Below are 47,810 nucleotides of genomic sequence, written 5' to 3' on the forward strand. Positions count from 1 at the left end.
GAGATATCGGCCTCTCCTTCTGGGAGAGCATCAGGAATTTGAACTGACCAGCTACCGTCTCCTGTAACTAAAGCTGTTAAATTTTGTGCGACACCGGAACTGTCTGTTACAACAATTTCTACTGCTGAGCCAACTTGAGCATCTGTGAATCCACTAATTTCCGGTTGATTATTACTGCTTTCTCCTATTTCATTTACCGTTAAACTTGGGGCTGTTATGTCTATTTCACCAATAATAGTTTCTGTGCTACTTAAACCGTTAAATATCACACTCACTTCAATTTCAAATTCACCTTCACTCAAGGCATTATTAACTTCTACTTGCCAGTTTCCGCTTTCATTAACCTGAGTATCTATTTGCTGTAACTCATTATTACTATCCGTAATCACAACTGAAATGCTAGTCCCTTCTGGAGCATTTGTTGTACCTGAAATACTAGGCGTTGTATCATTTGATACGGGGACAGGGTTAATGATAATCTCTGGTAGATTTAAATTAATAACCCCTTCAGTTGTTACACTTGCCGTATTTCCGGCAGCATCTTCCACATTTGCAACCACAGTATAATCACCTTGAGCAAGCTCAATTGGTACTTCAACTTGCCAGTTCCCATCACTCACTGTAGTAGTCAAAGTCTGAACGAAATTAGCATTATCTGTGATTAAAATTGTAATTAAAGCCCCTTCTGTTACATCTGATTGCCCAGATATTAATGGTGTTGCATCATCACTTATGCCAAGTGGATCAATTGAAAGCTGTGGTGTTATAGTATCAATTTCACCTGTTCCAACTTGCTGACTGATATTACCTGCTGTATCGCTTGCTGTAACAATAAAATCAAATGTTCCATCTGTAATCGTATCTGGAACTGAGCTCCAGTTCCCATCACCATCAACTTCCGCTGATAACGTTTGAATAACTGTCTCTCCCTGAGTAAGAGTGATACTTACTATGCTTCCAGCAGTAAGATCTGTTGTCCCACTAAATACTGGAGTAGGGTTATTTGTTACGCCTATTTCATTAACACTTAAATTGGGGGGAGTTATATCTATAATACCGCTATCACTTCCCTGACTATTAATACTCAAACCGTTACTCTCAATACTGCCGGAAACATTAAATGTACCTTCTGATAGCTCTGATTCAACACCGACACTCCAGCTTCCATCAGCTGTAACTTGAGTTGTTAAGGTCTGAGTTTGATTATTACTATCAGTTATATTAATCACAACAGTAGAGCCAGGTTGAGCTGTAGAGTTACCACTGATAATAGGTGTTTGAGTATTTATTTCACCGATAGGATTAATCGTAAAGCCAAGATCATTCTCAACAAGCGATGTTGTTGTATTATCTGAGCCATCATTTGCAGAAAAACTGTCATTACTGTCTGCGTTGTAACTAAAACTAAGGGGCTCTTCACTACCTGCAATTCTAACTAAACGAACAAAAGAAACCCCTCCCCCTCCAGCTGCTTGATTACCTGCAGCTGTTGCTTCTAAATTAGCGAGAATATCTCCATCGCTAGATAAAGCAGTTAAAAACTCATCAAAATCGGTATCTGGATTAATATTTGATTCCGAGTTTTCGGTTTCAATATTGTTTTGCTCCCTTTGAGCGACCTCATTTAACCAGTTAAAAGTCTCTTCTACGCTTGATTCATTAAGTTGACTGTCTAGCCGCTCAATAATTGCACCACTGGATAAATTAGCGGTAATTTCTATAATTTGATTAGCAGGAACGGTAACTAAATCTTCTCCTAGACTAATTTGTACAGAAGCATTCTGATAAGTGATTAACGTATCGCCTTCTACCAATGAATCACCAACCTGAACTTGCTTTAAATCACCATTGGCAGCTCTGATGTAACACTCACCTTCAAAATCCAAAACAACAGCAATAACCTGACTCATTATTAGCTCCTTACCTTAGTCTTCTGATAACTTTATCTTTTGTATTTAAAATTAAGTCTAGAAGTGGCCAAGCTGAAATCTATAGGACTAAAGTCCAGTATGCAGAAAAAAATTAATTTTTTATTTGCAGAATTTTTGTTCGTTTCCTAGATTTATATCTCAAGGAGATAGTCTGTATCGTACTCGGAGAAATGTATGATTTCATTTTCAAAACATCAAACTAATCATTTATTTAAAATTACTTCATGGATGACCTTTTTCTTTGCTTCACAAGGGATAACAGCACAACCACAACTAAATGATTTAACAACTCAAGTCCAAATAGCGATAGATAATAACCCTCAAGTACAAGAAAAATGGCATGCTTTCCAAAGTTCGATTCAAGGTACTGAAATAGCTGAATCAGGCTTCTTACCAAGTGTAGATTTAACTGCAAGCTTGGGTTATCAAAAACAAAATTATGGTAATAGTGATAGCTTTAGTACTAAAAGTGCAGGTGTTAGTCTCACGCAAATGTTATATGACGGGTTTGAAACCAGCAACAATATTGCCCGCTTCGAAAATGTTCAGCTGGTCCGCTATTTTGAGCTTATCGAACAAACTAATACCACAGCATTTGAAGCTGCTAATGCATATTTAGATGTCTTAAAGTACAAGCAGTTAGTCGCTATTGCGCAAGAAAATTTAAATACTCATGAAGCCGTATACGATCAAATAAAACAAGGTGTCGATGCAGGCATTGCACGGGCTGCCGATCTTGAACAAATTACTGGACGGCTTTCCCTTGCACAAACTAATATATTAACGGAAGAGTCAAACTTACATGATGTCATTGCTAGGTATATTAGAGTTGTTGGTCAACTTCCACCAAATCAGCCTAAGCAATTTTCCATCTCAGGTAGCAAAATCCCAAATAAGATTCAAAGTGCGCTACATAATGCCTATTTAAATAATCCTAAATTCTATGCCACGCTTTATAATATTCAAGCACAAGAATCTCTAGCTCAAATGAGTAAATCTGGTTACCACCCTAAAATAAACTTAACGGCCAGATATGGAATAGAAGACAGAGATGAATTTGGATTTGAAGAAGACAGAACTGAAGGGCGAATAGCGATTGAACTTAGTTATAATTTATTTAGAGGAGGTGCAGATAAAGCGTCAGTAAAACAAGCTTATCAAGAAGTTAATTTAGCTAAAGATCTTCGAGACCAAGCATGCCGTGAGATTCGTCAAAATGTTCAAATAGCTTATAATGAAATACGCATAATTAGTACTCAATTACCAGCTCTTGAGCAACATAAAAATGCTTCTGAAAAAGTAAAAAAGGCATATAAAGACCAGTTTGATATAGGTCAACGAACTTTACTTGATGTGCTTGATTCGGAAAACGAATACTTTCAATCTAGTCGAGCCTATTTAAATGCAGGCTACGACAAACTAGCTTCAGAATTAAAAATATTAACTGAAATGGGACAAATTTTAACGGCTTTAGCTGTCACCCAAAATGAACTCCCCTCAGTTAATCAGTTAACCAATACTCCGATAAAATTTGACCCCGGGTCAGCTTGTCCAGCTTATGATATCAATCAAACAATAAAAAGCTATTACCAGCAACCTAAAGCAATAGCCATAACAGAAGATAAAGACTCGGATATGGATGGTATAAAAGACTCTATTGACCTTTGCCCAAATACCCCCAAAGATGAGCAAGTGAATTCAAAAGGCTGTACACAGTTTAAAAATGAAACCGTTTCTGTCGATATCAAAATTCCATTTTCCAGCAATTCAGCAACGATTAAACAACAGTATTACCTTGAAATAAAAAAGCTGGCTGATTTTATGGAGAAATACCCTGAAACAGTTGTTGAAATACAAGGGCATAGCTCATTAGATGGTGATGCAATTTATAATAAACAATTATCAGAACAAAGAGCGTTTGCAGTAGCACAAGTACTCACAACACGTTATGGGATCAACCCAACTAGAGTAAGAGCGGTAGGTTACGGAATAGAATCACCTAAAATTGCTGAAATTTCATCCAGAGCTAATGCAATAAACCGTAGAATCGAAGCTCAAGTTAGCACTCAATTTAAACAGGCTTTAAAAAAATAACCACTTTACTCATACTAGTACATTAGTCTGCCTGATTTAAATTATTTCGTAACAGTATTTTTGAGATTTTAAATGAGTAGTGAGCCCAATATATTTTATGGCGGTACTTTATTTAGCTGTTTAACTGTTATCGCCCACCATTATAACTTAAATAAACCTAGTCAATCGATTTTGGCTGGATTACCGTTGGAAGACGGAGAACTAAAACCATCTAATTTTCATCGTGCAGCTAAAAGAGTTGGGCTGGTCAGCAAAGTAGCTCAACGTAACTTAGAGCAGGTCAATCCTCACCTATTGCCCGCTATTCTATTACTTGAAAATAATCAAGCCTGTATTTTATTAGAGCTAAATTTAGAAACTCAAACAGCACTGCTTATATACCCAGATTTATCAGAGGCAAGTGCTGAGGTTCCAATATCCGAGCTAAAACTAGATTACACAGAACAATTAATCTATGCACGTCCCGAGTTTCATTATGACCAAAGAGCTCATGATATCAATACAGAATCGAATCATCCGTGGTTTTGGAGCTTAGTGAAAGAATGCCGCCCTTTATATAGAGATGTCATTATCGCTGCATTTATTGTTAGCCTTTTATCTATTGCCATGCCGCTATTTGTAATGAATATTTATGATCGAGTAGTACCAAATAGTGCAACAGATACGTTATGGGTACTTGCAGTCGGAGTATTAATCGCACTCACAGCAGATTTTGTCATTCGACTGATTCGTAATCACTTTGTAGAAATAGCAGCATGCAGAATAGATATCAAAGCATCATCGCGCATAATGGAGCAGGTATTAGGTATGCGCCTGGCAAATCGCCCAACCAGTGCTGGATCTTTTGCAACGAGTGTTCAAGCTTTTGAATCTGTTAGAAGTTTTTGTAGCTCAATGATTGTTGTAGCATTAGTTGATCTTCCCTTTGTTCTATTATTCATTTTAATCATCGGCTTAATTAGTCCCCTACTTATACTTCCGATTATTGCTGGTGCCCTTTTGATTTTTGCCTATGCATTATCTACGCAGAAAAAAATGCATCAACTATCTGAGCTTTCAATGAAAGCAAGTGCGATGCGAAATGCAATATTAGTTGAAAGTATCCACAATCTAGATGATGTTAAAAGTTTCAATAGTGAATCCAAAATTCAGCAGGTTTGGGAAAATACAACAATAGAAATAGCAAGCATTACAGCTAAAAACAGAGCATTGTCTGTTTCGATTACTAATCTGGCAACTTGGTTACAGCAAGCTGTCGGGATTTGCATAATGGTTATTGGTGTATATTTGGTTATTGATGGCGGATTAAGCCAAGGTGGTTTAATTGCAGCTTACTTATTATCATCACGGGCAATGGGTCCACTAAGCCAAAGTGCTTCTTTAATGGCCCAATACCATAATGCTTCTACAGCGATGCAATCACTCGATGAGGTTATGGCTAATCCAATAGAAAAACCACATTATAAAAACTATTTAAGCCACCCTATTATTTATGGTGATATTGAGTTTATTAATGTCTGCTTTAAATATCCAAATCAGGACAAATACGCATTAAATAATGTTAGCTTTAAGATTAAAGCAGGTGAGCACATTGCTATTCTTGGAAAAAATGGTTCGGGAAAATCAACGATAGAAAAATTGATTATGGGTTTATATCAGGTTGAATCAGGCCAAATTTTTATTGATGGTGTAGAAATTTCTCAATTGGATCCTGCAGAATTACGCCATAATATTGGTTATGTCCCTCAAGATATTCACTTATTTTATGGCACGCTCAAAGATAATATCAATTTGTCTACGTGGCATACTAATGATGAGTTGCTACATGCTGCCTGTAAACTGAGTCATTTAGATCAACTTATTCAAAATCATCCTGATGGTATTAACTTAGCCGTTGGTGAACAAGGAAAAAACCTATCAGGGGGACAACGTCAGGCTGTAGCAATTGCAAGAGCAATGATTAATGACCCTAATTTTTATTTATTAGATGAGCCAACCGGAGCCTTAGATCTGCAAAGTGAAAATAAAATAATCAATTCTTTAACCAACCTCAGCATTAAAAAAACACTGATTCTAATCACTCATAAATCATCTTTATTAACATTAGTAGACCGAATCATTGTTTTAGATAGTGGCAAAATAGTCGCTGATGGCGCTAAAGATAAAGTTATTTTGTCTTTAAAGACAGGAGAGGTTAGCAAAGCATCATGAAACAAAGTGACTCAAAAAAAGCTCAAAATAATCCCTCCGGTATTGAGCAAAAAAGCTTTGAAAAAATAGCCAAAATTACTCGCTATAAAGCTGCTGATAATACTTTTTTTGGTAGGTGGTTAGATAAACTGATTAAACCATCTAATCATAAGGACTGGGTGATTGACGCTAAATGGGAGCAAATACAACAAGAACCAGCTCAAGCCAGAAAACTATTATATACGATAGTATTAAGTATATTGCTTTTAATCGTTTGGGCTGGATTTGCTAAACTGGATGAAGTAACAAGAGGTGAAGGAAAAATTATCCCTTCTCAACAACTACAAGTTGTTCAATCTTATGACGGAGGCATGATTGAAAACATTTTAGTGACTGAGGGGCAGGTTGTCGAAGCTGGAGATCTTTTACTTGAGATAGATCCAACTCGCTTTATGGCAAACTTACGCGAAAACCAAACTCAATACTACTCTCTCAGTGCTGAAGTTATTCGCTTAAAAGCTTTAACCAGTCATACAGAGCCTATTTTCCCTGAAGATTTACTAAAAAAATCACCTCAATCAGTCAAACATGAAAAGCTAATTTATCAATCGAACCTTGAAGAATTAAAGCAACAAATTGAAATTTCAGCTCAACAACTAGAACAAAAGCAACAAGATTTAAATGAAGCGCTCGCCGCAAAAGAGCAATACACAAGTGCATTAAAACTTGTTCAAAAAGAATTGTCAGTCACTAAACCACTCTTAAAGTCAGGCGCCGTTTCTGATATGGATATTATCCGGTTAGAGCGACAAATCATAGAACTAGAAGGAGGAATAAAAAAGTCACAAGCATTAATTAGTAAAAGTCGCTCAGCAGTTGAAGAAGCAAAAAATAAAATTCGAGAAACCGAACTAAGTGCCATTAATCGTTGGAATAATCAGTTATCTGAAACATTAATAAGATTAGATTCTTTAAGAGAAAGTGAATCAGGGTTAGCTGATAAAGTAGCTCAAACAGCTATTCGCTCCCCTGTAAGAGGGACCATTCAACGCCTGATGGTGAATACGGTTGGGGGGGTTGTTCAACCTGGGAGCAATTTGGTAGAAATTATACCTTTAGATGACCAATTGATTGTTGAAGCTAAGATATCACCAAAAGATATTGCTTTTTTAAGAGCCGGACAAACTGCAATGGTAAAGTTTACCGCTTATGATTTTACCATATACGGCGGTTTAACGGCAGAGTTAATACACATTAGCCCAGATACAATCACTGACGATAAGGATAATACTTTCTATCTCGTAAGGCTAAAAACTCAAGCTGGTAAACTTGCTGAGCAGTTTTCGATTATCCCCGGTATGACAACTCAAGTTGATATTATTACAGGAAAAAAAACTATTTTAGAGTATTTACTTAAACCTATTTTACGCGCCACTTCTCAAGCGATGACTGAAAGATGAAACGACATATATTTATTACTGAAAAAGATTTAGTATCTCCCCGCTGGGAGCAGGCCTGCCCTGTCACCCAAATAATCGCACAATCTAAATTTGTACCTAACTTTCAGGATACGGAAATATGTTGGATACTGGCAGGGATACCTCAATGGCTAAACATTATCCAAGAGTATTCCGAACAAGGTACTCCTGTCATTGTTATGACTAAAATGTTATCTGTTGAAGAATTATGTCAAGCATTAGAAGCAGGCGCTAGAGGTTATTTAGAGGCTCTTTCGAGTCGCCATATTATAGAACAGGCCAGCATTACAATTTTATCTGGTGCACTTTGGATCCCGAGTGGTTTACTGGCTAATTTAGTTGGCCGCCTTGCCAAAAATACACCAGCATCGACCCATAAAAATAATTTAATTTCGGAGAAACTGACTAAGCGTGAAAGCGAAGTTGCCAATCAAGTAGTTACAGGAAAAAGTAATAAACAGGTAGCTCAAACTCTCAATATAACCGAACGAACGGTAAAAGAGCATCTTAGTTCAATTTTCTATAAGTTAAATGTTAAAGATAGAATGCATTTAATGCTACTCATTAAGCAGCAATAAAAATAATGCAGCCCCACCAATAAGTCATATTAAAACTCTTCTTTTGATTTATCTTGGAAGGAAGGAATCATAGCATCACACCCCATCTCAAAAATCAGCTCCGCATCTAAAGGAGAAGAAATTCCATCAGCGACGACCTCAATACCAATAGAATGAGCAAGAACACATAGGCCTCTAATATAAAATTGATTAGATTGATTATTTGCTATGTTATGAACATAAGCACAATCAACTTTAATCGTATCAAAACCTAACTCATGAATTTTTGGCACTTTTGAAAACTTAGCTCCAACTTGTCTAAGACCAAACTTGGCTCCGGTATTTTTGATTTCTTTGCAGAATGAAATAAACTCTGCCCGGTGACTTATTGCGACACTTTCCCTCACCTCAATATATAAACGTTTGATCAGTTCTTTATTTTCAGATAATAAATTAACCATTTTTTGCCTTGTTTCAGGCTCAACCAGACTGGACTCATGTACTAAAAAAGATACCGCATCTAGCTTATGATTATCTAAATACCTAATAATAAGCTGCAGGGCCGCTAAATCGAACTCAGGATACAAACCAAGTTCATTAGTCCACTGACTAAACGCACCACCAAAATAAGTATGCTCTTGTATACCTATGCCTGCCATAACTTGTTTATGGGATAACATTCCAGATTTAGTCAATACGGAGTGAAAGGATAGTTTAATGCTATCATCTCGAATCGCGTTTAATATATTCATTTTCCAAATATCAGCTTCACCAATTAATACAGGTTTTGCCGGTTTAATTGTTTCTCCATAAACTGTATTTTTTTGCTCGGCTATCGCCAATATACTTTCAAGTGGTTTTAATAATGTAGAAATAGAGTGGTGCTCTTCAATATAGCAACCCACATGATTTAAACTTAAATTAAATTCATCTTGGTACTCTTGGGCAATTTGGTTATGCTTTTTTAAAATAGTTTGGCTAATTAAATCGATATCAACCGTTTCCGAAAACAAGACTGCAAACTCGGAACCACTTAAACGAGCGACATGACTATCTTTATATCTTTCTTCCACTTCTTCCAACCAGATAATTAAAGATTCTGATATTTCACAAATAATATCGTCTAGCTCTGATTTATCCATTTTAGAGCTAAGTTCTGTCAGATTAGCAATTTTAAATAAAAATATGGCACCAGGTACTTCCTGACCAGCTAGACTCACAGCAGAACTTAATGCGCCCATAAAATAATCTCGGTTTGCTAACCCAGTTAATTGATCGTGCTGAGTTTGAAAACGCATTTTTTCGAGCCTTTTATTTCCATCCATAATGGTTTTTTTAAACCGAACAGAAAGAGTATTTATTGCTTCAACAACCACTGCAAACTCAGGTGTTCTTGGTACAGGAGACTTAATAAATTGCTTATTACCCAGAGCAACTGCATGCTTAACGACATTTTTAAGTGGTTTAAGAATTATTTTTAATAAGCTTGAGCCTAAAAATCCCGCAATGATTGCAACAGCAAAAAATTGAAAAAATAGCTTAATGCAAGTTTCCCATAAAGCGAACATGGCATACTGACTATGACTTTCAACATAAAGTGTACCGTATTGTCCCCACCCATCACTCACTTGGGCTACACCAGGCTTAATATTGAACTGGACTAAATTTAAAAACCAATCTGGAGGTTGCTTTTTAATCTCACCTTCGTGATTTAGTGTTATTAAACTGGTGTTATCTTCAGCAGAAACTAACTCAATTCGGGCATAATGCCCAGTATCAAAAGTTGCAGTAATGAGTAACTCAATAGTAATAAGGTCTTTATCCAACTGCGATAATGTCATCGCTAAAGCATTAGCATTATCAACATTTTTAACATACAACTGTTGCTCAAAATATTCTTTCGCCGATTTTATACTAATTAGAGTGCTTCCTAAAAAACAAACAAACACGATCAAAATAACCGCAAGCCATAGCTGCTTAATTAAAGACATAATAATCTCCTTTAGGCCTTACCATTTGATTCCCTGTTTACTCGATCTTTCTATTACATCTCGCCAATGAGATAACCTTGCGGTAGGACTAGCAACACTTGATTGGCTATTTTTAGACCAAAGTCCTTCGCTATTAAAACTAAAAACAGGTTTTAAGTCAGTTCTTTTATTTGCAGGTAAAACTTGATTTATTAAACTATCTAAAATAAGTGGCATCGCATTCGGTTTTTCATAATATCCTAAAACCATATGAGCCAATGGCTTAGGTTGATTAGGTAGCTTAGCTTTAACATAAACTAACCTAAGTTTATCTTCACTAATCCCCATTGCTCGCAAACTAACATATTTAGCGATAGCATAATCTTCACAATCACCCATACCTTTTCCCAGTGTTTCTAATGGTGTTGCCCAATAGTCGTTTTGCTGCCAAAGTTGAATATCTGTTTGATAAAATAATTGTGTATTAAAAAAACGATTTACTAGAGTTACTTTCTCCTGCTCAGTTAGACCTACCGAATCCACAATCATTTTTTGCCATTTTTCGGCAACAACTAGCCTATCCCCACCGTATTCTTTATTTATGATTTCAAAAAATTGATTAAATTTAAGTTCAATATTATTCGCAACAAAACAAGTAAGTGCTAACCATATATAGAGCCAAGGGATAAACGACTTTTTATTTAGTTTTAAATACGAATTCAAATAATTGACTTTGGGTACATACATCTAAAATACTCAATGAACCTTGGATATAACCAGTAATTTGAATCGATTTAAGTACACATCCAAATTACTGAATGACTCAGTTCAGGTTTAAAGGTAACAGTCAAACTATTTGAGTTATCTCATATCTAAACCCAATTAAAAGCATAGCAGTTAAGTTCAAACTTGCTATATAACCTTAAATTCAAATCATAAAAAATGCTGTGTAAAACAGGCTATAGAACGTCAATGGTAGAGAATAAACATTTCACATTTAACTATGTAACCTCTGGTTTATTTACCTGTTTCGCTTTCACAAATTTTGATAATAACGCAGGTAATAAAGTTAAATCAGTGACCAGTGCCAACAACATAGCTAAGCCGGTTAATAACCCAAATAATATACTGGGGACAAAATCTGAAAAACTTAATAATGAAAAACCTAAGGTAATAATGGTTGTCGTAAATAACAATGCAAACCCCACACTGTTAAACGCTTTTTGCATGGCTTGTTGTGGATCATTTTGTTTAATTTCATCCAGATACCTATGGGTGAAATGAATGGTATCGTCAACTGCAATCCCCATTGCGATAGCTGAAATAGTAATGGTCATTAAATCCAGCGGTATGTTTAACCAGCCCATTACACCTAATACAGCCACAGTTGAAATCACATTTGGGATTAACGCAATTAATGCTACTTTAAATGATCTAAAAATCAGTAATAAAACTACAAATAACGCTATATAAACTATGCCTAAAGTTAAAATTTGCGATTTAAATAAGCGCTGTAAAATATCCTGATACAGCACAAATAAGTTGGTTAACGTGTAGCTGTCTTCTTTAATTCCATTATCAGCTAAGCCTTGTTTAATATCGCTTAAAAGCTCGGCTCGGTCTAAGCCTTCGGTTGTATCTTGCACACGGCTACTAATACGTAGTTCCTGTGTTTGTGGGTCAAAATAAGCACCTAACAACTCGTCACGTAGCGATTTATCCAGTAAGTTATAAATCACACTCAATTCATATTCAGTGAGTGGTTTGCCTTGATTAATTTGTTTGGCTAGCGCTGCAAAATTAACAATTGAGGTGGTATTTCCCATTGCCTGATGCTGAGTCAAAATATGCTGAATAATTTGTAATGACTGCAAGCCCTGCGCGGTAATCGCTAAATCATTTTGCTGCTGTGATTGAGGTAAACGGTAAACCAGATCAAACGGGGTTGAACCACCAAATTCCTGATCAATAAATTTAAGTTCCTGATGTGTTTTGGTAGTTGATTTAAAATAATTAATAAAGCTGTTTTCTACATCCAGTTTTAAACACCCTAAAACCCCAGCGCTAACAATGGCGATTGAGCAGATAAAAATAAGCGCTTTTTGTTTTTCACAAATTGCTGCAAAACCACTAACCACTTTTTGTGACCATTTGTTTTGTATATCTTTTTGTTTGGGGCTTAATACCACCAGCCAAGCCGGAAACAGTAATAAACTCACCGAAATAGAAACCAACATAGCGACTATCATCATCCAGCCAAAAGCGACTACGGGCTGAATCCCACTAAAAATTAAAGAGGCAAAACCAACCGAAGTAGTTAAACCGGCATAAAAACATGGCTTAAATTTAGCTAAAAAGGTTTTTTGGGCAAGCTCGGTATGTGATAGCGATTTATTTTTTTGTGCAATCTGGCGATATTCAACCATTAAATGGATCACAATGGCGAGTGTTAAAATAAGTTGCAGCGCAATAAAGTTGGAAGAAATCACCGTGGTTTTCATATCCAACATGCCAAATAAACCTACGGTCATGATTACACTTACCGCACAGCAAAAAATAGGAATAAATACCCATTGCCACTGGCGGAATAAAATAAGTAATAATAAGCAGATAACTAAAAATATCGCACTGCCAAATAAAACTAAATCGCTTTGAATTATCTGAATAAGTTGGTAGCCCAAAACATGCGCGCCACCTAAATATAAATTGGCATTTTGTTTATAGGGTTCAATAATTTGGTAAATCTGATCAATTTCTTGTTGGCGCTGCTTATCTAATTGAGCAATTAAAGGTTCGGCTTGTTTGGTCAGTTCATCTACGGTTTGTTGATCGGCTTCGCTAAATTCATCAGTTAATACTTTCTTTTTTAAATCCGTTATCTGATCCTGAATTTTGCTTAATTCAGGATTATCTTTAAAGACAACCTGAATCGCGGTCGCGGTTTGTTTTTTATTAACTAATAAATCGGTATATAACGGGTGATCGCTAAATACCGCCTTCATTTTATCTGCTGGGTATTGTTGAGTTTGCCAAGTTAGATCATCCGGGTTTAAATTTGGACTTAGCTCCGGCATCAATGATAGCAGCGGCACATTTAAAATAGAGGTAACACCTTCAACTCGCTCAAGTTTTTTAAACTCTGCCATCATTTGGCTTAAATCATTAAATGTTTTATCAGAAAATAACGCTTGTCCGTCTTTTACCTGATAAGCCACCAGAATAAATTCCTGCGGTGAAAATCTTTTATTCATCAACTGAGTTTGAATATACAACTTATTATTTTTTAATAATAAAGTTTCAGCCGATGCATCAATTTTAAAATTTTGCGCAAACCACGCCAAAACAGCAGCAATGACAATAAACAGCGCAATAACAATTTTAGCCGAACGGGTTAACCAGTTTGATATCGTCTCCATTTATTACTCCGCCTGCTGTTGTTCTTGTTCGGCTTGCTCACGGTTTCGTTCTTTAACCGTTTTATTATAAGCTTGATCTCTTAATACACTTTGCAAATATAAGTTTCTGAAAAAGATATAAGGATCGTCATTTTGTTTACGTAACTCAGGATAATTCACTGCGGTTGGCGCTATTTCATGAAATTTTTCATAGGTTTGAATATATAAAGCGTCAGGGTTATCTGTTGTAAAGTTAATTGGATGGGCTAAGCCTTCCGCTAAGGTAGAAAAACCGTTGCGTAAGTCAGTTTGCCCTAAAATTGGTAATACCAAAAATGCACCATAATCAACTTCATAGCTGACTAAAGTTTGATTTAAATTGGTATCTTTATACTCAATTTCAAACCAATTGGTTGCTGGGTCAAACAAACCAAATATGCCAATTGTGGTATTAATTAAAAAGCGCGCTAAGCTGCGACCAGAATCTTTACCTTCTAGCTGAAATGCGTAATTAATTGCGTTAAGTGGCTCATCTAAGTTACTAAAAAAATTACTCACCCCTTCTCTAAATAAATCCGGGGTGTATTCCATATAGCCTTTACTAATTGGTACTAGCGCATTGCGGTAAACAAAATCGTTAAAATTAAAAATGGGGCGGTTTAACCATTCGAGCGGATCTTTAAAATCTTGCTCTTCTTCATAACTCACTACTAATGGCTCAAGCTCGACTACGCCCTCTTTAGTTTTAACTCTAAGTGGATGGGCTGGCTTGTTTGGATTGGCGCTTTCATATTGGCTGGTATTAGCTTGGGTTTTGGCCTGTTCTGGTTGATTGTCATCATCCGGCATACTAGAACAAGATGCCAGAGTAAATACCATGCCAAGCATTAAAGTACGGCTGAGTCGTTGATTTGATGCGAAAATATTTTTTATTGTTGTGACATCAAGACTTATAAACATGACGATTCCCTACCTATGCTATTAAGTTATTGTTATTTCCAATAGTGAGATTTAAATTGCGCACTTCGCACAATGAGCAAACTTGAGCCTACCCAAGCCTACAATATTTATCAAATTTATACGGTTAAGCTTGCGCTCAGGTTCACATATCCAGCTTAACTTTTAACCATAGAAACAGAATACTAAATTTTTGCAGCTAAAACAGCAGCTTGTTTGATTGCATTTTTAGCATCTAATTGATTAGCAAGATAAGCTCCGCCAATAATATGTACTGGTTTATCATTAATTTGACTGGCTAACTCAGCTAACGACTCTTGTCCAGCACAGACAATCACCTGCTTAACCGGCAAGATTTGCGCTTCGCCATTACAGTTTATATGCAAACCCTGATGATCAAACTTTTTATATTCGACACCACTTAACATAGCAACGCCCTGCTGTTTTAATTCCATTTTATGGATCCAGCCAGTGGTTTTAGCCAAACCAGCGCCAACTTTATCGGTTTTACGTTGCAATAAAAAAATCGTTTTGGCCGATTTTTCCACTTTTGCTTTACCAAGTCCGGATCTAACAGATAAATTCAGGTCAATTCCCCATTTATCTGTAAATTCATCAACTAAATTTGTCTCTTTTGCAGATAAAACCCCACTTTGTTGCACTTTGCTATCATCTTGCGGTTTGATATTCACTTGTATTGGGTTCTCGGCTTTATCTGCAAAATGGCAGACATATTCGGCAATATCAAAACCAATCCCACCAGCTCCAATAATTGCTACGGCATCGGCCGGTTGAGTTTTACCGGTTAAAATATCCAAATAACTCACTACGCTGTCGCTATCCGCTCCGGGGAAATCAACTTGCCTTGGCACCACACCGGTTGCCACTATCACTTCATCAAACTCGTTAAAATCAGCCGGTGTCGCAATATGATTCAGTTTTATATTAACTTTGTTTTCAATGAGTTGATTTTTAAAATAACGCAGCATTTCATAAAACTCGGATTTACCGGGAATTTGTTTGGCTAAGTTTAGCTGGCCACCTAAACGCGGTTGCGCTTCAAATAAACTCACCTGATGACCACGCTGCGCAGCATAAATCGAAAAAGCCATTCCGGCAGGGCCTGCACCAACAACAGCTAATTTTTTTGGCTGAGCGGTTAATGTGAAATTAAGCTCGGTTTCGTGAGCGGCTCTTGGATTAACTAAACAAGAGGCTAACTTACCTTCAAAAACATGATCTAAGCATGCCTGATTACAGGCAATACAAGTATTAATTAAATGAGTTTGTCCGTTTTTTGCTTTATTTATCCAATCGCTGTCGGCTAAAAAAGGCCGAGCCATTGAAATTAAATCTGCATCGCCCTCAGCTAAAACCTGCTCTGCGGTATCCGGCATATTAATTCGATTACAGGTAACCACCGGAATATTTACCTGCTGCTTAATCTGCTTACTCATTTTGGTAAAAGTTGCTCTGGGTACCATAGCAGCAATGGTTGGAATACGCGCCTCATGCCAACCTATTCCACTATTTAAAATATTAGCTCCAGCTTGCTCTATCTGTTTTGCAAGGCTGACCACTTCGTCAATTGAGCTACCTTGCTCAACTAAATCCAGCATAGATAACCGGTAAATAATGATAAATTTATCACCTAGTTGCTGGCGTATTTGGCTAACAATTTCGAGCGCAAATCGGCAGCGGTTAATAAAACTACCACCCCAGTTATCGGTTCGTTTATTAGTGCGAGCGACTAAAAATTGATTAATTAAATAGCCCTCAGATCCCATAATTTCAACGCCATCATACCCTGCTTGCTGAGCCAATTTGGCGCTGTTTACAAAATCAGCTATTTGTTGTTCTATTTGTATTTCGGTTAATTCTGCTGGTAAAAATGGGCTAATCGGGGCTTGAATAGCGCTTGGCGCAACAATGTTAGGATGATAACCATATCGTCCGGCATGTAGAATTTGCATGCAAATGAGTCCACCAGCCTGATGCACACGGTGAGTGACTACTTTATGATTTTGTGCATCTTGCTCAGTTTGCATTAATGCTTGATGAGCTGTAAGCGCCCCTGAATGGTTGGGTGCAATGCCGCCGGTAATAATTAATCCAACCCCACCAGCTACCCTTTCCTGATAAAAACGCGCTAACTTTTCAAATCCATTTTCTGATTCTTCCAAGTTTGTATGCATTGAGCCCATAATTACTCGATTATTAAGCTGCCAGTGAGAAAATTTTAACGGGGTAAAAAGATGTGAATAGCGCATAAATCTGTCACTCTTAGTTTTATTTTTGTTTGAGTATAGCTATGGTTAGCAGGTTTAGTTATCTATATACTTACTTTTAACAGATTGGAGGCTTATATGGACTCCCTGTTAATCTCAAAAACAAAAATGGAATTGTTAAAATTGCTTACAACTATTTTGAAAGCTTGCTGGCGTTTTTCTGTTGAATGTTATCAAAAATGTCAGAAAGATGAACTCACCATTATTGCCGGTCACCTCGCCTTTGTGACTTTATTAAGTTTTGTGCCTTTTGTAACTGTGGTATTAGGCGTATTTAGTGCGCTGGATGTATTTGACGACGCCAAACACTTAATTGAAAATTTTTTATTTAACCAGTTTGTGCCCAATACCGGTGCTGAAGTACAAAACCATATTGTTAAATTTATGGATAATATTGGCAAAATGACCGGTATTAGCTTAGCCGCCTTGGTGGTTATTGCCGTTATGTTGCTCAAAAATATCGACAAAGAACTTAACCGGATTTTTGTAACCGACAAACGCAAACCCTTCTGGAAAGATCTACTCATTTATTTACTGGTGATTGTAGTTGGCCCGATTTTAATTGGGATTAGCGTGGCGGCAACCAGTGCATTTATGGCATTAGAGTGGATTGAAACGGTTGCAGGCTGGCTACCAACTAATATGTTAAATGCCAGTTTGCCGATTTTTTTCTCTTTTTTATATTTTTTACTGCTGTACCGAATTGTACCAATTCGTTCGCCATCGAGTAATGTGGCCATTGTTGGTGCAATCATCACCAGTTTATTGTTTGAATTATCAAAATATATTTTCAGTTTGTATATTAGTCTGTTTCCAACTTATCAGGTGATTTATGGCTCACTTGCGTCAATTCCAATTTTTTTCTTATGGGTTTATTTTAACTGGTTGATTGTTTTATTTGGGGCTGAATTTACTTGTGTATTAGATGACAACTTAAAAGCCAGACGCTCTATAATCAATGAAAAGCAGTGAGTAAAAAGATTAATAACCAAACCACATTGGCAAATTAAAACGGGTCATACTTATGTTTATTTACCCAGATATTAAAACCAATCAAACTTTATGGCTGGATACCACAAACGGCCATCAAATTTATGTAGAAGAATCCGGCAATCCTAAAGGTTATCCGGTAATTTATTGTCACGGCGGACCGGGTGGTGCGAGTAGCAGCCAGTTTAGGCGTTTATTTGATCCCGAATTTTACCGGATCATCATTTTTGACCAGCGAGGTTGCGGCCAGTCTAAGCCGTTTTTATCACTGGAAAATAATACAACAGATGATTTAATTGCTGATATAGAGCAAATCCGAAATCATTTTAAGCTCAATAAAGTTTTATTGGCTGGTGGCAGCTGGGGTACAACATTAGCCTTGTTATATGCGCAAAAATATCCACAAAATGTCAGTGCTATGCTGCTACGCGGTATATTTTTAGGACGCAAACAAGACCTAGCTTGGTTATACGAAAAAGATGGCGCAGCCAGATTATTTCCAGATTATTATCAAGCTTTCAGACACTATTTAACTGACTCAGCCCAAAGCAGCCAACAAATTATTAGTGAATATCTAGCGCATCTTAACAGTCAAAATCAACTTGAGCATTTGGCCGCCGCCAAAGCTTGGTGTGCATGGGAAAGCCAAATTGCACAATTACATTACAGCCACCAAGAAACCGAAGCCGCGACAGAAGCCCACCATGCGCTAGCGATGGCTCTGCTTGAGTGTCATTATTTTAAAAACAACTGTTTTATTAAAGAAAATCAAATTCTTGAGAATTTGGATAAAATTGAACACATTCCGGCCATTATTATTCATGGCCGTTATGATTCAGTATGTGATTTAAGTCAGGCTTGGCAACTTCATCAAATATGGCAAAATAGTCAGTTATTTATTATTCCCGAAGCAGGCCACTCATTAGGCGAAATTGCAATTGCTAAAGCCTGCTGCCAAGCCAGTAACGATTTTATGAAATATTTTAAAGAGCAAAAATGATAGCTTTATTGCAAAGAGTTCAACAAGCAAGTGTTGTTGTAGACGGCCAAACCATTTCCAGCATTAATAAAGGATTATTAGTTTTTGTTGGCGTAGAAAAAACCGACGATGAAAAAAAAGCGAAGCGCTTGGCCGAACGGGTTGCCGGATACCGGATTTTTGAAGACGAAAATGGCAAAACCAATTTAAGTGTGCAGGATATAAAAGGTGAAGTGTTAGTTGTCTCTCAATTTACTTTAGCAGCCGATACCAAAAAAGGCATGCGCCCAAGCTTTTCTGATGCCGCTACCCCACAACTTGCAAATCAACTTTATTTATATTTTGCCGGACAAATTGAAACTCAAGGTTTACCAGTGCAAACGGGTCAGTTTCAGGCTGATATGAAAGTGAGTTTAATTAATGATGGTCCTATGACTTTTACTTTGAAAATATAAACAATTGCATGACAGAGTCGAAAATGACGTCAAAATCTCTTATCATCAAATAAACCTTGAATGGAGCAAACCTATGTTCAAACCTTTAATGCTTTTAATCTCGGCTTTGTTAATCAGTTTTAATCTATACGCTAAAGATTTATCCAAGCAGGAAGTTGAAAACTGGATTAGCGCTGCGCCGACGATTTCTCAGTGGTTAAATAAACATAAATCAATTCTGAATGATGAAGAGAAAATTGATTTTCTTGAGTCCAGCCCAACTGAAATATCAGCCTATGCCAGTAAAATTTTAAAAAAGCATAATTTAGATAAGCAGTTAAAAACCCAACTATCACAATATGGTTTTAATGATTTAAACCGATTTTTTGAAGTGCAAGCACAGGTTTTACAGGCATATTTTGCCGTTTCAATGCAGCAGGCAAATGTGCCAACGTCAATCAGTGAAGAACTGCAACAATCTTTAAAAGAAATAGATAAAACCGAAGGCTTAACCGCAGAACAAAAACAACAAATGAAAGATCAGTTAATGCAAATTATGGGGCAGGTTTCAAAAATGCAATCCGCGTCAAAAAGCACCGCCGATCAAGCCACAATTAAACCTTATTTAGACAAAATAAATTCGGCGCTTCAAACATTTGAATAAATTAAAGCCAATGCCACGAAAATAACAATAAATGAGACACAATGGATAATACACAAAAACAACCAACTCAAGCTAACCCTGTAGAAATCCCCGGCCCGTTTGATATAGCCATGATGCTGCTATCGGCATTTGCTATGGGCATCGTCATTTGCGTATTTACGCTTCCGCTGGAGGCAGAAACCCGCCGCTTGTTAATGTCTATTGATACTTTTATTTGTGTCGTTTTTATTTTGCATTTTGTTGTTTGTTTTATTCAGGCTGATGATAAAAAACGTTATTTTAAGCGTCACTGGATTGAGCTAATTGCCAGTATTCCAATTATCGAGCAATTAAGATTACTGCGTTTATTGCAAATATTTCGGGTAATTAAAATGCTCAGTTTGGCAAAAAACGTATTTATTCCTATGCTTGCCAAGCGCATTCAAACTACGATGGCGGGTCTATTAGTATTTATGATCACCATAGTTGCCAGCAGCGCGGTGGCCATTTTTATTATTGAAAGTGATAATCCAGCCAGCAATATTAAAACGGCGGAAGATGCTCTGTGGTGGGGGCTGGTAACCATTTCTACCGTTGGTTATGGTGATTATTATCCGGTCACTCCGGCTGGCCGTTTAATTAGCAGCATATTAATCATCAGCGGGGTGAGTTTATTCGGTGTGATTTCAGGTTATATCGCTTCTAGCTTTTCTCGCCCATCGGCTGAAGAAGAGCAGGAAGAAGAAACCGACAGAGCCATTTTAAAGCAGTTACTGGTAGAAAACAGAGAGCTTAAAATGCAGATGAAATCAGAGCTTGCAGAATTAAAAGCCGAGATAGCCCGCCTTAATCAACAGAAATGATCCAAACCATTCTCGACTGACGTATAAGCCTCAACCAGCTATATATCAATAGAGAATAATTTGTTTGCTTTAAACCAGTCTAGCCAGATTATTAGTAATTTTGTTTTGTTTCAGGTGATTTGGTTTGCCAGTGTATTATTGGCGAATCATAGCCTGTGGCTAACTTTACCTTGTTTATTGGCTTTATTTGTTTGCTCTAATCACAAAATCACTGATCTTAAACTGTGCTTTATTTGTGCTTTGCTGGCTTTTGTTGTTGATGGCAGTTTAATTGCCAGCGGATTTTTTATTCTACCCTCCCCATCTATTTTTATTACGCCGCTGTGGTTATTAGCTATTTGGCTTGGGTTTGCACTGACTTTGCAACATTCTTTATTTTGGCTCATGAAAAAACCAGCCTTGGCGTTTTTATCCGGCTGCATTTTTGGTCCGCTGACTTATCACGCAGGCATGCAATTAGGTGCAATTAGTTTTGGGGTGCAAACCTTAACCATTAATTTAGTGCTGGGCTGTATATGGGGCTTTACCTTGCTTTATCTAAGCCTTTACTTAAAACCTAAATCGCAAACATTGAATAAAGGAGACTAATTTATGCGTCAGTTTTTAATTTTATTAACCAGCTTGTTTTTATTGGCTTGCTCCTCAAATATTGATGACTATCAAACCAGCCAGCCTGAATTTAAACTGGAAGACTACTTTAACGGCGATATTTTAGCTTGGGGCATTTTGCAGGATTACTCTAATAAAGTAACCCGCAAATTTACTGTAGAAATTAAGGCAAACTGGCAAGGCAATACCGGCACTTTAGATGAATTTTTTACGTTTGATGATGGTGAAACCCAATCTAGAATTTGGACAATCACTAAACTAGAAAATGGTTTATATCGAGGAAGTGCAAATGATGTGGTCGGTACAGCTGAAATAAAACAACAAGGCAGTGCGGTGAATTTACAATATCAGTTAAAAGTACCAATAGATAATTCTACTTATACTTTTACCATTGACGACTGGATGTACCGATTTGATGAAAAGCGCGTTTTTAATCGTTCAAAGCTTTATAAATTTGGGATTGAAGTTGCCGAAATCACACTGTTTTTTGAAAAAATTTAACCACTTCTGGACTTTTGAGTATTGAGCTAGCATCATTACTTTTCATTTAAGCAACTTAGTGAAAACAATGGCAAATATCGCAATTTATCCGGGCACTTTTGATCCTATCACCAATGGCCATTTGGATTTAATTATCCGAGCCAGTAAGTTATTTGAAAAAGTTATTGTAGGTGTGGCGAATAGCCCAAGTAAAAAGCCATTGTTTGATTTAAATGAAAGAGTTAGCTTAATCTCAACTATCACTCAAGCTTATTCTAACGTGAGTGTAATTGGCTTTAACGGGCTGCTGGTGAATTTGGCAAAAGAACATAATGCCAATGTATTAGTGCGTGGCGTGAGAGCCGTTGCTGATTTTGAGTATGAATTTCAGCTCGCTAATGTTAACCGAAATTTATACCCGACTTTAGAGACTATTTTTTTAACCCCAATTGAAAAAAATAGCTATATATCTTCCACCATAGTGAAAGAAGTAGCCAAACATGGCGGTTCAGTTACAGATTTTGTCACACCGGAAATTGAACTCGCTTTAAAAAATAAGTTTAGCTAAGCTCTGAACTAACCAAAAACGCTTATATTTTGTTCTTGTTTAGGAACTCTAAAATAATGATGATATTCTGGATAAAGGGCATACTTGATTTGCTTAATAAAACTTTTACTACGATTATGTCTTAATTCTTCACTTTGAATTAAATCAACTTTATATAAGCAACGTGATGAAACCTTGTTATTACTCAAAGTTAGTTCAACGCTATCAGTCATTTCTGTTAACCTAAACCCAAATTGTTTAAGCGCTCTAGCCATTTTACGTTCAATAAAAATCAAAGCGGAATTTAAACCTATTTTTTCAGCGATCACATTTACAGATAAAAAAAGAGCATTAAAAATTAACACTTGAATATTTAAATCTGATAATCGATTTCTATATTTAGGACAAACAACTAGCCTAGATATTTCTTTATCGGTTTTTGCAATTGGATAGTCGGTAATATACTCAGAAAAAGGAAGTTTATTGCTTGGATTTGGGTTAACTAAACGAATACAGCCAATCACCTTATTTAGTTTCTTATCTAATACTACACAGTGCATGGCTGTATGATCAAATTCATCATTTTCTAAATTGCTAAAGTTACGCTCAGCTTGTGCGAAATACCCTAACTGTTGACAAAAAACTTTATGTCTTAGCTTAAATGCCTCTTCCAACTCTTCCGGTTCCGGAATTTTAATGTCAAAATTATCAAAAAATTCATCGCAAACTAACTTCTGTTGGCCTCGTTTTACATGCTCTGTTGAACGCATTAAACAAATCCTCTTTAGATTATCTACCTTTTAACTTTATACCTGATTTCAGAGTAAAAGCGGGTATAAATGAAAGATTGCAATCTAAACAGAACTTCAACAACCTATCGTATTTATGTAAACTAACCATTTCTGGTTAACCAAAATTTAATGCATTTTATCATGTAAACCAAGTATAAACTGGTATAGCCTGTGCCATATTTACAAGCAGAGTTAGTATTTTGTGCATAAGTTCACAAAAAAACTTAACCTAATAATAAAATTTGTGAAAAGAATAAGCTTTGAGAAAAATTCACTCTATATGGATATGTATATTCCCCCATATAGAGGAAACTTATTATAAATTGAATACTAATACCTTGGATTTTCTCTGATAATTATAAAGTTCTTGTTTTTTACCCGGTAAGTCTTCGACTCCACCCAATTGAAAACCTAGCTCCATAAACCAGTGAATACTACGAGTTGTTAGTGCAAAAATTCGTTTATAATTTTGTTTACGCGCTTTTAAAATAATATGTTTGAGCAGCATAGCACCACGATCAGCATCCCGATATTTAGGATGAACAGCCAAACAAGCAAATTCGCCAACCTGCTCATCATCAAACGGGTATAAAGCCGCGCAACCAATCACTAAACCATCACGCTCAATAATAATAAAATGATCAATTTCCATTTCTAGCTGCTCGCGTGAACGGCGAACTAGCAGGCCTTGTTCTTCCATTGGCCGAATCAAATCTAAAATACCGCCAATATCACCAATAGTTGCAGCCCGTAATCGCTCTGCCGGTTCAGTAACAATTTGAGTACCAATACCATCGCGTGAGAAAAGCTCTTGCAGTAATGAGCCATTAATTTGATAACTCACTAAGTGAGAGCGTGGCACGCCAGCACGAGCGGCAGTAATGGCTGCATTTAAAAATGCGAGCGTTCCTGAACAGGCTTCATCGTCCTGATCCATTTGGTCGTAAATACTCTGCGCGTCATTTGGCATCAGCTCAGCAATAATATTACCGTCTTCACCAGCAATACCATTACTGTCGCTAAAGCCGATCATTTTATCTGCTTTGAGTTTAATCGCGACCTGAGTTGCAATTTCTTCAGCGGTTAAATTAAAGCTTTCACCCGTTACCGAAGCAGCAATTGGCCCTAATAAAACAATACCGGACGAATCTAATTGACGGCGAATCCCTTGCACATCAATTCGGCGAACTTTTCCGGTGTGATGATAATCAATGCCTTCGTCTACTCCCAGCGGCTGGGCAATGACAAAGTTACCACTAATCACGTTAATTTGTGCACCTTGCATCGGAGTATTACTTAAACTCATAGATAAACGTGCGGTAATATCCAGTAGTAAACCACCAGCCACCTGTTTAATTAAGTTAAAAACAGCATCATCGGTAATTCGTACCCGCTTATGGTACTCACTGCTTAAACCTGAGCTTTTGATTGCCTGATTAAATTGAGGGCGCGCACCATAAACCAGAACAATTTTAATCCCTAAACTATTGAGTAAAGCAATATCATTAATAATCGCATTAAAACCTGCTTGAGAAATGGCTTCACCACCTAACATGATCACAAAAGTTTTTCCTCGGTGAGCATTTACATAAGGTGCAGATTGACGAAAGCCATCTACAAGTTCGGTGGTACGCACATTTATTTCCATTGTTTTCTCAATTTTTTAAATCTGTTTTTAAAAATATACAAAAAAGCTAGTCAATTGACTAGCTTTTGTCGTTGGTTGAATAAAGCAAAATAGGCTTATTTTTTAGCAGCGATTGCTTCTTTAACCCGCTCTTTAGATGTGCCACCTAAAGCAACACGTTTTTCTAAACAAGCTTCAATAGTTAAATGCTGATAAACATCATCTTCAATTACCGCGCTGAACTCTTTTAACTTTTCAATCGGTAATTCTTCTAGTGGTTTTTTCTCAGCAATTGCAGCAACCACAGCTACACCAACAATATGGTGTGCTTCACGGAATGGAATGCCTTTAGCAACCAAATAATCCGCTAATTCAGTCGCGTTAGAATAACCTTGCTGTGCAGCCTGATAAGTTCGCTCTTTGTTTACTTTAATACCTTGAATACAAAGCACTGCCATTTGCAAACAAATTGTCCAAGTATCAATGGTATCAAATAAGCCTTCTTTGTCTTCCTGCATATCTTTGTTATATGCAAGTGGTAAAGCTTTCATGGTTACCATCATACCGGTTAACGAGCCAACAACACGGCCACATTTACCACGAATTAATTCCATCGCATCCGGGTTTTTCTTTTGTGGCATTAATGATGAACCAGAAGTTACATCGTCTGCCATTTCCAAAAAGCCTGCTTCACCCGAGTTGTAGAAGATAATATCTTCTGCCATACGCGATAAATGCACAGATGAAATTGAAGCAACAGATAATAACTCTAATACGTGATCGCGATCAGATACTGAATCTAAGCTGTTACGGGTTGCGCGGCCAAAACCTAAATCTTTTGCTAGCGCTTCACGGTCAATTGCATAAGCAGTACCAGCTAATGCCCCACAACCTAAAGGTGAAGTATTCATTAGCTCAAGTGCATTATTTAAACGCTGTACGTCGCGCTCAAACATTTCAACATAAGCTAAACACCAGTGTGCAAAAGTAACAGGTTGAGCACGTTGTAAGTGAGTATAACCCGGTAAAACCGTATCTTGCTCACGCTCAGCCAGCTTAACTAACTCATCAATTAAATTAGCTAATAATGATTTTAAATCTTCACCTTGCTGACGGCACCAAAGTTTTAAATCAGTTGCAACCTGATCATTTCGGCTACGACCTGTGTGTAATTTTTTACCTAAGTCGCCAACCGCTTCGATTAATTTAATTTCAACCCAGCTATGAATATCTTCTGCATCATCAAGCAATACCATTGCCGGATCCGCCTGAACCTGAGCTAACAAATCAGTTAATGCTTTTTCAAGATCGGCCACTTCCTGAGCGGTTAACACATTAACCGTAGCTAATGCGCGCGCCCAAGAAATTGAACCAACAATATCCTGCTCTGCCATGCGGTAATCCACAGGCAGAGAGTCATTAAACTGCTTAAATAAATCACTTGTTTGGCCTGTAAAACGACCGCCCCAAAGTGCCATCTTATTTCTCCGCTTTTTGAGCTGCTTTGTTTAATGCACCAATTCGGCTTGATAAGCTGAATAAACGAATGAAACCTTCTGCATCTTTTTGGTTGTAAACTTCATCTTCACCAAATGTTGAGAATTCTTCGTTATATAAGCTGTTTGGTGAACGGCGTTGAGTAACGGTACAGTTACCTTTGTATAAACGCACCACGATATCACCAGTAATATCTTCGGCAAAAGAAGCTGCCGCAGCTAATAAAGATTTAGATAATGGCGTAAACCAACGGCCGTCATAAATAACATGAGAGAATTCTAAACCAACTTGCTCACGGAATTTTAATGATGCTTTGTCTAAAACCATTGTTTCTAACGCTTTGTAAGCTTTCATTAAAATGGTACCGCCCGGCGTTTCATAACAACCACGAGATTTCATACCAACTAAACGGTTTTCAACAATATCTACACGGCCAACACCATGCGCTGCGCCCTTTTTGTTTAAATACACTAAAGCTTCGTGAGCTGATAATGCTTTACCGTCAACCGCAACTAATTCACCTTTATCAAAAGTTAATTGCACTGTTTCAGATTCATCTGGCGCATCCATAGGATCAACTGTCATCGTCCAGATGCCTTTTGACGGCTCACACCATGGATCTTCGATTTCACCACCTTCGTGAGAAATATGCCATGCATTCGCATCACGGCTATAAATCTTAGTTAAAGAGGCAGAACAAGGAATATTACGCTCAGCTAAGTAGTTTAATAAATCTTCACGTGAACGCATTTCCCACTCACGCCAAGGCGCAATTACTTTTAATTGTGGAGCTAATGCTGCAAAACAAGACTCAAAACGAACCTGGTCATTACCTTTACCAGTACAACCGTGACATACAGCGTCTGCGCCTACTTTCAATGCAACTTCAACGTGCGCTTTAGCGATAACAGGACGTGCCATTGACGTACCTAATAAATATTCGCCTTCGTAAACTGAGCCAGTTTTTACAATTGGGAAAATGTAGTCTTTAACAAACTCTTCTTTTAAATCAACAACGTGACATTCAGATGCACCAGAAGCAATCGCTTTTTCTTTGATGCCTTCAAGCTCTTCATCACCCTGACCAACATCGGCACAAAATGCAACAACTTCACAGTTATTGTATGTTTCTTTTAACCATGGAATGATAGCTGATGTATCTAAACCACCACTGTAAGCTAAAACAACTTTTTTAATATCTGACATCTTCTCTACTCTCTTTGTAGATCGGGCATAAACCCGATATGAAAAATTTATCGGGCTTATGCCCGACCTACAATCTTGTTTATTTGCAAAGCAAAGTCATTAAAATCGCATTTTGTGCATGCATACGATTTTCAGCTTGTTGCATTAACAATGAACCTTCACTGTCGACCACTTCGTCTGTCGCTTCAATACCGCGATAAACAGGCTGACAATGCATAAAATATTTAGCACCGGTATCAGTCATTAACTTGCCATTAGTCTGATAAGGCTTAAATATTTTTTGAATATCTTCTAATGATTTTGAATCCCCCATCGAGACCCAAGTATCATTATAAATCGCATCCACCCCTTTAGCATGGCTAACATCGTGGCTTAAAGTGATTGAACCACCATTTTGCGCTGCCAAATGTTTGGCTTCTTCATAAATTTGCGCATCCGGTGAATAACCTAATGGGGTAATCACTCTTACATCAACTCCTAAAATAGCACCAGCTAACATCAGTGAATGGCTCACATTATTACCATCCCCAATATAAGCAATAGAGGCACCGTCAAGCGAGTTGCCACGAACTTCGTATAAAGTCTGATAATCTGCCATTGCCTGACACGGGTGATATAAATTACATAACGAATTCACCACAGGTACAGAGCCAAACTCAACTAACTCTTCTAAAGTTCGGTGATCAAATACACGTGCAACAATCGCATCGACCCAACGCGATAAATTTAATGCAAAATCTTTAACTGACTCACGTTGACCTAACGCGCCATTTTGCTGATCTAAATAAACCGCATGACCACCTAATTTAGCAATGCCCACATCAAAACTAACACGAGTACGCAAAGATGGTTTTTCGTAAATGGTTGCAATGCTTTTACCAGCCAGAGCTTGGCTGTATTTACCCGGGTTAGCTTTAAAGTCGCAAGCTAACTTGATGATGTTCATCAGCTCTTGTTTAGAGCAGGTTTTTACAGATAAAAAGTTTTGCAAAACTAAAACTCCGCTTATTCAGTTGGTTGAACTGTCGTGCCACACGACTTTTCATTTAACCACTGAGAAATTAAATTTGGATACCGCCAATTTAAGATCCCGATAGGCGCATTTAATGCAGTTGCTGTTTCAAGCGCGGTATACACTTTTACAACCATCCCATCGGTAATCACATTTTGAGCAATTAGCGCTTCCGCCAGCGCCTTAGTCATGGTCGGAATCACTTGTTTATTACCATCTAAAATGCCATCAACATCTGATAATAAAACCAATTGCCCATTTAAAATTTTTGCAATTGCTTCTGCCGCCTGATCAGCATTTACATTTAATAACTGACCATTTTGGTCAACGCCAATCGAGCTAACCAAAGGTAAAAATCCTGCATCTAATAAAGTTTGGATTAATTGTGCAGAGCCAGATTCAACCTGACCAACACAGCCCAAATCTGGGTCGGATACCTTACAAACAATATCACCACCATCAGCCAAACTAATGCCGACTGCTTTATCGCCAATTGCTTTAGCAGTCGCAACCATTTGTTTGTTAGCTGTACCGGCTAAACCACCCACTACATAAGGAATATGCTCACTTGGCGTAATTCTTAAGCCGTTTTTCTTTTGACTTGTCAGGCCTAAATCACCCAATAACTGCTGTACTAAAGCTCCACCGCCATGTACCACAACCACTTTTTGTTGTTGGCGAATTTTTTTAAGTTCAGTTAAAAATGCCGCAAGCGAATCTGCGCTTTCTAATAAAGCGCCGCCAACTTTAATCACTAAAGTTTTATTGTCTGCCATTAGTTAACTAAGCCTCTGTCAACAGCAAAACCAAAACGTAAGTTCGCACATTGCATTGCCTGACCAGCAGCACCTTTTAATAAGTTATCAATCGCACTGACCACAATTAAATAACCGGTGTTTTCATCAAACTGCCAATGCAAATCAACAAACGGCGTTCTTTCAACTGACTGAATAGATGGCCATGACTGACGTAAACGAACTAAAGGATGACCTTCGTAAGCCTCTTTATATACAGAGTTAACTTGCTGGGCATTGGCGCCATCAGTCAGTTTTAGCGTGATAGTTGCTAAAATACCACGCTTAAAATTACCTAAATGCGGGGTAAAAATAACCGGATTACCTAAATGCTCACTAATTTCAGGTTGGTGTCTGTGAGTCATTACGCCATAAGGGTTTAAGCTCACTTCACAAAAGCTATTGCTAATTGCGGCTTTACGACCTGCACCCGTTACCCCACTGGTTGCATTAATAATAGGTAAAACATTGCTATCAATTAATTTAGCTTCTTTTAACGGTTTAAGCGCAGACAAACACGCGGTTGGATAACAGCCCGGAACAGAAATTAAATTGGTTTGACGAATTTGCGCATGGTTCCACTCAGCTAAACCATACACAGCCTCGCTTAATAAATCAGGATACTTATGCGAGAAACCATAATAGTCTTTAATAACCGATAAATCAGATAAACGGTATGCGCCGGATAAATCAAAAACAACACCGCCAGCTTTAATAATTTCAGATACCATTTCAACTGAGGCTTCGTGTGGTGTACATAAAAAAATCGCATCACATTCAGCAACAATTTTACCAATTTGCTGTTCGCTAATTGGGATTAAAGTGCGATCGATCTGATAAGCAAACTGGCCATGAATTGAAGAAAACGCTTTATAAGCGTCGTTGCTGTTTTCAGATACATATAAACCTGCAATTTCGAACTCAGGATGCTTATGCACTAATCCTGCTAATTCAGCACCTGTGTAACCACTTGCTCCAACAATTGATACTCTAATCATAAATTAATCCCCTGAACTTGCGCAAAACCAAACGTGTATTGTAGCAATCTAGCCACCAAAAAATAAAGCGCACAGCACAGACAAATTGAAAAAACTTGCCCAAGCTATGCGCATTTTTTATTTTTGTGGCTAAAAACAATTTTCAGTTAATTAAATAACTGATGAATGTTTATATATTAACCAATCTAAATTTAACTCTCAAGCACAAAATGAATACATATTCACAAATTAAAGATAATTACCCAAAGTTTATCCAGGTAGTTTTTCCTGTCTGTTACTTTCACTTAAAGAATTAAAACAGTAAATTATTCAACGGAATAAAAACAATTCGAACATACATCGAGTCATATTCGAATATTGGCACTTAACATCTTAATAGACTAGCAAAAAAAGATAGCGCTGCTGAGTTAGTTTAATAGAAGCTGCACAAGAGGCTCAAAAAAACGGTCACCATAACCCATGTTAATCAAGTGCTCGTACAGTCGCACTGGCGTAGCCACGAGCAACTAATTAAACAACAGGTGGCGTAATATCTGTGTTTAACTTTAGCCTTGTTTTGTGATTGAACGATCGAGAAAACAGGACTTTTAAATACTCGCTTCGTGAGCATTTAAGCAGAAAACATTCAGGGGCGAAAGCCCTTTTTTTGTGTCGACAATTTAGTTTAAGCCCTTATCTACAAGGCGTTCGATGCCAGTTCGGTTCAAACTATGACAGCAATTTGGCTGAGTTGAAAATTGTTATGATGACAGTGCGGTAAAGTAGTGTGTTTTTTAAGCGATCGTATGACCGCTAATTTGGGAAAAGTTATGATGGGAAAAAAGTACGCTACACTCAGATTACTTAGCAACTTTGTGCCAATTGCAGACACAGGGGTTTGTAAACCTCAATGTCGACTTTGAGCGATTTTCGGACCTTCGCATAGCTAGTTAAATTGCACCTATATACGACATTGATTCACTCTGGGTTTAGCGATATTTTTTTCATCTCGAAATATTTTAACTGCAATAGGAAATATAATTAGAAATGCTATTAATTGAGAGATATTCGAATCATTATGTTTTTCGGTGTCAAACTCGATATTTTTATTAGTAAACTTAGAAAATACAACACCATTGGTCAGAACTATGGACTCGACGTTGATAAACTTCTTTACTTCAAAATTATTCAAACATACCTTGTCATTGTCAGAGAATACATTGATATTGTTAAAAGATATGGAATGTCGATATCCATATTTAATTTTATGACATTTATAAGAATTGATTTTACTAGTGACCAAATCAAATTTTCCTTCATAAGGCGACGGTAAAAAATATGCAATTAGAAAAAATAAACTTAAGACAAATGCAATTAAACTCATGACATGTCTACGCATCACTGACCTCCACTTAATTTATCAATATTGTCTTGTAATTCATATTGGTACAGGATCATATCACTCCCAGTTATAACTGTTTCAAAAAGTAGCTTACCTTCACTATTTACAGTGCCTAAAGACTTTGCAAGACCATATAAATTATCAATATGTCCTTTTCCCCCACCAAGTAAATCTATAGTGGCTGCTGTGCCTTCAGCCCATGGACCGGGAACGCCTGCATAATTTTGTAGTCCTTCCGAAATAACACTCTTACCTGTACCGTCAGCGATGCTTACACCACCTAGAACAGCAGCTATCCCCCCCAAAATCCCACATGGCTCAGCAAAAATACAAGATCCAACAGCCAAACTACCTAAGCCTACTTTTGCACTTCTTTGTAAAGCATCATTAGGTAACGTGATACTTGAACAAGTCCTAGTTGCCCCTGACCAGTAACTAATGTACGTCCGCTCTGTACTCAAAGCTAACCTAAAAGTATCTTATTCTAAGTTACTTAAACAACCGCTTTGAGCGATAAGCAGACGTTTAAATAACTCAATTTTTCTGTGAAGCGCTCAGCGCATCTAATGTTTTGATGTGTTTTATCGGTCTATAGACTCAGTCATTACGAGGTATTAGGTTTCTGAATTTACAACATCGTAACTCATAACCTTTATCAGTAAGATTATACTCATATTCATTACCCCACGGGTCTCTAGGTATGTCGTTAAAGTAGTTGGCCAATTGAGAGAGGTTGTCTGGATAAACTCCATGCTCCCTTTGGTAACTAATTATTGCACTCTCGATAGTTATTAAATCGTTTTGAATTCGAATATTGATGACCTCATCTATCGAGTCATAAGTGCCAAAATTAAAAATATAAGATATGGCGATTAAACTTCCAAGCACGGTCAATACTGAGATAATTTTTAAGCTTTTTTTCATGATGAAAAACTCTTTCGATTACACTAGTCAAATTTTGCCGAAGGATAAGCCCCTAAATCTGGGAGCTCTGCACCAACCAAAGTCGTACCTCGATAGTGACTTCCTAGTTGTGCTGCCGTATTCTCTATCCAAATATGAATTTCATTTGTATTAGATGCACGTAGATAATTAAATGCTCCGATCTCTTGAAATATGTAGACATGTAACTTTTCATGAAAAGCCAAATCTTGAAAAATAGATTTGCTGACATTTAGTTCTAATATATTCAAATTGGGTGGTATAGCTATGTCTACTGGCGAATTCAACCTGATCAGAATATTTTTTGTATCTGGGAAATTTGAATAATTTCTCTTCAACCATTTGTCCATATTCGCCAGTTCTTTTATTGCCCACTGCTCAGTAACTTGGTTTTTGTTAGGCGTCCGCTCTGTACTCATTCCAGACAAAGTAAGATAGCATCGAGTCGAATTAATATCTGCGCATGGGTTTGTATCTTCTATCTCATAAACGCCTTCACAATGTAAGTCTGTATCCCTTGTACATTCAAATGATTCATTCTCTGCTTCATTTTTCTTTTTACATTCTGGGCGGTTAGCGTTATCACCTTCCTCACAAAAAGTAGGTAAATCTGAAGTTGCCACGTCTAATTTAGGCGAATATCCCGTCGGGTCAGTATATTTTGTTGGACTGTTTTGTACATAACTGTATTTGTTCCAACTTTGACTGTCATAAACATTATAAACAACTGGGTCGGGTGATAAAAACCGGCCTAAAACAGGGTCATATAACCTGCCTTGCATATGAATAAATCCACTTCTGTCTAGCTGAACATGGCCAGTATAACCAAGGTTTTTCCGCACATGATTAGATGTATTATTTAAAAGAGTATTTAACTCTGTATCTCCTGCTTGCAAGTCAAATAACCAGTCTTTACTTTCTCTTGTACCAAAAATACCAAATGACATTGCATCTGTAATGACTGGTGATGAGCTTCCATCATAACTGACGGCTTCAACTGAGCCTTGATAATCTTTATGCAAATATTCGTGTCGATTTATATTGTTGGTATTATTAACATATAAAACATCATCCGCTACTTTTACTTTATAAGTTGTCGATACGTTTTCGTTGTTATAATCGAAAAAACAGGGCTTTAAATGCTCGCTACGCGAGCATTTAAGCAGAAAACACTCAGGGGTGAAAGTCCTTTTTTTGTGTCAAAAACTAAACCAAAGCCCTATCTACAAGGCGTTCGACGCTAATTCGGTTCAAACTATGATAGCAATTTGGCTGAGTTGAAAATTGTTATGATGACAGCGCGGTAAAGTAGTGTGTTTTTTAAGTGATTGGATGGTCAAAAATATCGTGATCAGATTCATGTATCATTAATCTGATCTGTAAACTAAAAATCGAATTTTTCAGGATCTAAGCACACTAGATACTAAAAAATATTTAGCGGGCTACCTGTTATTAATATTTAACTGAGGAATTCGATATACCCTATCATTATTCTTCCTCATAAAAATCTTTAAGAGAAAAAAGAATAATGACTACAGTAACTAACAGACTGCCAACCAATATAATCGAGATCCCTAAAACTAGGCTTGCAATTGTGATATCTGTTTCCCCTTTTAAATATCTCATGAAGGTCATCGCAGCAACCGCAATAGTCAAAAATGTTGTTATATACTTAAAGGTAAGTTTGGCATTGAACCACATTTTGTCTTTATTTAATTTCATCTCATTATTTACAGTTCGGATCCGTAGCCGCATTGCAGCCAGATGATTGAGCCATATTCTCAGCTTCTTTGACGGCGACACCGGTTAATGCTCCAGCAGCAGTTGAAGGTACTAAATTAGAAACATTCTCTCCAGCCCCTTTTTGCGTAAGCTTTTCGGACACTTCACCAGATACGACTTTCCCTAATGTGGAACCATTAACCACGCCTGCTATCGATGTTGCGGCTGAAGTTAATGCTTTCCCTAAATCTGCAGCCTTACCATCAATGCCGTCATGGATTATAGACTCACTGGCAGATCCGACTGCATGTGTTAGAGTGTTAAATGCGTTTTTACCAATTATCATCAACTTTAAATTCGGTTTTATAACGGTAATTTGGCAAACTGAATTTCTGTGTAGAATTTTAACTTTTACTAAAATGGTTAATTTTCATGCAGCAATTTTTTCTTCACTTTTTGAGTTAGACTTTCTTACTCAATCTCTAGATAGCTTAAATTCTAATCAAACTTGCCAACATTGTGCTTGCTCTGATAGCTGGATATCGCATGGTTTTATTTATCGCCAGTCTGGGTTAAAAGTCGGTAAACGTATTTTGTGTGCTAAGCGTTATGGTAAATCGGGGTGTGGCCGTACTTTAGCTTTGTATTTAGCTGATGTTATCCCCAACCGTCGTTATTCTTTTAGTGTGATTTGGGCGCTTGTTTTGTCACTACAGCATGGTTCAACTGTTGAACAAGCTTATTATTTAACCATTGGCCATTGCCATTTTTCACATCGGCAAGCTTATCCTTGGCTTAGTGCTTTGTATGCACAACTAGGCTTTTTCCGTAGTTGGTTAGCGCAGTTTAATTCAGAATGTCTGAGCATAGTTTTGTGCGTTTTCGCTCCTCTCGTTCGTCAGTTTTATTATCAACGATAGCTAGCTTTTCTAAGTGCTTTTCTAAGTGCTTTGCCAATACCTCATCTATTCAATCTAGTTTAAACCTCAGATTTTGTTGATTTTTTATCTTGTACTGCATAAATTGGAAGTAGGCAAAAACCCACTTCCAAAATCAACTAATTACAGTGTATCCAATGCTTGTTTTACGTCTGCGGCTAATTCATCACCATCTTCAATCCCAACTGAAAAACGGATTAAAGTTTGCGTAATACCAGCCTTTAATTGTGCTGCTTCATCCATTGCGGCATGGGTCATGGTTGATGGATGACAAACCAAACTTTCTACTCCGCCTAAAGATTCAGCTAGTGAAAAATGCTCAAGTGCTTTAATAAACTGAGTCACTTCATCCACGCCACCTTTAAGCTCAAAACTTAACATAGCACCAAAACCAAGTTGTTGTTTTTTCGCTAATTCGTGTCCTGGGTGAGAAGCTAAACTCGGGTGATTAACTTGTTTAACCGCAGGGTGAGCATCTAATACTTGTACTAATTTAAGCGAGTTTTCCTGATGCTGTTTCATTCTTGGTACTAGAGTACGAACGCCGCGTAGAGTTAAATAACTATCAAATGCTGACCCAGTAATGCCAATACAATTTGCCCACCAAGCTAACTCTTCGCCCAATTCTTTGGTTTTAGTTACCACAACACCACCGACTACATCACTATGACCATTAATGTATTTAGTAGTTGAATGCACAACAATATCAGCACCTAAGGTTAAAGGTTGCTGTAATACTGGAGATAAAAACGTATTATCAACTGCAACTAGCGCATTGCATTGTTTAGCACGCTGACAAATATCAGCGATATCCGTAATGCGTAATAAAGGGTTGCTTGGTGATTCTACCCACACAATTTTAGGGTTTTGAGCAAATGCTTCGTCTAATTCAGCAGAGTTAGTTTGGTCTACCACTTTTAATTTAAACGCGCCACGCGCCGCTAAATTAATAAATAAACGATAACTGCCGCCATAACAATCATGCGGAACAACTAACAAATCTTCCGGCTTTAATAACTGGCAAATTAAATGAATCGCTGCCGTACCGGTTGCAGTCACAATACCGTGCTCACCTTGTTCAAGTTCAGCCAGTGTATTGGCTAAAATATCACGCGATGGGTTACCGCAACGGCTATAATCGTAAGGGCCTTTTTGGTTAAAGCCTTCAAACGCATAAGTGCTGGATAAATAAATAGGCGGCACAACAGCATTATATTGGCCATCATTTTCAATACCACCGCGCACTGCGATAGTAGATAAGTTCTTTTTACTCATTAATGATCCCTGTTGGGTTTATTTTAGACGTCTATACGTCTAAAATGTATAGATTAGCCGAGCTATGGTCAAGTGATTTAAGAGCTTTATTATAGACACAAGCAATTAATGTATAAAACTTAGCGGGCAAAGGATATACTTTGGACAAATTCAGGCATTAGACAAATACAATGAAAACAACCAACTCAACAAAGTGGAACGGGCAATATATTCATCCGTATGCTGAACACGGCAAAAAAAGTGAAATGGTTAAAAAAATTACTGTTTCAATTCCAACCAATGTACTAAAAGTATTAACCGACGAAAGAACCCGCCGTCAGGTCAATAATTTAAAACACGCCACCAATAGTGAGTTATTGTGCGAAGCTTTTTTGCATGCATTTACTGGCCAGCCATTACCAACAGATAATGATTTAGCAAAAGACAGCCGACATAGAATTCCGGCTGAAGCACGGCAAATTATGGCAGATATGGGCATTGAATTTAGCGAAGACGATATTCTAGATTCTGACGAATAGTCAACTTACAAAATGTTCAGCCAAGGTTTTATCTTAACCCGAAATGCCAGAGATACGGCTGCTGGCTGTGAAATACATTATTGGCTGACAACGCCAAACGGCGCTTGCGAGTTAGTATTAACTCAACAAAAACCGGTATTTATTGTTCTTAGTAACGAAAAAGCTGAAATCACTCAGCACTTAACTCAAGCCAGGCTAGCATTTGAATGGCGTGATATTCCGCTTAAAACGTTTAGCGGCCAACCTGTCGCTGCCTTGTATTTTCAAACTTTAAAAGCACAAAACTCAGCATTAAATAAACTCAAACAAGCCAATATAGACTGCTTTGAATATGATCTAAGATTAGCCGACCGCATCTTAACTGAGCGTTTTATTTATGGCTCGGTTGAGTTTTCAGGCGATCAGCAAGCTCAACAGCAATTTATCAACCCTAAAATTAAGCCCTGCGATTACCAACCTGATTTAAGTTATATCTCGCTCGATGTTGAATGCTCAATGCAAGGCGAACTTTATTCTGTTGCTCTACAAAATGATCAAACCGAAATAGTGATTATGATAGGTGAACAACAAAACAGCGAGCTAAACATAATTTGGGTGGTTGATGAAAAAAGCTTGTTAATTGAGTTGGTTAAACAAATCTCAGCGCTTAATCCGGATTTAATTATTGGCTGGAATGTGATTAATTTTGATTTCAGGCTGCTCATAAAACGCGCGGAGTTAAATCAGGTCACCCTGACTTTAGGCAGAGATAATTCTGCAATTAGCTGGCGCGATAATAAAACCGATAAAAGCATAGGGTATGTCAGTATTGCCGGCCGCGTTGTGATTGATGGTATAGATGCATTAAAAGTCGCAACTTATCAATTCGACAGTTTTAGTTTGCAGCATGTCTCGCAGCAATTATTGGCTAAACAAAAACTGATTGAAGATGTAGATAATCGCGGTCAACAGATCACCTATGATTTTTTGCACAACAAATTAAAACTGGCCCGCTATAACCTAGAGGATTGCCGCCTAGTTAGCCAGATTTTTGCGAAAACCCGACTAATTGATTTTTTACGCCTGCGCACCCAACTCACCGGATTAGAATTAGACCGGCAAGGAGGCTCAGTTGCTGCGTTTACTAACCTCTATTTACCTAAATTACACAGAGCAGGTTATGTCGCACCAAACTTACCTCAAGGTGGCGGCTTAGCCAGCCCCGGCGGTTATGTAATGAACTCCAAACCTGGGCTATATAAAAACGTGCTGGTGCTGGATTTTAAAAGCCTGTATCCGTCGATTATCCGCACTTTTAAAATCGATCCAATGGGATTAATTGAAGGTTTAAATGAACCGGATAACGCAATTGAGGGTTTTAAAGGCGCAAAGTTTTCACGCGAAAAACATTTTTTACCAGATATTATCACCAGTTTATGGCAGCAAAGAGATCAAGCCAAACAAGAAAAAGATGCTGCGCGTTCGCAAGCCATTAAAATTATTATGAACTCGTTTTATGGGGTTTTAGGCTCAGGCGGTTGCCGCTTTTACGATACCCGTTTAGCCAGCTCAATTACCATGCGTGGTCATCAAATTATGCAACAAACGGCTCAGTGGATTGAGCAGCAAGGCTACGAAGTCATTTATGGCGATACCGATTCAACTTTTGTTTGGCTGGAACAGATTAGCGATCCAACTCAAGCCAAACAAATAGGTCAACAACTGGCTGATGGCATTAATCAATATTGGCAAAACCAGTTAAAACAAGCGTTTAATTTAACCAGCGAGTTAGAAATAGAATTTGAAACGCTTTATTCTACTTTTTTAATGCCAACTATCCGTGGCTCTGAAGCTGGCAGTAAAAAACGTTATGCCGGTTTAATTAAACAAGCGGATCAGGATAAGCTGGTATTTAAAGGGCTAGAAACCGTACGCAGTGACTGGACAGAGTTAGCACACGAGTTTCAAACCGAGCTGTACCGGATTATATTTGCTGAGCAAAATCCGACACATTATATTCAAACCATAATCAGTCAGGTGCAAAATGGTGACAGAGATCACCAGCTTATTTACAAAAAACGCCTGCGCCGTAAGTTAGAAGCTTATGTAAAAAATATTCCGCCACAAGTTCGCGCGGCCAGGTTAGCCGATAATAAAAACAAGCAACTGGGCAAACGCTTAAAATATCAGAATAAAGGCTGGATTAAATATCTGATCACGCTAAATGGCCCAGAACCAGTTGAGTACCAAACCAGCATCATTGATTATCAGCATTATATTGATAAACAAATTAAACCAATTGCTGAGGGAATTTTACCTTTTATTGGTTTAAGTTTTACTCAACTGAACAGCCGCCAACTCAGTCTGTTTTAATCATCATAAATAATAAAAATCATGTTAAATCAAATACTCACCCCACTTATTTTAGTTATCAGCTTTATATTAATTGGCTTTTCATTTGCATTGCCTTTTACAACAATCAACCCTGAGTTTTCAACTTTATGGTTAGGCGTTAGCGGGCTTTTATATTTGTGTTTTCGTTATTATTATCGTGCCAGTATCCAATATAACTTAGTCAAAATTTTATCTGCTTTTGCCTGCGTTTTATTTGCGGCGGCTTTTGCTGTGCACTTATTTGATTCACCAAGCTTTTTTATCACTCAAGTTCAATTCTCCAGTAATGCTGAGCAGGTTAATATTTATTATAATTTTGATAAGCTGATTTTAGGCTTAATTGTTTTATGCTCTGCACCTTCTTTATTACAACGCTCATTTAAAACAAAGCCACTTACGCTGGATAGAGCCCTAAAATTACTACTGGTTTTTAGCTTGTCCTGTTTGGTGATTTTTTTAACTGCGATAGCTTTACAACTGGTCGCGCTCGATGTAAAAACTTTGCCACTCAGTTTATTGTCTATTTGGGCATTTAAAAATTTAGTTTTAGTTTGTTTTGGTGAGGAGTTATTGTTTCGCGGTTTTATTCAAACCGAATTAGCAAAATGGCACCCCAACTCTGCATGGTTAATTACGGCCGCATTATTTGGCTTAGCACATTTGCCCGCTGGAGTAGCTTATGCAATGGTCGCGACTATGGCTGGCTTATTGTATGGTTGGATATACTTAAAAACCGATAATATCCTATACCCCATTCTGGCTCATTTTGGCTTTAACTGCCTGCACTTAGTCTTTTTTACTTATCCTTATTTAATCGTTAGCGTCAATTCTGGATAACTAATTACTTTCTTGTGTTTATCTTCCCTTATCACTATGTTGAATTCGCTAGGACAGTTTAATTTTGAATGGTTAAATCATGTATTGTCCTTCTGTAGATCGGGTTTTAAGTCCGTTGAATACTTTGATTGACCGGGCTAAAGCCCGACTTACAAGGCAATTTTAATTTGAGCTATTCATTTTTAATGCCCCAAAAACAAAAAAGCACCCGAAGGTGCTTTTTAATATGAATTTAAGCTTTAAAGCTAATCTTTATGATTTTAGTATTTTCACTTTAATCTTTGCACTTTAGTCTTTACTACGTGACGCACGCTTACGTTCGTTTTCAGTTAAAAACTTCTTACGGATACGAATGCTTTTTGGAGTCACTTCAACTAATTCATCGTCATCAATAAATTCTAACGCTTGCTCTAATGTATAAACAATGGGTGGCGTTAATACTTGCGCATCATCAGTTCCGGCTGCACGAATGTTAGTTAACTGCTTACCTTTTAACGGGTTAACTGTTAAATCGTTATCACGGCTATGAATACCAATGACCATACCTTCGTATACAGAAACACCATGTCCGATAAATAAACGGCCACGCTCTTGTAGAGTAAATAACGCGTTAGTTAATGATTTACCCTGGCCATTAGAAATTAATACACCATTTTTGCGCTGACCAATTGTGCCACCTTTGTGTGGACCATAATGATCAAATGAATGGTAAAGTAAGCCAGAGCCAGAAGTCATTGTCATAAACTCAGTTTGGAAACCGATTAAACCACGGCTAGGGACTGTAAAGTCGATACGAACTCGGCCTTTACCGTCTGGCACCATGTCGGTCATTTCAGCTTTACGTAAACCTAAAGCTTCCATTACTGAACCTTGATCTTCTTCCTCAATATCAACCGTCATGGTTTCAATTGGTTCAATCTTATTGCCGTTTTCGTCTTCTTTAATAATAACTTCTGGACGAGAAACCGCTAATTCAAATCCTTCACGACGCATATTCTCAATTAATACACCTAAGTGAAGTTCACCACGGCCAGATACACGGAATTTATCCGGATCTTCTGTTTCTTCAACACGTAACGCTACGTTATGAACTAACTCGTCCTGTAAGCGTTCTAAAATTTGGCGTGAAGTAACAAATTTACCTTCTTGTCCACAAAATGGTGAGGTATTAACCTGAAAAGTCATAGTAACGGTTGGCTCATCAACCGTTAATGCAGGTAAAGCTTCAACATTGTTTTGATCACAAAGCGTATCTGAAATTTTTAATTCACCAGCACCGGTAATCGCGATAATGTCACCTGCACCCGCTTCTTGACGCTCGTATCTGTCTAAACCAAGGTAACCTAATACCTGACCGATTTTAGCATTGCGTTTGCTGCCGTCAGCGCCAACGACTGTCACTGCCTGATTTACTTTTACTGAACCACGCTTAATACGACCAATGCCAATAACCCCTACATAGCTTGAATAGTCAAGCTGAGAGATTTGCATTTGGAAACTACCAGCAGGATCTGCATCTGGTGGAGATACTTTATCAATGATAGTTTCAAATAATGGTGTCATATCTGTGCCGGTTTCGCCCTCATCATGAGTTGCCCAGCCATTAATTGCTGACGCATAAACAATAGAAAAATCTAATTGTTCATCAGTTGCGCCTAAATTTACAAATAAATCAAAAACCTGATCAATTACCCAGTCTGGACGAGCAGCTGGTTTGTCGATTTTATTAATAACGACAATTGGTTTTAAGCCATGCGCAAATGCTTTTTGAGTTACAAAGCGAGTTTGCGGCATTGGACCTTCTTGCGCGTCAACTAATAATAAAACGCTGTCAGCCATAGATAATACGCGTTCAACCTCACCACCAAAGTCGGCGTGTCCCGGTGTGTCAAGAATGTTGATGCGGTAATCCTGATAATCAATTGCTGTGTTTTTAGCAAGTATGGTAATACCACGCTCTTTTTCTAGATCGTTAGAATCCATTACGCGCTCGCCGGCATCACCACGAGACTCTAACGTACCAGACTGCTGTAATAGTTTGTCAACTAAGGTTGTTTTACCGTGGTCAACGTGCGCGATGATCGCAATATTTCTTAATTTATCTAACACAGGGCTTTTTCCAATTGAAAATAAAATAAATAACGTCTTATCAGGTTAAAAACCTGCCATTTTAGTTAACTAAAATTAGCAGCCTAATTTGAAACCTTGATGAAATTGCGCGCATTGTACACAGTCCGGTCGACTTATAGTAGCAATAATGTCGAAAAACTTGTCTGAATAAAGAAAAAAGCAGTTTGGCTATTGCTCTTATGTCTGAGAATACTGTATTTTAGGCAGGCTAATTTTTGGTGGAGTCGCACGGTAATGACGAGTGCAGAATGCACCATAATAACGCATAAATGCACCACATTAATGCAGTAAATTAAAACTTTGCTATTTATAAGTGACAAAAACCCAGTAAAATGCACCATTGGCGTGTTGGCATGTTTGTTGCTTATTAAGTCGCAAGGCGTAGTTCATGATGTGCGCTAGTTAAATTATAATTTTCGGAGAAATGCAATGTCTGCAGAAATTCTAGATATGTTGAAAGATGGCGAAATCAAGTTCGTCGACTTACGATTCACTGATACTAAAGGTAAAGAACAACACGTTTCTATTCCAGCTCACCAAGTAACTTCTGACTTTTTCACTGAAGGCAAAATGTTCGATGGTTCTTCAATCGCTGGTTGGAAAGGCATCAACGAATCTGACATGATTTTAATGCCTGATGCATCTACAGCTATCTTAGACCCGTTCGCTGAAGAAGCAACTTTAAACGTACGTTGTGACATCATTGAACCTGCAACAATGCAAGGTTACGACCGTGACCCTCGTTCAATTGCTAAACGTGCAATGGAATACTTAAAATCAACAGGTATCGGTGACGATGCTTTCTTTGGTCCAGAGCCAGAGTTCTTCTTATTTGAAGATGTTAAATTTGAACAAAAAATGGGTAGCGCTTTCTACAGCGTAGATGCTGAAGAAGCAGCTTGGAACTCAGGTAAATCATACGAAAACGGTAACATGGGTCACCGTCCTGGTGTTAAAGGCGGTTACTTCCCAGTTCCACCAGTCGATTCAGCAAACGACATCCGTGCTGCAATGTGTTTAATTCTTGAAGAAATGGGTCAAGTAGTTGAAGCTCATCACCACGAAGTTGCAACTTGTGGCCAAAACGAAATTGCTACTAAGTTCAACTCAATGGTTGAAAAAGCTGACGAAGTTCAAGTTAAAAAATATGTTATCCACAACGTAGCTCACGCTTACGGTAAAACAGCGACTTTCATGCCTAAGCCTTTATTAGGTGATAACGGTTCTGGTATGCACGTTCACCAATCAATTTCTAAAGATGGCAAAAACATCTTTGCTGGTGACAAATATGCTGGTTTATCACAAGAAGCTTTATGGTACATCGGTGGTATCATCAAACATGCTAAAGCAATCAACGCTTTCACTAACGCTTCAACTAACTCATACAAGCGTTTAGTACCACATTACGAAGCGCCAATTATGTTAGCTTACTCAGCTCGTAACCGTTCTGCATCAATCCGTATCCCATACGTAACAACAGATCGTGCACGTCGTATTGAGTGTCGTTTCCCTGATCCAACACAAAACCCATACTTAGGTTTCACAGCTATGTTAATGGCTGGTCTTGACGGTATCATCAACAAGATCGATCCAGGCGCAGCTATGGACAAAGATTTATATAACTTACCTGCTGAAGAAGAAAAAGCAATTCCAAAAGTTGCTCGTTCATTAGAAGAAGCATTAGCATGTTTAAATGCTGACCGTGAATTCTTAACAGTTGGTGGCGTAATGAGCGACGACATGATCGACGCTTATATTGAGCTTAAAACTGAAGAAGCACAACAAGTTAGTGTTGCTCCACACCCAGTTGAGTTCCAATTATACTACAGCTGCTAATAACTCAATTTAAGTTATTCGGTTTTAAAAAGTCCGCTTAGGCGGACTTTTTTTATGGCTAAAAACAAATTCAGCGATTAGAGTAAATAAACGCCTAATTGAAAAACACAGTCTTTATGTTTATTCGTGAGCACCTAATACTTAAATTATGGTTTTTAATATTACCATGCATTATGGGTGGGATTTTCTCAGCTAAAGCCGAAATTTATCAGTATGTAAATGAACAAGGGGTGACTGTTTTTACCGATAAACCTCGTCCAGATGCAAAACAAATAGAGGTTAATCAAAATATCCCAAATATGCCGGCAACACTTACCCAAGCTAAATCAAATAGTGCAGCCAGTAATCAAAAACCTCAACCTTTTGTTTATCAAATCACAATATTAAACCCACAACCTCAAGCCACTATCAGAAATAACCAAAGCGAAATGGAGGTAAGTTTTCAGCTAAATACTGAGCCTAATTTTGCTTATCAATTTGTGATTTATTTAGATGGCAAAGCCGTTAAAACAGTCAATCGACTTACCAAAGTTCAGCTCCAGCAGGTATATCGTGGCGAGCATCAATTAAAAGTCGAATTAACCGACCTAAACGGCAAGCTTATTGCATCGTCCAAACCAGTGATTTTTTATATGCACCAAGCTAGCCTAGTACCTGCGAATTAGCGCTAATTTGGGCTTGAATAATGCAGTGAATATGCTGCATTATTGTGAAATGCACAAACATAGTGCACCACTATCAGCAATGAGGCTATCGTGTTTAGTGAATCTATTGTAAATAACATCAGCAGTTGCATTTTAATAACCAATGCAGAATTAAAAATTATTTATGCGAACCCTGCTGCTGAAAACTTTTTTAAATTAAGCGTACGTCGCTTACAAGAGCTTAATTTTGCTCAGTTATTCAGATACAGTTCATTTGACTTAGAAAGAGTTCAACAAGCGGTTCCAACTCAACAAAGCTTTACCGAAACCGAAGTTTCATTGGTTACCATGGATGAACATCACACTATGGCTGAAATGACATTCACGCCAATAAAAACCCATGACGGTGCATCATTATTAATTGAAATTCACACCATTGATCAAATTAAAAAAGTCAGTCAAGAAAGCTTTGTTCAATCGCAAATGCTGGCATCACGCGATTTAATCAGAGGGTTAGCTCACGAAATTAAAAACCCACTTGGCGGTATTCGTGGTGCCGCGCAACTATTAGATAAAATGCTGGATGATCAAGGTTTAAAAGAATGTACTCAAGTTATTATTAGTCAGTCTGACCGGTTACGAAATTTAGTAGACAGATTATTAGGCCCTAATAAATTACCACAACGTGGAATGGGTAATATTCATAAAATTCTTGAACAAATCAGGCGCTTAATTGAGCTTGAAGATGAAAACAGCAATATTAATTTTGTCCGCGATTATGACCCGAGTATTCCTGATTTTAATATGGATGAAGAACAGGTTTATCAAGCTTTATTAAATGTTGTGCGCAATGCTTATCAAGCACTGCAAAATCAGGAACATGGAAAAATAACCTTTCAAACCCGTATCGCAAATCAAGAAACCATTCATGGGCAACGCCATAAACTGACAGCAATAATAAAAATTATCGATAATGGTCCGGGTATACCAGAGAACATCAGAGACACATTATTTTATCCGATGATCACAACAAAATCAGATGGTACTGGACTTGGGTTATCCATTTCTCAGACCCTAATTAACCAACACAGAGGAAGAATTCATTGTGAGAGCTGGCCGGGGCGCACAGAGTTTACAGTTTATCTTCCTATAGATTTAAGGAATTGATTTGTTATGAGTGCAACGAAAGTTTGGATTGTAGATGACGACAGTTCAATTCGCTGGGTGATTGAAAAGGCGCTTGATGCAGCCGGTATCAGCAATACCTGTTTTGAGTCACCAATAGACTTATTGCAATCGTTAAAAAACGACAGTCCGGATGTCATTATTTCTGATATCCGAATGCCGGAAATGGATGGTATGGACTTATTAAATCAGGTTAACCAACACGATCCTGATATTCCGGTTATTATCATGACTGCGCATTCTGACTTAGATTCAGCAGTCAATGCTTATCAAAGTGGCGCATTTGAATATCTACCAAAGCCTTTTGATATTGACGACGCGGTAAGTTTAACTCAACGCGCGTTAACCCATGTTATTGAAAACAGCAAAAAGAAACGGGCGCGACCAGAAGTAGAAAATATTTCAACTGACATTATTGGTGAAGCGCCCTCAATGCAGGAAGTTTTTCGTGCAATAGGCCGTTTATCACGCTCTAGCATTAGTGTATTAATTAATGGTGAATCCGGTACAGGTAAAGAGCTGGTTGCACGTGCACTGCATAAACATAGCCCACGCCGCGATAATACATTTATTGCGCTGAATATGGCTGCAATTCCTAATGACTTAATAGAGTCAGAATTATTTGGTCACGAAAAAGGCGCATTTACCGGTGCAAATGCCATACGCGAAGGTCGTTTTGAACAGGCGAATGGCGGCACTTTATTCTTAGATGAAATAGGTGATATGCCTTTACAGGTTCAAACTCGTTTATTGCGTGTTTTGGCCGATGGTCAATTTTATCGGGTTGGTGGTCGCCAACCACAAAGTGCAGATGTACGAATTATCGCTGCAACTCACCAAAACTTAGAAAAATTGGTGGCAGACGGCAAATTCCGTGAAGATTTATTTCATCGTTTAAATGTAATTCGTATCCATTTACCACCACTTAAAGAGCGTCAGGAAGATATCCCACGTTTGGCAACTCAATTTTTAAGCCGCGCAGCCAAAGAAATGAAAGTGGAAGAAAAACGACTTTCAAAAGAAGCGGCCGAGTTTTTAAGTAAATTACCTTGGCCGGGTAATGTTCGCCAACTGGAAAACACCTGCCGATGGTTAACCGTAATGGCAAGTGGTCAGGAAATTTTAATTTCTGATTTACCGCCAGAGTTATTAGAAAGTCAGCCGCATAAAGTTGCAGTTAGCGCCGCAGAAGTTGAAGGTGACTGGCAAACTTTATTAACTCACTGGGTAGATGAGCAACTGGCAAGCGGTAAAGATAATATTTTAGATGAAGCCATGGCAACATTTGAAACCATTATGCTCAAGCGCGCGCTACACCATACCTTAGGCCATAAACAGGAAGCCGCCAAACGTTTAGGCTGGGGAAGAAATACTATTACCCGAAAAATGAAAGAGTTAAATATTTAACCTTTTTATTCTGTCAAAACAAATGACTGCGCCAAAACAAAACTAGGGTCTGTTGATCTTTTGAATACAATTTTGCAGCAGTTTTGTTTGGTATTTATCCAAGGCATAGCGATTGACGTGTAGTGAGCTACATAAATGAGCTATAACGCAGAAGAAATGCCAAACAAACGCTGCCCTTTGGGTTCGTCCTAAATGCTTTTTTACTCTTTGTTACCTACATGGATGTAGGTAAGGGGCGAGAGCATGGAGCGGAAGCTTTGCAGCATTTTGACTTAATCCATTAGGCCTTCAA

General features: G+C 37.8%; 38 protein-coding genes. 20 read left to right on the forward strand and 18 right to left on the reverse strand.

Features of this window, described 5'->3' with window-relative positions:
* Nucleotides 1–1,910, reverse strand: a 1,910-nt coding sequence (locus tag N7931_RS14490) for a retention module-containing protein (protein ID WP_262795051.1), incomplete at its 3' end; no start/stop codon positions are given.
* Nucleotides 1,911–2,105: 195 nt separating this feature from the next.
* On the opposite strand from N7931_RS14490, the gene N7931_RS14495 reads away from it, so the two are divergent.
* The 4 genes from N7931_RS14495 to N7931_RS14510 all read left to right on the forward strand — a co-directional run bounded on the left by N7931_RS14495 (nt 2,106) and on the right by N7931_RS14510 (nt 8,271).
* Complete coding sequence (locus N7931_RS14495; protein WP_262795053.1) at nt 2,106–4,025, forward strand: TolC family outer membrane protein; 1,920 nt, start codon at nt 2,106–2,108, stop codon at nt 4,023–4,025.
* 72 nt (nt 4,026–4,097) lie between these two features.
* Nucleotides 4,098–6,236, forward strand: coding sequence for a type I secretion system permease/ATPase (locus tag N7931_RS14500; protein ID WP_262795055.1), 2,139 nt, complete (start codon nt 4,098–4,100; stop codon nt 6,234–6,236).
* Nucleotides 6,233–7,675, forward strand: a complete 1,443-nt coding sequence (locus N7931_RS14505; RefSeq protein WP_262795057.1) for an HlyD family type I secretion periplasmic adaptor subunit — start codon at nt 6,233–6,235, stop codon at nt 7,673–7,675. Before N7931_RS14500 ends, N7931_RS14505 begins: the two co-directional genes overlap by 4 nt.
* On the forward strand, nt 7,672–8,271 hold the full coding sequence (locus N7931_RS14510) for a helix-turn-helix transcriptional regulator (protein WP_262795059.1): 600 nt from the start codon (nt 7,672–7,674) through the stop codon (nt 8,269–8,271). The genes N7931_RS14505 and N7931_RS14510 overlap by 4 nt, the downstream gene beginning before the upstream one ends.
* 29 nt (nt 8,272–8,300) lie before the next feature.
* Here the strand turns inward: N7931_RS14510 and N7931_RS14515 are convergent, their stop codons facing one another.
* The 5 genes from N7931_RS14515 to N7931_RS14535 form a co-directional block, all read right to left on the reverse strand.
* Nucleotides 8,301–10,241: a LapD/MoxY N-terminal periplasmic domain-containing protein gene (locus N7931_RS14515; RefSeq protein WP_262795061.1), complete on the reverse strand. Its 1,941-nt coding sequence runs from the start codon at nt 10,239–10,241 to the stop codon at nt 8,301–8,303.
* An 18-nt stretch (nt 10,242–10,259) separates the two neighbouring features.
* Nucleotides 10,260–10,943 (reverse strand): transglutaminase-like cysteine peptidase, encoded by a 684-nt coding sequence (locus N7931_RS14520; RefSeq protein ID WP_262795063.1) that lies wholly within the window; start codon nt 10,941–10,943, stop codon nt 10,260–10,262.
* A gap of 278 nt (nt 10,944–11,221) precedes the next feature.
* Entirely contained in the window at nt 11,222–13,636 is a 2,415-nt protein-coding gene (locus N7931_RS14525) for an efflux RND transporter permease subunit (RefSeq protein ID WP_262795065.1), read from the reverse strand.
* A 3-nt stretch (nt 13,637–13,639) separates the two neighbouring features.
* The gene (locus N7931_RS14530; protein WP_262795067.1) at nt 13,640–14,575 is read right to left on the reverse strand and encodes a VacJ family lipoprotein; all 936 of its coding nucleotides are present in this window, start codon (nt 14,573–14,575) and stop codon (nt 13,640–13,642) included.
* Nucleotides 14,576–14,757: 182 nt separating this feature from the next.
* On the reverse strand, nt 14,758–16,842 hold the full coding sequence (locus N7931_RS14535) for an NADPH-dependent 2,4-dienoyl-CoA reductase (RefSeq protein ID WP_262795068.1): 2,085 nt from the start codon (nt 16,840–16,842) through the stop codon (nt 14,758–14,760).
* A gap of 96 nt (nt 16,843–16,938) precedes the next feature.
* Here N7931_RS14535 and N7931_RS14540 point away from each other — a divergent pair, with 96 nt between their 5' ends.
* From N7931_RS14540 to coaD, 8 genes are all read left to right on the forward strand, one after another.
* Nucleotides 16,939–17,832 carry a YihY family inner membrane protein gene (locus tag N7931_RS14540; protein WP_262795069.1) on the forward strand — a complete coding sequence of 298 codons (894 nt, stop codon included), beginning with the start codon at nt 16,939–16,941 and terminating at the stop codon, nt 17,830–17,832.
* Between the two features lie 52 nt (nt 17,833–17,884).
* Entirely contained in the window at nt 17,885–18,850 is a 966-nt protein-coding gene (pip, locus tag N7931_RS14545; RefSeq protein ID WP_262795070.1) for a prolyl aminopeptidase, read from the forward strand.
* Nucleotides 18,847–19,284 (forward strand): D-aminoacyl-tRNA deacylase, encoded by a 438-nt coding sequence (gene dtd / locus N7931_RS14550; protein WP_262795071.1) that lies wholly within the window; start codon nt 18,847–18,849, stop codon nt 19,282–19,284. The genes pip and dtd overlap by 4 nt, the downstream gene beginning before the upstream one ends.
* A gap of 73 nt (nt 19,285–19,357) precedes the next feature.
* Complete coding sequence (locus tag N7931_RS14555) at nt 19,358–19,927, forward strand: hypothetical protein (RefSeq protein ID WP_262795072.1); 570 nt, start codon at nt 19,358–19,360, stop codon at nt 19,925–19,927.
* 41 nt (nt 19,928–19,968) lie between these two features.
* Nucleotides 19,969–20,769 carry an ion transporter gene (locus tag N7931_RS14560; RefSeq protein WP_316250585.1) on the forward strand — a complete coding sequence of 267 codons (801 nt, stop codon included), beginning with the start codon at nt 19,969–19,971 and terminating at the stop codon, nt 20,767–20,769.
* 60 nt (nt 20,770–20,829) lie between these two features.
* Nucleotides 20,830–21,357 carry a DUF2878 domain-containing protein gene (locus tag N7931_RS14565; RefSeq protein ID WP_262795073.1) on the forward strand — a complete coding sequence of 176 codons (528 nt, stop codon included), beginning with the start codon at nt 20,830–20,832 and terminating at the stop codon, nt 21,355–21,357.
* Between the two features lie 3 nt (nt 21,358–21,360).
* Entirely contained in the window at nt 21,361–21,879 is a 519-nt protein-coding gene (locus N7931_RS14570; protein WP_262795074.1) for a DUF3833 domain-containing protein, read from the forward strand.
* 67 nt (nt 21,880–21,946) lie between these two features.
* Nucleotides 21,947–22,426: a pantetheine-phosphate adenylyltransferase gene (gene coaD, locus N7931_RS14575; protein WP_262795075.1), complete on the forward strand. Its 480-nt coding sequence runs from the start codon at nt 21,947–21,949 to the stop codon at nt 22,424–22,426.
* Between the two features lie 8 nt (nt 22,427–22,434).
* Here coaD and N7931_RS14580 read toward each other — a convergent pair whose 3' ends face one another.
* From N7931_RS14580 to N7931_RS14625, 10 genes are all read right to left on the reverse strand, one after another.
* On the reverse strand, nt 22,435–23,175 hold the full coding sequence (locus tag N7931_RS14580) for an acyl-homoserine-lactone synthase (protein WP_262795076.1): 741 nt from the start codon (nt 23,173–23,175) through the stop codon (nt 22,435–22,437).
* A gap of 337 nt (nt 23,176–23,512) precedes the next feature.
* Entirely contained in the window at nt 23,513–24,832 is a 1,320-nt protein-coding gene (gene argA, locus N7931_RS14585; protein WP_262795096.1) for an amino-acid N-acetyltransferase, read from the reverse strand.
* A 107-nt stretch (nt 24,833–24,939) separates the two neighbouring features.
* Nucleotides 24,940–26,301, reverse strand: a complete 1,362-nt coding sequence (gene argH / locus N7931_RS14590; protein ID WP_262795077.1) for an argininosuccinate lyase — start codon at nt 26,299–26,301, stop codon at nt 24,940–24,942.
* Between the two features lies 1 nt (nt 26,302).
* Nucleotides 26,303–27,526, reverse strand: a complete 1,224-nt coding sequence (locus tag N7931_RS14595) for an argininosuccinate synthase (RefSeq protein ID WP_262795078.1) — start codon at nt 27,524–27,526, stop codon at nt 26,303–26,305.
* A gap of 79 nt (nt 27,527–27,605) precedes the next feature.
* Nucleotides 27,606–28,517, reverse strand: a complete 912-nt coding sequence (locus N7931_RS14600; protein WP_262795079.1) for an ornithine carbamoyltransferase — start codon at nt 28,515–28,517, stop codon at nt 27,606–27,608.
* Nucleotides 28,518–28,531: 14 nt separating this feature from the next.
* A complete protein-coding gene (argB, locus tag N7931_RS14605) occupies nt 28,532–29,314 on the reverse strand; it encodes an acetylglutamate kinase (RefSeq protein ID WP_262795080.1) in 783 nt (260 codons plus the stop codon).
* Nucleotides 29,314–30,330: an N-acetyl-gamma-glutamyl-phosphate reductase gene (gene argC / locus N7931_RS14610; RefSeq protein WP_262795081.1), complete on the reverse strand. Its 1,017-nt coding sequence runs from the start codon at nt 30,328–30,330 to the stop codon at nt 29,314–29,316. Before argC ends, argB begins: the two co-directional genes overlap by 1 nt.
* Before the next feature lie 1,377 nt (nt 30,331–31,707).
* On the reverse strand, nt 31,708–32,058 hold the full coding sequence (locus N7931_RS14615; RefSeq protein WP_262795082.1) for a hypothetical protein: 351 nt from the start codon (nt 32,056–32,058) through the stop codon (nt 31,708–31,710).
* A 600-nt stretch (nt 32,059–32,658) separates the two neighbouring features.
* The gene (locus tag N7931_RS14620; protein WP_262795083.1) at nt 32,659–33,675 is read right to left on the reverse strand and encodes an RHS repeat domain-containing protein; all 1,017 of its coding nucleotides are present in this window, start codon (nt 33,673–33,675) and stop codon (nt 32,659–32,661) included.
* 466 nt (nt 33,676–34,141) lie between these two features.
* The gene (locus tag N7931_RS14625; RefSeq protein WP_262795084.1) at nt 34,142–34,375 is read right to left on the reverse strand and encodes a hypothetical protein; all 234 of its coding nucleotides are present in this window, start codon (nt 34,373–34,375) and stop codon (nt 34,142–34,144) included.
* 68 nt (nt 34,376–34,443) lie between these two features.
* Between N7931_RS14625 and N7931_RS14630 the strand changes: the two genes are divergently transcribed.
* On the forward strand, nt 34,444–35,295 hold the full coding sequence (locus N7931_RS14630) for a hypothetical protein (RefSeq protein ID WP_262795085.1): 852 nt from the start codon (nt 34,444–34,446) through the stop codon (nt 35,293–35,295).
* A gap of 141 nt (nt 35,296–35,436) precedes the next feature.
* Here the strand turns inward: N7931_RS14630 and metB are convergent, their stop codons facing one another.
* On the reverse strand, nt 35,437–36,588 hold the full coding sequence (gene metB, locus N7931_RS14635; RefSeq protein WP_262795086.1) for a cystathionine gamma-synthase: 1,152 nt from the start codon (nt 36,586–36,588) through the stop codon (nt 35,437–35,439).
* 170 nt (nt 36,589–36,758) lie between these two features.
* Between metB and metJ the strand changes: the two genes are divergently transcribed.
* From metJ to N7931_RS14650, 3 genes are read left to right on the forward strand one after another with little or no spacing between them, the layout of a single operon-like run.
* The gene (metJ, locus tag N7931_RS14640) at nt 36,759–37,106 is read left to right on the forward strand and encodes a met regulon transcriptional regulator MetJ (RefSeq protein WP_262795087.1); all 348 of its coding nucleotides are present in this window, start codon (nt 36,759–36,761) and stop codon (nt 37,104–37,106) included.
* A gap of 12 nt (nt 37,107–37,118) precedes the next feature.
* Nucleotides 37,119–39,458, forward strand: a complete 2,340-nt coding sequence (locus N7931_RS14645) for a DNA polymerase II (protein WP_262795088.1) — start codon at nt 37,119–37,121, stop codon at nt 39,456–39,458.
* 21 nt (nt 39,459–39,479) lie between these two features.
* Nucleotides 39,480–40,316 carry a CPBP family intramembrane glutamic endopeptidase gene (locus N7931_RS14650; protein WP_262795089.1) on the forward strand — a complete coding sequence of 279 codons (837 nt, stop codon included), beginning with the start codon at nt 39,480–39,482 and terminating at the stop codon, nt 40,314–40,316.
* A gap of 288 nt (nt 40,317–40,604) precedes the next feature.
* On the opposite strand, the gene typA is transcribed toward N7931_RS14650, so the two are convergent.
* A complete protein-coding gene (gene typA / locus N7931_RS14655) occupies nt 40,605–42,425 on the reverse strand; it encodes a translational GTPase TypA (RefSeq protein ID WP_262795090.1) in 1,821 nt (606 codons plus the stop codon).
* Nucleotides 42,426–42,875: 450 nt separating this feature from the next.
* On the opposite strand from typA, the gene glnA reads away from it, so the two are divergent.
* The 4 genes from glnA to glnG all read left to right on the forward strand — a co-directional run bounded on the left by glnA (nt 42,876) and on the right by glnG (nt 47,518).
* Complete coding sequence (gene glnA / locus N7931_RS14660; RefSeq protein WP_262795091.1) at nt 42,876–44,282, forward strand: glutamate--ammonia ligase; 1,407 nt, start codon at nt 42,876–42,878, stop codon at nt 44,280–44,282.
* Between the two features lie 116 nt (nt 44,283–44,398).
* Nucleotides 44,399–44,947: a DUF4124 domain-containing protein gene (locus N7931_RS14665; protein WP_262795092.1), complete on the forward strand. Its 549-nt coding sequence runs from the start codon at nt 44,399–44,401 to the stop codon at nt 44,945–44,947.
* A 90-nt stretch (nt 44,948–45,037) separates the two neighbouring features.
* Nucleotides 45,038–46,093: a nitrogen regulation protein NR(II) gene (glnL, locus tag N7931_RS14670; RefSeq protein WP_262795093.1), complete on the forward strand. Its 1,056-nt coding sequence runs from the start codon at nt 45,038–45,040 to the stop codon at nt 46,091–46,093.
* 6 nt (nt 46,094–46,099) lie between these two features.
* The gene (gene glnG, locus N7931_RS14675; RefSeq protein ID WP_262795094.1) at nt 46,100–47,518 is read left to right on the forward strand and encodes a nitrogen regulation protein NR(I); all 1,419 of its coding nucleotides are present in this window, start codon (nt 46,100–46,102) and stop codon (nt 47,516–47,518) included.
* Nucleotides 47,519–47,810: the final 292 nt, after the last annotated feature.

Source organism: Catenovulum sp. 2E275, assembly GCF_025515275.1.
Lineage (GTDB): Bacteria > Pseudomonadota > Gammaproteobacteria > Enterobacterales > Alteromonadaceae > Catenovulum.

Excerpts from the sequence above, each read along its gene's own strand:
- N7931_RS14500 (WP_262795055.1), top strand. The coding sequence starts at position 4,098 with ATGAGTAGTGAGCCCAATATATTTTATGGCGGTACTTTATTTAGCTGT.
- pip (WP_262795070.1), top strand. The coding sequence starts at position 17,885 with ATGTTTATTTACCCAGATATTAAAACCAATCAAACTTTATGGCTGGAT.
- argB (WP_262795080.1), bottom strand. The coding sequence starts at position 29,314 with ATGGCAGACAATAAAACTTTAGTGATTAAAGTTGGCGGCGCTTTATTA.
- N7931_RS14530 (WP_262795067.1), bottom strand. The coding sequence starts at position 14,575 with ATGTTTATAAGTCTTGATGTCACAACAATAAAAAATATTTTCGCATCA.
- N7931_RS14570 (WP_262795074.1), top strand. The coding sequence starts at position 21,361 with ATGCGTCAGTTTTTAATTTTATTAACCAGCTTGTTTTTATTGGCTTGC.
- N7931_RS14665 (WP_262795092.1), top strand. The coding sequence starts at position 44,399 with ATGTTTATTCGTGAGCACCTAATACTTAAATTATGGTTTTTAATATTA.
- N7931_RS14645 (WP_262795088.1), top strand. The coding sequence starts at position 37,119 with ATGTTCAGCCAAGGTTTTATCTTAACCCGAAATGCCAGAGATACGGCT.
- dtd (WP_262795071.1), top strand. The coding sequence starts at position 18,847 with ATGATAGCTTTATTGCAAAGAGTTCAACAAGCAAGTGTTGTTGTAGAC.
- N7931_RS14515 (WP_262795061.1), bottom strand. The coding sequence starts at position 10,241 with ATGTCTTTAATTAAGCAGCTATGGCTTGCGGTTATTTTGATCGTGTTT.
- N7931_RS14505 (WP_262795057.1), top strand. The coding sequence starts at position 6,233 with ATGAAACAAAGTGACTCAAAAAAAGCTCAAAATAATCCCTCCGGTATT.
- N7931_RS14495 (WP_262795053.1), top strand. The coding sequence starts at position 2,106 with ATGATTTCATTTTCAAAACATCAAACTAATCATTTATTTAAAATTACT.
- argH (WP_262795077.1), bottom strand. The coding sequence starts at position 26,301 with ATGGCACTTTGGGGCGGTCGTTTTACAGGCCAAACAAGTGATTTATTT.
- glnA (WP_262795091.1), top strand. The coding sequence starts at position 42,876 with ATGTCTGCAGAAATTCTAGATATGTTGAAAGATGGCGAAATCAAGTTC.
- N7931_RS14540 (WP_262795069.1), top strand. The coding sequence starts at position 16,939 with ATGGACTCCCTGTTAATCTCAAAAACAAAAATGGAATTGTTAAAATTG.
- N7931_RS14560 (WP_316250585.1), top strand. The coding sequence starts at position 19,969 with ATGGATAATACACAAAAACAACCAACTCAAGCTAACCCTGTAGAAATC.
- N7931_RS14555 (WP_262795072.1), top strand. The coding sequence starts at position 19,358 with ATGTTCAAACCTTTAATGCTTTTAATCTCGGCTTTGTTAATCAGTTTT.
- N7931_RS14535 (WP_262795068.1), bottom strand. The coding sequence starts at position 16,842 with ATGCGCTATTCACATCTTTTTACCCCGTTAAAATTTTCTCACTGGCAG.
- N7931_RS14650 (WP_262795089.1), top strand. The coding sequence starts at position 39,480 with ATGTTAAATCAAATACTCACCCCACTTATTTTAGTTATCAGCTTTATA.
- coaD (WP_262795075.1), top strand. The coding sequence starts at position 21,947 with ATGGCAAATATCGCAATTTATCCGGGCACTTTTGATCCTATCACCAAT.
- N7931_RS14595 (WP_262795078.1), bottom strand. The coding sequence starts at position 27,526 with ATGTCAGATATTAAAAAAGTTGTTTTAGCTTACAGTGGTGGTTTAGAT.
- N7931_RS14625 (WP_262795084.1), bottom strand. The coding sequence starts at position 34,375 with ATGAAATTAAATAAAGACAAAATGTGGTTCAATGCCAAACTTACCTTT.
- metJ (WP_262795087.1), top strand. The coding sequence starts at position 36,759 with ATGAAAACAACCAACTCAACAAAGTGGAACGGGCAATATATTCATCCG.
- N7931_RS14510 (WP_262795059.1), top strand. The coding sequence starts at position 7,672 with ATGAAACGACATATATTTATTACTGAAAAAGATTTAGTATCTCCCCGC.
- glnG (WP_262795094.1), top strand. The coding sequence starts at position 46,100 with ATGAGTGCAACGAAAGTTTGGATTGTAGATGACGACAGTTCAATTCGC.
- argC (WP_262795081.1), bottom strand. The coding sequence starts at position 30,330 with ATGATTAGAGTATCAATTGTTGGAGCAAGTGGTTACACAGGTGCTGAA.
- metB (WP_262795086.1), bottom strand. The coding sequence starts at position 36,588 with ATGAGTAAAAAGAACTTATCTACTATCGCAGTGCGCGGTGGTATTGAA.
- N7931_RS14525 (WP_262795065.1), bottom strand. The coding sequence starts at position 13,636 with ATGGAGACGATATCAAACTGGTTAACCCGTTCGGCTAAAATTGTTATT.
- N7931_RS14580 (WP_262795076.1), bottom strand. The coding sequence starts at position 23,175 with ATGCGTTCAACAGAGCATGTAAAACGAGGCCAACAGAAGTTAGTTTGC.